Raw genomic sequence first — 51,492 nt, 5'->3', positions numbered from 1 at the left:
AAGCAGGTATGCCTGAAAGCGTGCGTATTGCCTGAAAACACAACCCGCTACGGGGGAGACTTACCCGAAATCTGATTTATTCAACAAAGCCACTGAGACTACGAAGTTCTGAATCGATCGAATACAGTGAGAACTCAGACAATTCGAAGAGAATAAGCTGGCTCGGCTTATTTTTAATTATCTGTCGGCATAGTTCAGACCCAATAGATCCCCCAGCTCCAGTAACCATAACCGTTTTGCCGTTGATATTACGGGATATTAATTCCGGAATGGGTGAAACAGGATCGCGACCCAGCAGATCTGTGATAACCACTTTGCGTAATGAATCAATTCGAGCCTTGCCTTCTACCAGGTCGACCATTCCGGGAATGGAGAGCACCTCGCATGGTAAGCCTTCCAGCGTTTTAATGACTTCGTTCTTTCTGGCTCGGCTGGCGCTTGGCATGGCAAGCAAAATTTTCTTCGCTTCGTATTTCTCAACCAACCATGGCAGTTTTTCCGGCGCGAAGACGCTGACGCCGTGAATAACCTGGCCTTGCAGAGCACGGTTGTCATCGACAAAAGCAACAGGATAGTATTCATCCATCTGGCTCAATGCCGGCAGTAGCTGACGACCCGATGCACCAGCACCGTAAATCACTACCCGCGTTCCTAGATTTAAACCGCGATTCACCAACATTCTCATACCAAGCCGCGATCCGGCAATAAGCAGTAAACCGAATGAGAAATAAATGAATGGAATCGTTCTCGGTAAATAGAGATTAGTATAAAACGCTGCGATAATAAGCAAAATGGATGATATAACCATCCCTACTGTAACTACTAGTAATATTTTTGCAGTAATATAGCGAATGACGGCGCGATAAAGCCCTAGCTTAACAAATATCGCCAGGGTGACGATAATTATTGAAAATATAAATAACCAATGCTCCGTACTAAATATTGGAGTCATAGAATCAATGCGTACCCAAAATGCAAACCAAAATGCACTTAATAGAAGTATAACATCTATCGAGAGTGTAATAATACGTTTTATCGGTCTGGATAAAGATATTAAATAATTTAGCATACTTAAAACTGGTCGCCTCGTTAAAACTTGCATTCAGTTTATAAAATAGTACCAGCAGAACATACTGAGTAATCGTCTACCTTTGTATTATACCCACCCACTGTACCCGCCTGCAGAAACGCTGACCTACCTATGATAGTGCTTCCAGCGAGATGAACACCAACCCCTAAGTGGGCAAAATCGCCTAGAATAGAATCATGATCGACCGTCGAATGACTATTTACAATCGTACCCACACCTAATTTCGCGTTGGCACCAACCACTGCTCCCGCCAATACGACAGAGCCATCAGCAATCGTCGCCGATGGACTGACAAAAGCAAGGGGATGAATGAGCGTTACGGGGTCAATGCCTAAGCTGATAAGCTGCTGATAGAGTTGTTCTCTAACATTATTATTACCTATGCCAATAGCTATGTGACTCGCATCGTTGACATGTAACTTTAGCTCGGAGATTTTCCCAATGATGTGTTTATTAGTTTCGATGATGGGTGATGCATTATCATCAAGGAAAACAATATCCTGATATCCCAGCAGTCTCGCCAATTCGTACAGGGTCCGTCCGTGGCCACCTGCACCTAGAATCATTAAATCATGCATTGACGTTGCTCTCTTTATCCTTAACGCCTGCACCGCATTTGAGGGCAACAGCCAAAAGCGGAAGCCAGGCGATAATCAACCCAACGACACCATCAATTTTGGCTGAGGCAATAAGGAAAGCGATAGGAAAGAGCCACAGCAGGTTGACAACGATCGCCATCATTGTCACCGGAACGTGACTTCCATATTTCCTGGCAAGGATTTGGTAGCCGTGACTGGCATGTGCTTCATAAACCTTTTTACCCGCCACAAGCCTTCTCATCAAAGTTGTCGTGGCATCGACGATAAATATGCCCAGCAAACATAATTCTGCAATAAAGAAATGAGTATTAGCTTTGGCAATATGGAGAATCATCAGTCCAATGGATATTCCGAGGAAACCACTCCCGGCGTCGCCCATGAAGATTTTTGCTTTCGGGAAGTTCCAGACAATGAATCCAGCCGCGGCCCCGATAAGAGCAAGCGTTAGCGGAAAAATACTTCCAGGCGCATCCGTGTACTGGTTTACAACAATTAACATCGCACTACATGCGGCAAACGTGATTGCCTCAGCGCTGGCTAAGCCATTAATCCCATCCATGAAATTATACAGGTTCAGCATCCAGACCAGATAAACACATCCAAGAATCATACCAATCCAGGATAATGAAAGATCGTAACCCAACAGCGTAATAACAGGGAATGATCCCAGGAAATAGATGCCAATTGCAGCGGCCATGAAATGCATTAGCAGACGCCATCGAGCCGCAATATGACCATGATCGTCAAGGAAACCAATGATGGCAACAATGATACCAGGAATAAATAAACCCAGGAAGCTCTCCAACGTAAGCGTGCGGTTAATATAAAATACTGCTAAAGCAACCAGTAGCGTCAGAACGATCGCTACCCCTCCCCCCCGTGGGGTCGGCACAGAATGCGAACTTCGCTGGTTTGGACGGTCAATAACATTATGTTTTATGGCATAACCCCGCAATCCCCAGGTCAGTACGCATGAGACTAAAAAAGCGAATAGCGCAATCCCAAAATTCATCATTCTTTATTACCTTCGATATAGTACTTCGCCGTCTTTCTCATCGTTTCATAAAGCGTTATCGGGGGCGTCCAATTTAAATGCTCCCGAGATTTGGTGGCATCAACTTCCAGATCGCCAAATAACTGATCGTAAATTCCGCCTTTACCCACCGCTGAAAGCAATATTTTCAGGATGAACGTTGGGAAATAGATAAGTCTCGTTTCAATGTTCATACCTGCAGAAAAGGTATTAATCATATCTGCAGTCGAGGGGCGTTCTGCATCTGCAAGGAGATAGAGTTGATTTTTTGATTTTTTATTAATCACACATTCACAGATAAAACTAACGACATTATCTAGTGACACCAACGCCCGCTTGTTTTTTACGTTTTTAAATGGCAACGGCAGTTTCTTCGACACCAGTTTCAAAAGACGCTGTATGTTACCAGGAGCATTTTCGCCACATATTAATGCAGGACGGACAATCGTGATCGCCATGTCGCTTCCGTCGAAGTTTTTAAGCAGGCTTTGCTCAGCTTCGAGCTTAGAAATGGCATAATCAGATGTTGGCCGGGGCTTTGACGCTTCAGAAAAAGGAACTCCCGAGGTGGCATTACCGTTGACACCGATTGAACTGACGAAAATAAAATGCTTAACACCACAGGTCGCAGCATCTGAGGCTAACTTCATGGTCGCATCGTGATTAACGCGACGAAATTCCGCTAAAGCATCCTGTGCATCATCATTAAGGATATGTGCTCTTCCCGCAGTATGAATGACTGTGTCGCATCCCTGAACAAGATTTACCCAATTGGTATCGGCGGAAATATCCCCCAGGTTATAAATACCCTTTTCAGGGTTCTCCTGCTTGCGCGTTGTTAATATCACCTCGTGTCCTGATGATTTCAACGTTTGGACTAAAGCAGTACCAAGAAACCCGGTTCCGCCCGTCACCAATACTTTCATTGCCATCCCCTACTTACCCAATCTGATGTTTTTCCCCGCGCAGCCAACTGAAACGCGAGAAACTGTATAGGTCACGACTGTTCGTTCAATATTCAATTCAGAATACAGACACGCTACCGCCCCTGGCTTAACAGCTACCAGTGCACTGAGCGATGTTTGATTAAATGATTTTCCTTGTCTGGATACAGACAAAAACTGGCGTCAATTGTCGTCCTAAACGACCTCAGAAACAAGCACAAATCGTTACAAAGCGGTCCAGAGTTAATGCAGATAACTCTATGTAATCATTTAGTTTATAACAAAAAAACGGCAGTCATCATTTTGGTTAGAAATCAACACACCAAAATAATGACTGCCGTTTGTTCAGATCGAGACTAAAATATCAGTCGTTCGCCAGCAATTTCTCAATCCTGTTTCTGAACTTCGCCCCTTCCTTTAGGTTACGCAGCCCGTAGTTCACGAACGCCTGCATATAGCCCATCTTCTTACCGCAGTCATAGCTCTCACCGGTCATCAGCATCGCATCGACAGACTGCTTCTTCGCCAGCTCGGCAATCGCATCGGTGAGCTGAATACGGTCCCAGGCGCCTGGCTCGGTTTTTTCCAGCTCGGCCCAGATATCCGCGTTCAGAACATAACGGCCCACCGCCATCAGGTCCGAATCCAGCGTCTGCGGCTGATCCGGTTTTTCGATGAACTCAACGATGCGGCTCACCTGCCCTTCCGTTTCCAGCGCTTCTTTGGTCTGAATTACGGAGTACTCGGAGAGATCGCCTTTCATGCGCTTCGCCAGCACCTGGCTACGGCCCGTTTCGTTGAAACGTGCCACCATTGCCGCCAGGTTGTATCGCAGCGGATCGGCGGACGCGTTATCAATAATGATATCCGGCAGCACAACGATGAACGGGTTATCACCCACCACCGGACGGGCACAAAGAATAGAGTGTCCCAGACCCAGCGGCTGCGCCTGACGCACGTTCATGATGGTCACGCCCGGCGGACAAATAGACTGCACTTCCGCCAGCAGCTGACGCTTAACGCGCTGCTCAAGCAACGCTTCGAGTTCGTAAGAGGTGTCGAAGTGGTTTTCTACCGCATTCTTGGATGAGTGCGTAACCAGGACGATTTCTTTGATCCCTGCAGCAACAATCTCGTCGACAATGTACTGAATCATTGGCTTGTCGACGATCGGCAGCATCTCTTTAGGAATGGCTTTTGTGGCGGGCAGCATATGCATGCCCAGGCCTGCTACCGGAATGACTGCTTTCAAATTAATCATTATTTCTTCCACCTTAAAATGGTTGACGAATTATAGCTCTTAAACCTGTTTTCGCCAGCATGATTTGCCGTAATCCTGAAGCAATGTTACGCCTTAGCATCACATATTTCTGTAGTTGTAATCTGATTCGATCGCGCTTATATGCCAGGAATCGTCTTAAAACAGATTATTGTCGATTATCTGTGCGGCAGCGCAAAGTTCAGTCTTTCCACATTCACCACCTGCTGGTCGACCCGGTCAATATCCACCGAGCTTTGCCCCTTCTCGTTCACAGCTTTGATGTTCGCCAGCGAAAGCAGCGTCTCGTCTTTCGCCATAAATTTACCTCGTACATCTTTGCGCAGATCGAAGTTGATCTTCAGGGCAGGACCCACGGCGGCTTCCTGCATCACATTGATATTACGTAAGAAAAGATGCTGCGGCTTGTTGTGCAGTTCCAGCGTTGCGCGCTGCATTTCCACATTGGTAATCGCCACAAACGACGTCGCATTACCGGATGAAATCTGTATTCCGCGCAATTTATAGGCGAGCTGGCGGTTATCGAGATGAATATTATTGAGCTTGAAGTTCTGCGGGATGGACAAATAATCGCCTTTTATGACCCCATAGCCGATTAACATTCCCGCGCTGTTGACCATGTCGACATTATCAATAATGAAATTATCACAGCCATAAATCGCCACCGTGGCGTTGTCTATTCCCGCCTTTTTACTGAAGTCTGGGGTGATATTTTTGGCCTTAATATTGCGGATAACAAAGTGTTTCCCGTTTTCCACGTGTACCAGCTGACGACAGTTGCTACCGGTGATGTTGGCCACCACGAAGTTCTTAACGGTTTGCTTTTCCGGGTAGTCGTTGTCGTAGGTGCTCCCGGCAAGGCCAATGCCGATGCCCCAGTTGATCTTGCCGTTAGTGCAGTTGATGTTGTCGATGACATGGTCGGAGATCAGGATATTGCGATCGTTGATGGCAACGTTCCATTCGATCGCATCGCCCTGCAGATGGCTAAATTTGCTGTTGGTGATGCGGGCGCCGTCCACCTGGTTGTGGAAACCCTGGCGCAGGATGGCGTAGTTGGCCTGACTCACGCTGATGTTATCAATCACCAGATTGCGCATCACGCTCGGTTTCTTACCGCCGATGTAGATTTGCGTCACAGGACCAAAACCGCTCATGGCCAGCCCTTTGATGACGCAGTCGGAGCCACGTACATCGAGAGTGATATTCTCTGTCCGTCCCTCGCCTTCCCCTATCACTTTGCTGCCTTCCTGCAGAACAAAGCGGCCGCGGCCATTGCCGGTTAACGCCCCGCGGATCAGCAGCGTTTTACCGTCGGGAATGAAAATACCCGTGTTGATGTTTTCACAGGTCAGCCCGGCAGGGACAACGACCGTGTCCCCGTCATTAAACGCCTGCTTAAAGGCCGCGATCCAGTCGTTGTTATTGTACTGTTTAACAGAGACCGTTCTTCCGCTTGCCGCCCGCGCGATGCGGGACGACAGCAGCGGCGTAGCCGCCAGAACGGACAGAGACGAGACAAAGGTGCGTCGGGTAATCTTTTTCAGCATACATCCTCGGCGTTACAACGTTTGCAGCAGGCTGGCTAACTGACGGTTAATCACTTGCTGGTTAAAATCGGCTTCAACTTTTTGTCGGGCATTGTGCAGCACGGGCTCCAGCGCCTGCTGGTCGATATCGCTGAAGGCAGCTAACCGATCGGCGAGCGCCATGGCGTTATTCTCCGGCACCAGCCAGCCGGAATGGTCAGACTTAATCAGCTCCGGGATCCCGCTGTGCAGGGTCGAGACCACCGGTATCCCGACGGCCATCGCCTCCATCAGCGCCACCGGAATGCCCTCCATATCGCCATCGGCTCCCGTTACGGAAGGCAGCAGGAACACATCTGCCTCATCGAGCATGGCCTTGACCTCGTGGCTTGGCTTGAAGCCCGGCATCTCTACAACATCTTCCAGCTGATACTGTTCGATAAGCGTGCGCAGACGACGCTCCCACGGCCCAATCCCGAGAATGCGGTAGTGGAAATCCACCCCGCGCGCTTTCAGCTGGCGGCAGGCTTCAATCGCCACATGCAGGCCTTTCTTCTCGGTCAGACGCGCGACGGAGATGATCTGCAGCGGCTTGCCCGGCACCTTCACCGGACGGCGGGTAAAGCGCGTTAAATCCACGCCCATGCGCGACACGGCAATTTTCTCTCCCGGGCAGCCCATGTTTTTCAGGCGTCCGGCCCACAGTTCGCTGATGGGCAGCATCATGTCGCCGCGGCGGAAAAGCTGCTGGTACTCCGGCGTATAATGGTTCAGCACTTCACGGCTGGAGATGTCGATACCGTGGAAAATGGTCGCAATTTTACCGTCAATCACGCCCAGTTCGCGTAGCTTCGCGGCGGTCACGCCTGCCGGGCCAAAGTGGGCAATAAACACGTCAGCACGATACGGCTGCGCCGTTTGCCCGCAGATGGCCGAGAGAATTAAATTGCGTGATTCCGACCCATAGCGGGAAACATTCAGCGCCCGCCACGTCGACGCGCGATGGATCCCACGTAAGGTCTGGCTGGCGCGGTGGCGCAGCTTACTCAGCTTCCCGGACGGCTCATCCTGCAGCCAGCGGGTTTTTGCCTCCAGCCCATAGTGGGTATACGCCGCGTGGGTGTTTTGGGTATCGCCCTTTTGCAGGGCGATAATCTCCACGTCATATCCCATATCGATAAACGCGGTGATTTGGTTCAGAACAAAGGTCTCAGACGACAGCGGAAATTTCAGTAAGAAGAAACCAACCTTCATTTCCCCTCCCGCACGCGGTCAAGTACCGATTTCACCATCCCAATGCCCTTCTCGCGCTCGGCTTTCACCGCCAGCGCCAGACGTTCATTGATCGCAGGCAGCTGGCCGAGCGTGTCGCCCACCATGGCGCCGAGCGATCCGTCCAGCAGATGACGGATATCCACCGCCATTTCCGGCATACCGAGCTGCTGCATAATGCCCGCGGACTTGTGCTCATAGTTAATGGCAATGGCCGGCGTGCCAAAGTTCATGGAGATAATGGCCGAGTGCAGTCGGGTGCCCACGGTCAGGTCGCAGGCGGAGAGCAGCTTGCCCATCTCCAGGTCGTTCAGCTCGTCCATCACCACGTGATAGCGGGACGGATCGTTCACCAGGTTGCGCAGGTTGAGCGCCACCATGCGGTCATCTTTGTTGTAGCTGTCGATACCGGTACAGGTGGATAGCGCCAGCACCTGGTACCCGCTGTCCAGCACGCGGTTCACCACGTCGGCGAACGCTTGCTCATACGCCGCCTGCGTCGTGCCTAAACGTTTATCGAATGGCGCCAGCTCGCGCAGGGTGATCGCGACGGTTTTCTGTTTCGCCGTAACGCCGAGCCAGTGCTGCACCGCGTAGCTCGGCTGGAAGCTGTCGTCCTGGTGATCCACCAGCCAAGCGGTATCCACGCCGTGCTCAACTTTCGACGTGTCAATCTCGCTGCGCTTCATCATGTCAAGGCTGACCGACTCACGCAGGATCAGGGCATCGCAGTGGCCAAACACATAGTTCGCCAGCTGGTTAAACTGCGGATCCTGGAAAGGCCCCACGCTGTGGCCGATCATAAACAGCGGCTTTTTCGCCATGAACGTACAAAGCGCATGCTCAAACTGCGGCACGCCGTAGAGATCGACGAAGAACGAACCGCCGACCTGAATAATGGCGTCATAGCCGGAGAGCAGACGGACAAAATCCGTAAAGCCCTGGGCAATGGCGATATTGCGCAGCTTGCCGGTATCGGTCACGCGGGAAAGCAGCACCTGATGCTGGTAGCGACGACGCAGCACTTTTTTCACGCGGCCCATCACGCCCGCGGCGTTGTTATGCTGTTTCATCTGGCTGTAAAGCGGATCGCCCATCACCGGGCGGTTCAGTAACCAGGATGAGCTGACAGGATAACGGCTCATCACGTCCACTTCGGTCTCAGGCTTAAGGGTGTTAATTGCATCCAGTAAACCGCGCAGGATGGCGCTGTCGCCACGGTTGCCGCAGGTATGGTTGCCAAGAATTAATAATTTCATAATGGCCTCTTAAATAACTAGCCTGCGCGAAGCAGCGTTTTCATTTTTTCGTTACGGCAAAACTGGCGCTTAATCTCAACGACCAGCGCATTGCGCGACAGCACGATCATCACGACGAAGGCCAGCGCCCCCGCGGCAACCTGCACCGCCAGCAGCGCGGCCAGCGGCAGATGCCCGCTGAGGATAATGCCCAGGCCGTAGCTCACCGCCAGGGTCGGCAATGAGAGATAGAACGGCAGCCACAGGCTCAGGATGTACTGACGGTAGCTGGAGCCCAGCACCGGTTTAATCATGATGAAGTAGCTCAGGACGGTATTGACGATCTGCACCAGCAGGAAGCCCAGCGTCACGCCAATAGCGCCCGCCATGTGCCCGCCGACGATAATTGCCGGAATAAACAGGAAGGTTTTGAATACGTTGAACTTAAAGCTGATGTCCACGCGCGCTTTTGCCATCAGCAGGGACCCAATCGGGTTTCCCACGGAGCGCAGCAGCCCCACCACGCACAGCAGCTGCAGGATCGGGATGATGCCGTTCCACTTATCGCCAAACACCAGCGGCACGAAGTTGCTGGACACCACCATCAACCCCAGCAGCACCGGGAAGTTGATGATCCCCACCACCGAAAGCAGCTTGTAAAAGTTAATGCGCAGCTTTTCGGTGTCGTCCTGAATCTTGGCAAACGCCGGGAACAGCACGCGGGTGATTATTGGGTTCAGCTTCATAGGCGGCACCACCGCAACGTTGTAGGCCAGGTTGTAGCCCCCCGCCACGCTCGCGCCGAGAATACGTGCCAGCACCAGCGTCGAAAGGTTGGTGTTCACGTAGTTGATAATGCTGTCCGCCGTCAGCCACGCGCCAAAGCGCAGGTTGGACGAGACGGACGCAAGAGAGAAATGCAGTCCCGGGCGGTAAATTTTACGCCCAAAGTAGCCGAACAGCAGCGTGCGCACGGCAGAGTTCACCAGGTAACCGAGGATGGCGGTCATCGCCAGCGGCCAGAAATGGGCGCTCACGACGGTAAAGGTAAAGCCCGCCAGCACGGCGCTGGTCTCGATCATGCCGATCTTGTTGAACTCCAGCTCTTTCTGCATCAGCGCGCGGAACTGCTGCCCGTGGGGGATCACCACGAACGCAAACGACAGCGTACGCATCAGCGGGGCGAGATCCGGGTTGTGCAGCACGCTGGCGATGGTATCGCTCAGCAGGAACACCAGCACAAACACGAAAATCCCCAGCCCCACGTTCAGCCAGTAGAGCGTGGTCAGCTCAAGATGGCTGATCTCTTTGCGCTGGATAATCGAGTTGGCGATACCAAAGTCAGACAGCGTATCGGCCAGCGCAATGATCACCAGCGAGACGGTCAGCAGGCCGAACTGGTGATTATCGATAATGCGCGCCAGCACCGTCATCTGCACCAGGCCGAGGCCAATGATGACGATGGTCGCCATCGCTGACCACTTGGCGCCGCTGATGGTTTTTTCACGTAAGCTCATCTTAGTACGCCGCTTTGTTCACGAAACCTTTGAAGATGGTCAGAAAAACAATCTTGATATCGAACCAGAGGCTCCACTCGCGGATGTACTCCAGATCGAACTCGATGCGTTTTTCCATTTTTTCCAGCGTGTCGGTTTCGCCGCGCCAGCCGTTGATTTGCGCCCAGCCGGTGATGCCCGGCTTCACCTTATGGCGCAGCATGTAGCCTTCAATCAGCGAGCGGTACTGCTCGTTATGCGCCACCGCGTGCGGACGCGGGCCAACAATCGACATCCCGCCGGTAAAGACGTTGATAAACTGCGGCAGCTCGTCCAGCGAGGTGCGGCGCAGGAAGTTCCCCACGCGGGTGACGCGCGGATCGTTCTGCGTGGCCTGGGTCACCACCTTGTCGTTCTCCATCACCTTCATGGAGCGGAATTTCCACACCATAATCGGCTTACCGTCCATGCCGTAGCGGGTCTGACGGAAGATAACCGGTCCTGGCGAGCTCAGCTTCACCGCGAGGGCAATGCAGCACAGCACCGGGGAGATGAGCAGCAAAATCAGCGAAGAGAGCACGATATCTTCCAGACGCTTCAGCACGCGGTTAATACCGGACAGCGGCGTGTCGTACAGCGGTACGACCGGCACCCCGTTCACCTCTTCAATACGGGAGTGAAGAATGTTGAAGGTAAACACATCCGGGATCAGGATCACTGAACAGGTGGTATCCGCCAGCTCGCGCATCAGCTGCTTAATGCGGGATTCGTCTTTCATCTGCATGGCGATGTAGACGTTGTGAATTTTGCCGGCTTTGGCATCGTCAATCAGCTGATCGTAGTTGCCCGCCCAGTCGGCAGGCACGCCGCCAGGCTTTGCGTCGTGATAAATCCCGACCACTTCAAAGCCTAACCACGGCTCTTTGCGGAAGCTGTCGAGCAGCACTTTCCCAACCGGCAGATCGCCTGCCACCGCCACGAAGCGACGGTTATAGCCCCGGTTGCGCAGCCAACCCGCGCCAAAGCGGATCAGGGAACGGCACACCACCATGCCGACGCTGGTCAACAGATACCAGCTCAGATAGGTCACGAGGCGATTATCAAAATCATGGCTAAATGCCACCAGGCCTGCGCTGAAGATCAGGCTCAGGGTCCAGTTCTGCAGCAGCAGCATCAGTTCAGTGGTCATTTTGACGCCGCGCCACGAGCGGTAGAAATCGGTCATACCGCCGATCATTTGAAACACGACCAGCGCAATCAGGGCCATCAGCAGATGCATATATAAGAACGGCAGCCCGCTGATCCGACACACCGCCCACAATCCACCGACCATGATGGTGATATCAGAAAAACGCTGCACCATAGAGATTAACGATGCATTCGTTCTCGCTCGTTCGCGTTTTTTTAGATTCGTCATCGTTGTTCCTGTATTCGGTTCCCCCTCCCACCGGGAGGGGCAGTTATTACTGATTCAACAGCGCCAGAATGTCCTTCGTTCGGGCTTCCATCAGCGCGGTGTCAGCGCGGGACTCCACGTTCAGGCGCACCACCGGCTCGGTATTGGACGAGCGCAGGTTAAAGCGCCACTGCGGAAACGCCATGCTGATACCGTCGGTACGGTCAATTTCCAGCGCGTGGATGGCAAAGTGCTGCTCCACGCGGGCAATCGCCTCGGCAGGCTGTGCCAGCTTGCTGTTGATCTCTCCGCTCGCCGGGAACGCCGCCATACGGTCGCGCACCAGCTCGCCCAGGGTTTTCCCCTTCAGGCACAGCAGTTCAGTCACCAGCAGCCACGGGATCATCCCGCTGTCGCAGTAGGCAAAGTCACGGAAGTAGTGGTGGGCGCTCATCTCGCCGCCGTAGATGGCGTCTTCTTCGCGCATGCGCTCTTTGATGAAGGCGTGACCGGTTTTGGACATCACCGGCGTGCCGCCTGCGGCAGAAACCACGTCGACGGTGTTCCAGGAGAGGCGCGGGTCATGAATGATCTTCGCGCCCGGGTTTTTCTCGAGGAACGCTTCCGCCAGCAGGCCGACAATGTAGTAGCCCTCGATGAACTGCCCTTTCTCGTCGAACAGGAAGCAGCGGTCAAAATCGCCGTCAAAGGCGATACCCATGTCCGCGCCGTGTTCAATCACCGCGTTGCGGGTGTCGTCGCGGCACTCCGGCAGCAGCGGGTTAGGAATGCCGTTCGGGAAGTTGCCGTCCGGGGTGTTATGCACTTTCACGAAGGTCACCGGCACGTTCAGTGCCTTAAAGCGCGCTTCAAGGGCATCGACAACCGGGCCGGCCGCGCCGTTACCGGAGTTAATCACCAGCTTCAACGGCTTCAGGTTTGCCACGTTGATGTAGCCCAGCAGGTGGTCGATGTACTCTTTCTGCAGGTTGATTTTTTTGTAGCTGCCGCGCTTCGCCTCGTTCACCGGCGGGAAATCGTTGGCTTCCGCCAGACGCTGCACGTCGCGCAGACCCGTGTCGCCGCTGATAGGACGGGCGCCCTTGCGCACCAGCTTCATGCCGTTGTAATCCATCGGATTGTGGCTGGCCGTCACTTCAATACCGCCGTCCACGCCCAGGTGGAAGGTGGCAAAGTAAATCTCTTCGGTTCCGGACAGGCCGATGTCCAGCACGTCCACGCCCGCGTCCTGCAGCCCTTTCGCCAGCGCCAGCTTGAGGGATTCACTGGTCAGACGCACGTCACCGCCCAGCACGATGGTCTGCGGTTTTAAGTATTCGCCGTACGCGCGGCCAATGCGCCACGCAATGTCTTCATTCAGCTCTTCGCCCAGCTTGCCGCGAATATCGTAGGCTTTAAAACAGGTTAATTTATCCATGATGACCCCTTTTTCAGGCAACAGTCGGTCCTGACCACTAAATGGCCAAATTAATTTTTTTGTCATTCGTAGGCCCGGTAAGCGCAGCGCCACCGGGCATGATGCAGAGAGCTACACTCGCCCGTAGCGGTCCTGGAAGCGCACGATATCGTCCTCTTCCAGATACGAGCCGGAGCGCACCTCAATTAAGTCGAGAGGGATTTTCCCCGGGTTCTCCAGACAGTGCGTCGCCCCCAGCGGAATATAGATGGACTCGTTTTCGCCCAGCAGTTTCACTTCACCGTCGATGGTGACTTTGGCGGTACCCGCGACCACCACCCAGTGCTCGGCGCGGTGATGGTGCATCTGCACCGACAGCCCCTCGCCCGGCTTCACGGTGATGCGTTTCACCTGATAGCGGTCACCGGCGTCAATGGAGTCATATTTGCCCCACGGACGGTAGACTTCGCGATGAATATGGTGCTCGTGACGGCCATCCGCCTTGATCTTCTCCACCACTTTTTTAACGTCCTGCACGGCGTTACGGTCGGCAATCAGCACGGCGTCTTTGGTCTGGACCACAACAAGATCTTTTACCCCAACCGTGGTGACCAGGCCGGACTCGGCGTAGACGTAGCTGTTTTCCGTTTTGTGGCTAATGACATCGCCGTGATGGACGTTACCCTCCGGGGTATGGGCGCTGATCTCCCACAGGGAGGACCAGGATCCAACATCGCTCCAGCCCGCATCCATCGGTACCACGACGGCGTCAGCCGTGCGTTCCATTACCGCATAGTCAATGGATTCTTCCGGACAGGCGAGGAAGGCCTCTTCATCCACGCGGATGAAGTCGAGATCCGGATCCACCACCGCCATCGCTTTCTCGCAGGCGCTCAGAATATCCGGGCGATATTTGCGCAGCTCTTCCAGATAGCGTCCGGCGCGGAACAAGAACATCCCGCTGTTCCAGTAATATTCCCCGCTGGCGACATACGCCTGCGCGGTTTCCAGATTCGGTTTTTCAACAAACTGCGCCACGTCAAACGCCACGCTGTCGCCTTCACCCGGCGTCACGTTGCCGCGACGGATGTAGCCGTAGCCGGTTTCCGGCAGATCCGGCACGATGCCGAAGGTCACCAGCTTGCCGCGCTCAGCGTAAGGAATGGCCGCACGCACCGCGTCGCGGAAGGCCTCTTCCTGCTGGATCACGTGGTCTGCCGCCAGCACCAGCATCAGCGGGTCACAGTCCGGGCTGCTGCGTTTTGCCGCCAGCGCCGCCAGGGCGATAGCCGGTGCGGTATTGCGTCCGGCAGGCTCCAGGATGATATTTTCTGTGAGTTTGTTCAGCTGGCGCAGCTGCTCGGCAACAATAAAGCGGTGCTGTTCGTTACAGATCACCACCGGGCTTTCACACTCCACGCCGTGGAGACGGTTTACCGTCGTCTGCAGCATGGTGAGATCCCCTTTCAGGCAGAGGAACTGTTTTGGATAGAGCACGCGGGACAGCGGCCACAACCGGCTACCAGAGCCACCAGCCATCACAACCGGATACAAAGTGGTTTGACTCATGATTTATCCCCGTATATCTGCAATAAATTGGCTCAGCACGTTCTCTTTCTCGAGCGTGCGTTCGGCATATTCACGTGCCACCGTGTTCACTTTTGGCATGGCAAGTGCCTGTTCAATGCCGGTGACCAGCGCCGGAACCGATTCCGGCTCTACGCACACCGCAATCCCCGGATAGCTGTCACACAGCTGGCCTAATTCAGTTTCGGCTTCGGCCGTAATCACCGCGTTACCGCCCACGGCCAGAATGTTGGTCAGCTTGGACGGCAGCACCGCATCCGCCGCGCCGCGCTTTTGCACCACCAGATGACAGTCGCCCATCTTCAGCAGCGCAGGCAGTGCCTCGTAAGACTGAAGCGGGAAGAATTTCACGTTGGTCAGGCCGCGAACGCTTACCATTTTTTCCAGCCGCGCTTTTCCACCGCCCTGCCCGACAATCACAAACATCCATGGATGTTCGTTCAGCAGTTGAGCCGCCTCGATCACGCTCTCCAGCCCCTGCTTTTCACCGATATTGCCTGAGTAAAGTATGATTTTTTGATCTTCAGGCAAACCGAGCTGCGCGCGCAGCGCCTGAGCGTCTTGCTCAGTAACGTCGCGAAAACGCGCCACTTCGGACCAGTTCGGGAAGAAGATCACCTTCTCCGCCGGGACGCCTTTCTCCTGCGCTTTGTTCATCATGGAGCGCGAGATCGTTGAGACGTAGTCCACGTTGTATAAGCCACTGCGCTCAAACGCGCTGGCGAGCTTCGCCACCTTGCCGCCTTTGCTTTTGCCTGCCATCCCCAGGCCCAGCATGGCGTCCACTTCATAATCCTGAATGTGCAGCAGGGTGCGCGCGCCGGAGAGTTTGCCCAGCAGGCGCATGCCCGGCGTGCAAAACAGCGTCGGCACCACGCCGATAATGCGATCCGGCTTCCAGCGACGCTGCGCCATCAGCGGGAAGAAGCTGCTCAGGGCAAAGCTGCCGAGATGAATCAAGCGCTTCAGCGTCGAGGGCTGCTTAGGCACATACAGCGGGCAGCGCCAGACGGTCGCTGCACCCTCTTCGCGACGGTAGCGCCAGCTTGAGTAGCGCTCCCCCACTTTCCACTCCGGGTAGTACGGCGGCGCGGTAATGACCCGCACGTCATGTCCCTGGCTCGCCATCCACTCGACCATCTCGCCGGTGTATTTCCCGATGCCGGTTAATTCCGGCGAGTAGTTGATTCCGTATACGAGGATCTTCATAAGCCCGGCACCCCGGACTGACGTTCAGCGAGGAAATAGGCACGGCTGTTGTCATGCACATTGTCGCTCGCCAGCAGCGCCTCTGGCGTCTGCCAGCGGTAGTCGTCATGCTGAGAATCAGGCAGACGCAGGTCTGCCTCACTCACCTTCAGGCGGAACCCCAGCACGATGTAGTGCGTGGAGAACCCGGTACCCGAAAAGTTATCGTCATAGAAGTGCTGCCAGACCCCGTAAAACTGGCCCGCTGCCATCGGCAACTGCAGGCCCAGTTCCGCCAGAGTGAGACGCTCAAACGCATCGGTCAGCGTCTCATCCTTTTGCACGCGCCCGCCGGGCACGAACCAGAAGCCCTGTGCAGGACGGTTGGTTCGTTTCCCCAGCAAGAACTCGCCGCGTTCGTTCTCCACGATCAAATCAATTGAGATGAGCGGAGTGGAACGCACTACCGTGGCAAAATCTTCCTGACTTAAAAACATCGTTACCCCCGGAAGCGATGCTGGTTTTCCAGGAACCACTGATAGGTGCTGGCCAGCCCCTGCTCCAGTGACACCTCGTGATACCAGCCCAGCTGATGCAGACGGGTCACGTCCAGCAGTTTGCGCGGCGTGCCGTCCGGTTTCGTGGCGTCAAACACCACGCGGCCTTTGTAGCCCACCACCTGCGCGATGGTCTGCGCCAGCTCTCGAATGGTGCAGTCCACGCCGGTGCCCACGTTGATGTGCGACAGCATCGGCTCGGTGTTCTCCTGCCACACCTCGCGATCCAGCTCCATCACGTGAATGCTGGCCGCAGCCATGTCGTCCACGTGCAGGAATTCGCGCATCGGCGTACCGCTGCCCCACACCACCACATCCGGCGCGTTCTCGGCGGTCGCCTCGTGGAAGCGGCGCAGCAGCGCCGGGATCACGTGCGAGTTGCTCGGGTGGAAGTTGTCGTGCGGCCCGTAAAGGTTGGTCGGCATCACCGAGCGATAGTCGCGGTTGTACTGACGGTTGTAGGACTCGCACAGCTTGATCCCGGCAATTTTGGCAATCGCGTACGGCTCGTTGGTGGCTTCAAGCGTGCCCTGCAGCAGCTCGCTTTCAGCGATCGGCTGTTTTGCCATTTTCGGGTAAATACAGGATGAGCCGAGGAACAGCAGCTTGTTCACGTTGTGCAGATGCGCCGCGTGAATGATGTTGCTCTCAATCATCATGTTTTCGTAGATGAAATCCGCCGGGTAGGTGTTGTTGGCTACAATGCCGCCCACCTTCGCCGCCGCCAGATACACCTGGTCAATACGTTCGTTCGCAAAGAAGTCCTGTACAGCACGGCTGTCGAGCAGGTTCAGCTCGTCGCGCGTGCGGACAACCACTTCGACGTCACCGCGCTGTTCGAGCTGGCGAACAATCGCGGAACCCACCATTCCGCGATGACCGGCGACAAAAATACGTTGTTTTGTCATTCTCAGGACTCCAGCGCGATGGCAACCTCGTAGCCATGAGATTTGAGCAGGGAGTGTTTTTTCGCTGCTTCAAGATCTTTGGCTACCATCTCGGAAACCATCTCCTGCAGAGTGGTTTCTGGTTTCCAGCCCAGCTTCTCGTGCGCTTTGGTTGGGTCGCCCAGCAGGGTTTCCACTTCAGCAGGACGGAAGTAGCGTGGGTCAACCTGCACAATCACGTCGCCTGGCTTCACGCCCGGTGCGTCATGGCCGGTCACGGAAACCACGATGCCCTTCTCTTCCACGCCGGTGCCTTCGAAGCGCAGCTTGATGCCCAATTGAGCGGCAGCCATTTCAACGAACTGACGAACGGAGTACTGCACGCCGGTCGCAATCACGAAGTCTTCTGGCTGTTCCTGCTGCAGCATCATCCACTGCATTTTCACGTAGTCTTTGGCATGGCCCCAGTCACGCAGGGAATCCATGTTGCCAAGGTGCAGGCACGATTCCAGACCCTGCGCAATGTTGGCGATAGCGCGGGTGATTTTGCGGGTCACGAAGGTTTCGCCGCGACGTGGAGATTCGTGGTTGAACAGAATGCCGTTACAGGCGTACATGCCGTAGGATTCACGGTAGTTCACGGTGATCCAGTAGGCGTACAGTTTCGCTACCGCATACGGAGAACGTGGGTAGAACGGCGTGGTCTCTTTCTGTGGGATTTCCTGCACCAGGCCGTACAGCTCAGAGGTGGATGCCTGGTAGAAACGGGTTTTCTTCTCAAGACCCAGGAAGCGGATAGCCTCCAGCAGACGCAGGGTACCCATGGCGTCCACGTCAGCGGTGTATTCCGGAGACTCGAAGGAGACCGCAACGTGGCTCATCGCGCCCAGGTTGTAGACTTCATCCGGCTGCACTTCCTGCAGGATACGGGTCAGGTTGGAGGTATCGGTCAGGTCGCCGTAGTGCAGGTGGAATTTCGGGTTCGCCGCGTGAGGATCCTGATAAATATGATCGACACGTTCGGTGTTAAATGAAGACGCACGACGTTTAATACCGTGTACTTCATAACCTTTTTCCAGCAGTAACTCTGCCAGGTAAGAACCATCCTGCCCGGTAACGCCGGTGATGAGAGCGACTTTAGACATGTTTATATTCCTCTACTTATGAATTTAATCAGTTTCAACGCGTTCGCGTATCACCACTGCGGGGTTGCCACGACAAATTTTATTTGCCGGTAGCGATTTAAAAACGCTGCTGCGGGCACCGACTACCGTGCCATCGCCAACAGAAACACCCGGTGCAACAAAAACATCCGTTGCCAGCCAGCATTTTTCACCGATCACAATAGGCGAAGCGGTAATATCAAAATGCTGACTCATAAAGTCGTGGCTGCCGGTGCACAAATAACATTTCTGTGAAACCACCGAATTCGCGCCAATCGTAATCTCGCCCAGGGTATATAACACCGCGTCATCCCCTACCCAGGCGTAGTCCCCCAGCGTTAATTTCCAGGGATAGGTAATTTTCACCGAAGGTCGAATGACTACGTTTTTTCCTATTTTTGCGCCAAACAGACGCAATAAAAATGCTCGCCAGCGGTACAGTATTTGCGGTGACCAGGCAAATAAGGTGGCCTGAACCGCCCACCATAGCTGCACTTTAATACCGCCCGCCCCCCGAAAACCTTTCGGTACGGAGAAACCGTTCAGATCCTGCATTACGTTTCCTTATATTCAGGCTTTGTTATATAAGGCTTTCGTTTTACTCGTGGTACGCACGCGTAAAAAATAAGATAATTCCGCCCAGAATCCCGGCACGCGTAATATTTTACGCTGCACGTTTTTGGCATCCTGGCACAACTCCAGATTATTCGAGGTTGACACACCACCCATTGAAAACTCAGATACCAGCCCTTTAATTCGGCGGAACGGGTAACCTGACTTATACAGACTGGCGGCCAGCGCATAATCGGATGACACTTTATACTGCAAATCGTAAGGCTGTTTTTTCAGACCTTTTACCGGGAAGAATATGGCCTGATGGCTGGCCGGTAAGCTGTGGTAGATATACCAGCCCGGCTTCGCGCTGCGGCACACTTTATGTCCGTCGCCAAAATCAAGCAGCGCATCGCCAATATACATGGCGTCCTCTTTCTGGCGCGCCAGCTGGCGGGCAAACAGCGCCACGTCGTCATGGAAGATATCACCCGAATTCAGGAAGATGGCATAACGGCCTTGCGCCATGTTAATGCCTTTGTTCATTGCATCGTAGATGCCTTTATCTTTCTCGCTGATGTAGCGTAAGTTGAACTCACCGTTGAGTTTTTCCAGAAACTCTGCCGTGCCATCGTTCGAGCCGCCGTCGACCACAATCCACTCAAAGGTGAGGCTTGGATCGCGCGCCAGGTTGCGCAGCGAGCGCCAGGTTTTTACCACCCCTTCGTAATTACGAAAAGCGACAGTAATGACGCTAAGAAACATAAATCACCTCATTTGGTCATACGTGCGTAATATTAAGCGCCTTGCGCAGAATAAACGGACAGACAATCAAGAAAGCATATTCCGGGCTAAATATTGACCCGGTAAAAAACAGCGACACCGGCGTAAACAGATAAAGTTGCACGCGAAAGTTCTGGTTATCACCAAACGCGTTAATCATCATTTTGAAAACTTTAAACAGATACCACAGCGTCAACAGTACGGCGAACCACGAAAAATAAATAATTAACAGATACAGACCATTGTCTATGGTTTTACCGACATCCGCACCGTTAAAGATTCCGAATGATGCAACATATTCGTAAAGTGAGCCGAATCTTACTACACCATCAATATGGGTTAAGGAATAACCCACCATCACCAGTGGTCCAATGATGCGATAATAGGACGAGGATCCTTCCGTTCCCAAATCACCCAGACGTTCTGAGATGTAGGGGAAAGCAAATATCACGCCCACCATAAATACCGTCAGGGAGATAATCGCCAGCGGCAGTTTTTTCTTAATCGCATCTTTGTTCAGGTACTGAAACGCCCATTCCAGCAGGTAAAACAGGATAAATGTCATTACCCCTGAGAACGATCCAGACAGAACGATTCCTGCAAGAATCATAGCATCGGTCTTAGGCGTTTTGATACCAAACTGTTTGATGCTGAGCCAAATTGAGATTAACGCCAAAGCGAAAAACGCCGGTTCAAAATAGAGGGCCGTGGTACGCTTCCCGCCGAACTTGATGAAGTTCAATACATAGCTGTTGCTGTAAATGAGATATTTCGAAATTATCTCCATCAGGCTGCTGCCGCCGGTGAGAATAATTTGCGCCATCTCCATAGCAGCAAGCATAACAATTAACGCAACGGCAATATAAAAGAACCTGAGGATTTTCCGATAATTGTGCGGAGAAATCGTTTTAAAGCGAATACTCCAGACCATACCGATAATAATGACAATATAAACAAACAGCATGGTCGAGGTGACGTATTTACTGGCATCCAGCGACTGGCCGAAGATATAGTTAAACAGCGTCAGGCCCGTACCCAACCCTAAGGCAATCATCAGCTTCTTCAGGTTGATTTTATCGACATACAGCAGAAGCAGAACGGGCAAGAAGGTGACGATGGTTATCGGGAAGCTTTCGCCGAGCTGGGCAATTTTAACGTTGACCAGCAGGTAAATCAGCGGCAGCAGCAGATAACTACAGATTCTGATAGAACGAGACATACTCCTCCAGCATCTGTTGTCCACTGTAGGCCTTGCGGCTGCGGTTGCGGAACGATTCCAGGTCGGTGCCAAAAACGGCCTGAGCGATCTGCGCCTTCGGCAATTGCACCAGCGGCAGAACCTCCTGCTCCGCAAAAGTTTTCCCGCCGGATTTTTCCAGCACCTCACGTGCCGCATCGCTGTGGGTGGCAATCACCGGCACGCCGATGGAGAGCGCTTCACAGAGGATCAGCGGGTAGTTATCCACGCGGGAGCTGAACACCAGCGCATCCATTTCATTCAGCGCGCTCATCAGCTTGCGCTTATCGGTTTCAAACCCGTGGTTGACCACGTTAGTCCCTTCAAACGGTGAAAATTTGCCGAAGGTGTGAAGCTCAATTTTGTCACCCAGCGCCATCATGTCGCGCACCAGCTGCTGGTTGGTTTTCCCGTCGTAACGCAGGTCATGCGCAACGATAGCGATTTTCGGTTTGCCAGTGGTTTGCGCCACCGGCGTCAGGTCGGCGAGAATGGCTTCCGTCGCCACGTCGATGCCGTTGTTAATAATCTGGCAGCGCCCTGCCCCGTACAGACTGTTGAAGGCATCTGCCACGTGCTGGCTCGGGGAGATAAACGTACACCCGAGCGAGAGCATGTCGCGGAAAAGCTGACGCTTTCCGGCCACCAGCTTGTGCGCGCGATCCACCTTCACCGGCGGATAGTTGCTCAGCGTCGGGCATTTCTGGCAGTTGTTTTTCCAGCCTTCGCAGCCGTCGGTAAACGCGCAACGGCCGGTTACGCTCCAGTGATCGTGCAGCGTCCAGACGAAGCGGGTGTCGGGCTTGTGGGCCTGCACCTTCTGACAAAACGCCACCACCTCTTCCAGATTCAGCCAGTAGCTGTGCAGCACGTGAAAATGCAGCACAACCGGGCCGGTGGTGCGGGTCACCGTGCGATAAAGCGTATTCAGGTTGCCAAACAGATCGCGGTTAAACAGACGGAACAACGCAATGTTGGCAATCGAGGTCAGGCGCGGCGTGTGCTTATGCACCTGCGGGAAGTTATCGTGACTGACGCTTTTCTTGCCGCCCTTGCCATAGCCATAAATAAAACGAGACTGAAGTCCTTTTTGCAGCGCGCGCTGGTGCAGATCCAGCGCCACCCCTGCCGCTCCGCCTTCTGCGAGGCGTACGTTAAATTGCAGAATATTCATTTAATCACCTTCACGCGGGCTTTTTCTCCCACCACCAGCGCGTTATCCGGAATGGTGTCCAGCACCACGCTGCCCGCACCAATCGTGACGTTGTTACCAATCGTAATGTCGCCAATGATCACCACGTTCGCGCCCAGCTCGACGTTATTGCCAATGACCGGGCAGGCCAGGCTGTCTGGTCCACGGTTGCCAATGGTCACCCCATGGCGGATGGTGAAATCATCCCCGGCGACCACGAACTTGTTGATCACCACCGCATAGCCGTGATGGATGGTAAAGCGACGGCCAATGGTTGCAGCGGCCTGAATTTCATAGCCAAAAAAGCATTCGGTAATGATGCGGTACAGCACCAGCACGGGGGCCGCCCAGATGTTGTTCAGGATATTTTTCTTACGCCACACCGAGCAAAAATGCGCGATGCGGTACGCCAGAACCATGCAGCAAGGGCGCAGGCTCCAGCTGTTAGCGCGGCAATCTTCCAGAAACATTATTTCCCCCGAAGTCCATCAGCCAGGCGCTTGCCGTTACGTATGGACAACAGCGTCAGCAGCGTGCGCCAGTTCATGCGCTTATTGCGGATCTGATAGAGGGTAAAGAGCTGATATTTACGGCTGGCACGGTCAAACTTGTCCTTGTGCTTGCGGTAAAAATGGAAGTAGCCCGAGAACTTCTTCGGCGACGAGGTGATCTGCATCTCCCCGTGGTTGATGTGCAGGATCTGCGTGGCCTCTTCCACTTTCCACGGCTCGCCATACTCCACCACCATCCGCAGGAAGATGTCGTAATCCTGCGCGGCCTTCAGTTCGGTATCGAACAGGCACTCCTTGAAGCGCCACGCCCAGGTGAAGACCTGGTTACCAATGATGTTGCGCTTGTAGAACAGGCGTCGAGAGTACGGTGATTTCGGATAGAGCGGCAGGCTGGCAGGCTGCGAGTACACCTCGCCCTGACAGACATAGTCGTTGGCATACAGGAAAGCATGCGTGACCAGCTGCTCTTTATGCGACAGGAAAATAGACAGGCGGTTCGGCGTCCATTCGTCATCGTCGTCGATGCCGGTCAGATACTGCCCTTTGGCCTGCATAATCGCCTGATTTCGTACAGCGCAGGCGCCGGAGTTAATCTCGTTGTGGGTATAGACCACCCGCGGGTCGTTGAGGTCAGTCACGAATTTTTGCAGCTGTTCATACGAGGAAGAGCAGTCATCAACGATGATCAGCTCCCAGTTATCGTAATCCTGACGTAACACCGACTTGATTGCGCGGATCGCCAGCTGCTGACGATTCCATGTCGGCATATAGATTGAAACTAAAGGGCGTTGTGTGGTCATGATCTTCCCCTGATCCCTCACCCCGCCCCTCTCCCCTCGGGAGAGGGTTAGGGTGAGGGGGATTGTTATTTGCTGTCAGACTTATATTCGTACTCGTAATACCCGTAATCCTGGTACCCGGTCGCGCGGCGGAAGATGGAGTTCAGGATCACCCCTTTCACCTCAATCCCGTTCTGCTCGAAGCGGCTCAGGCTGGTTTCCACCTCTTTCAGGGTGTTCACCGCGTAACGCGCCACCATCAGCGTTGTACCCGCATGGCGCCCCACAACGGCAGCGTCGGTCACGGCCAGAATCGGCGGCGTATCGATCAGCACCAGGTCGTAGTTTTTGCTCGCCCACTCCACCAGCTCGGTAAAGCGTTCGCTCATCAGCAGCTCTGACGGGTTAGGCGGTACCTGACCACGTGGGATCAGGTCAAATTTCGGCACGGTAGTCGGTTTTGCGCTCTGGCTGATGTCACCTTTGCCAAGCAGGATCTCTGACAGACCGTTGACGTTGTTGGTGCCCAGCAGCTCGTGGGTGTAGCCCTTACGCATATCGCAGTCGATAAGCAGCACGCGCTTGTTGGTCTGGCTGACCACCGCCGCCAGGTTGGCGCAGACAAAGGTTTTACCGATTGACGGGCTAACACCGGTCAGCATCAGGACGTTGTTTTTAGCCTGCATCATGGCGAAGTGCAGACTGGTACGCAGGCTGCGTATCGCTTCAATCGCCAGGTCGGTTGGGTTACCCACCGCCAGCAGCTGGCTTTGTTTGTAACGCTTAACGCCTTTGATGGTTTTCACGCTGTCACGGGATTTTTGCCACTCAGACAGCGGAATGCTGGCATAGACGTTGATACCGTTCTCTTCCAGCACCTGCGGGCTTTCGATACCGCGGTTGAACAGCGAACGCAGCAGCACGCCAACGATGGAGAGCATCAGGCCGAGAATAATGCTGCCGAGAATGATCAGCGCTTTCTTCGGCTTCAGCACGCCTGGCTGGGTAATCGCCGGGTCGACGATGCGCACGTCACCCACGGTGCTTGCCTCGGTGATTTTCAGCTCCTGCTGCTTGTTCAGCAGCTGCATGTAAACCTGCTGTCCTGACTCCACGTCGCGGGTCAGACGCACGATCTCCTGCTGCGTTTTCGGCATCGCGGTCACACGGTCATTGAGCTTCGCCTTCTCCTCTTCCAGCGTGCGGCGTTTCTCCAGCAGCGTGCGGTAAGCCGGGTGACGTTTGGTGTAAAGCTTGGAGATCTCCGCCTCTTTGAAGGTGAGCTCGTTGAGCTGCGCGTCAATGTTGACCATCGAATCGAGGACCGATTTCGCCTCCAGCGGCAGGTCGACAGAGTCTTTATCCTGGCGGTAGGCGTTCAGCTTGTTCTCGGCATCATCCAGGCGGGCGCGCACTTCCGGGAGCTGTTTCGACAGGAACGCCAGGCTTTTCGCCGCTTCAGCCGACTTACGCTCAACGTTCTGCTCAAGGTAGTTGCGGGTAATGCTGTTCAGGATGTCGCGGATCTGATCCTTATCTTCCCCGGTAAAGGTCATGCTCAGCACGCCGGTGTCCTTACCGTTTTCAGTGACGGTCAGGTTGTTTTGCAGGTTGTTGATCATCCCCAGCGTGGAGAATTTGGTGACGGTAAACTCCCCACCCTCCTGGGCGTTGATCGCACTGACCATCATGCTGACGCCGTCTTTGCTCAGCATCTGTCCGACTTCACCGCGCGCGCTAAAGCCCGCGTCGCTGGTCAACTGATACTGTTTCGGGCCAAGCACCGTGAGGGTAAAGGTCTGATCGGCTGCCCCTTTTGGCAGCACGAAGTCAGTGACCTTCACCGTGTCGTTGCTTCTGCCCATCAGCCGATCCCAGCCCGCACCAAAGATTGGGAAGGTATTTTTGGTGACGGAGATATCGAGCCCAAGGTCGTGAACCGTTTTACCCAGCACCAGACGTGACTGGATGAGCTGGATTTCAGCGTCAGAGGCCGGCGGCTTGTTCGCCAGCGCGGAGCCAATGTCCTGCACCAGCGAGTTACCGGTATTCTGCTCGATCTGCACCAGCGCATCGGCGCTGTAGATAGGGGTGGCGAACAGCGTATAGACGACGGCCGCCGCGGCAAACACGGCGGTAATGCCCAGCACCCACCACTTTGCCTCGATAACCGTGCCAACCAGGCGCCCAATATCAATTTCATCACTGCCCGAAGTCGGGGCGGCAGAAGGTTTTGTTTTTTCTGTCATTGTTATCCCTGCTGAGCTTTCAGTGCCTGCGCCCACTGTTGGGCAGACTGGTCAAGTAAGGTGTAAACCGCCTCGAAAGCCTCATGGCTTTTGCGATATGGATCGGGAATTTCACGCTCATTGTCCCAGTGTCCAAACAGCATCACCTTACCGCGCATCTCCGGAGCGATATCGCACAGCGCTTGAATATGGCGTTTTTCCATCGCCAGAATCAGGTCATACTCACGGCACATGCGGCCAGTGACCTGGCGGGCAACATGCCCGTCGAGAGAGAGGTGATGGTCCCGCGCCACGCTCATTGCGCGCTCATCGGCACCTTTACCGACCAGTGCACCCAGCCCTGCCGAATCAACGGTCAGTTCGGGCTGGTAGTGTTTCAACAACCGTTCAGCCGTAGGGGAACGGCAAATGTTCCCCACGCATACCACCAGAATTTTGTTAAACATCGCGGATTACCAGGTATGAATGTCGCGCGCCGTATCCGTCATGTAGCGAACGCCACTGATGGTTGGCAGCAACTGGTTGATCAGACGGTTCCAGCGGGCAACCGGTGCGGTAGTGACATACACCACGTCGTATGGCTGGAGACGGAACTCCGTCGCCATCACCAGAGAGGTCGCATCGGACATATCCAGCTGGTAGATGTTGGCAATCTTGCCTTTCGCGCTGCCCTCACCTTTCAGCGGACGGATCACGAAGATACCGGTCGCGTTAGAGGTCGTCAGATCGATACCCTCAGCATTGCCCAGCGCTTCGGTCAGCGTCATACCGCTGAAGTCCATCTTGAGGGTGCTCTGTTTCTTCACTTCACCCATCACGAAGACTTTAAGATCGTCATTGCGTGGTACATAGAGGATATCGCCCGGATAAAGCAGGCGGTTCTGGGTCAGATCGCCGTTTTGCATCAGCGCCTGCAGCGAAATGCGCTGCTCTTTCCCGTTGTGGGTCAGTACCACGTTGCGCCAGTCGGCGCCGTCGGTTAACCCGCCAGCCGCGTTAATGGCATCCAGCACGGTCAGAGGAACGTTGGTGATGGCCTGCTGACCAGATTTGTTCACCTGGCCGGAGATATAGGCTTTTTGCGAGCGGAATGCGGCGATATTAACGTCCACCTGCGGATCGGCGATGTACTGCGCTAAGCGGCCGGTAATATCACTGCGGATCTCGGCAAGCGTTTTCCCTGCTACATGGACTTTACCAATGTAGGGATAGAACATGGTGCCATCTGACTGCACCCAGTTACCGGTGTCGCTTGAGCTACGGTACTGGCCCGCTGGCGTGGTCAGTTCGGGGTGATCCCAGACGGTCACGTTAATGACGTCTCCAGGCCCTACGCGATACTGGTAGGAAGCAATTTCCTGGTCCAGTGACATATTTGGCTGGGCAACGTTTGGACGTGGGCGTAATTGTTCGACCAGACGAGGCGTAAGTGGATAAACATTCACCATTTTGTCGAGATCAAAATCGGCATCCTGTTGCTTGATCACATCCTTGCCCATTGTAGACATATTGCTTCCGGGAAAGACCGTGCAACCGCTCATCAAGGTCACAGACACCAATAATGGCATCAATTTCATTTTGGAGTTCATCATTGATTATTTATCACTTTGGCAGAGTAATTATCCTGTGCAATTTAAATACGTGTGAATCTAAAATGCATTAAGAATGTAGCTAATTAAATAAAAATATAAGTGGCAACATTCCTAAAAAAAACGCTATTTGGCCAGTCATTGTTGACAACGTAATCATGGCCCACCCACACACATTCAGGCACGCTACCGCCCTTGGCTTCCAGCTACCAATACGCTATAACACAATGAATTACAGGCAAAAAACCGCAAGGATTTTTTGCTGGTGAAATAAATGAAGCATTCAAAATACGCAGGCACTATTTCGTTAATCGCCCAAAAAAAACATCAATCCTTAACGGGAGTTATCCTTTTTTAGGCTAATAATCTTGTAACAGTTAATCCCAAAACAGGCAAGAAAACGGGTTCCGAACGTCAACTTTTAAGAATTTATTTAGAAATGCACTTTATTTTTAAGAATTTCTTTATGTTGACAGCGTTATGATTGAACATCTTTTAATGCGATATTTCTTAATTTTGTTATTTCGGATAAATACAGATTTCCTGGATAAATTAAAACTATTATACCCGGCAGTTTTAATTTAATGATTATTGAGAGAAATCTCATACTGACATTGCATTTTCCCACAGCTTTATCCATGATCGAATTGTGTCATTAGTCATGTTACAGAAGGTATTGCTACTACTATGGAATGGATTGCCGATCCCTCAATCTGGGCCGGGCTGGTTACGCTGGTTGTCATCGAGCTGGTGCTCGGGATTGATAATCTGGTTTTTATCGCCATCCTCGCTGAAAAACTGCCCCCTTCCCAGCGCGATCGCGCGCGCGTAACGGGGCTGCTGCTGGCGATGGTGATGCGCTTACTGCTGCTGGCCTCTATTTCCTGGCTGGTCACGCTCACTCAGCCTCTGTTCTCCATTCACGGTCTGAGCTTTAGCGCCCGCGATCTGATCATGCTCTTCGGCGGGCTATTCCTGCTGTTCAAAGCCACCGTGGAGCTCAACGAGCGGCTGGAAGGCAAAGACAGCGAGAACCCGACCCAGCGCCGCGGAGCAAAATTCTGGCCGGTGGTCGCGCAAATCGTGGTGCTGGATGCGGTCTTCTCCCTGGACTCGGTGATCACCGCCGTCGGGATGGTGGACCACCTTGCGGTGATGATGGCCGCGGTCATTATTGCCATCACGCTGATGGTCATGGCCAGCAAGGCACTGACCCGCTTCGTGAACAGTCACCCGACCATCGTTATTCTTTGCCTGAGCTTCCTGCTGATGATTGGCTTCAGCCTGGTGGCCGACGGTTTTGGCTTCCATATTCCGAAAGGCTACCTGTATGCCGCCATCGGGTTCTCCGTCATGATTGAAGCGCTTAACCAGCTGGCGATATTCAACCGCCGTCGCTTCCTTTCCGCCAATCAGACTCTGCGTCAGCGCACAGCCGACACGGTCATGCGTCTGTTAAGCGGCAAGAAAGAGGATGCGGAGCTGGACGCCGAATCCTCCGCCATGCTGGCCGACCACAGCGACGGGCAGATCTTTGACCCGCAGGAACGACGGATGATTGAGCGAGTGCTCAATCTGAACCAGCGTACGGTCAGCAGCATTATGACGTCGCGGCATGACATTGAGCATATTGACCTGACGGCCCCGGAAGCGCACATTCGCGCCCTGCTGGATAAAAACCAGCACACCCGCGTGGTGGTGACCGGCGGGGAAGCGGAAGAGGAACTGCTGGGCGTGGTGCACGTCATTGACCTGCTCCAGCAGCAGCTTCACGGCGAGCCGCTCAATCTCCGCGTCCTGGTTCGCCAGCCGCTGGTCTTCCCGGAGGGGCTGCCGTTGCTTTCCGCCCTTGAGCAGTTCCGTAACGCGCGGACCCACTTTGCCTTTGTGGTGGATGAGTTTGGTTCGGTGGAAGGACTGGTCACGCTCAGCGACGTGATGGAAACCATTGCCGGTAACCTGCCAAACGAGGTGGATGAGATAGACGCCCGCCACGACATTCAGAAAAACGCCGACGGCTCGTGGACGGCTAACGGCCATATGCCGCTGGAAGACCTGGTGCAGTATGTGCCGCTGCCGCTGGATGATAAACGGGAATACCACACCATTGCCGGTCTGCTGATGGAGTATTTGCAGCGTATCCCACAGCCGGGGGAAGAGGTTCAGGTCGGCGACTATCGGCTTAAAACGCTCCAGATTGAAAACCATCGCGTGCAGAAGGTTCAGCTGATACCGCTGCGGGAAGAGGAAGAACTGGATTTTGAGGTGTAAAAAAGCCGGGTGGCGTTTCGCTCACCCGGCCTGCGGTGTTCGGTTTTTGTAGGCCGGGTAAGGCGAAGCCGCCCCCCGGCGCAACAGGCATCAAAGCTTATCCAGCAGCTTCTTCACATCCTTGCCGTCCTGTGAATCTTTATTACGATCCGCCCAGTCGCTGAGTCGACGTTTCGCTTCATCCTGCAGATGCTTACGCAGGATCTGATCCACCTGCAGACTGTAATTCAGGGCCTGCCATTTGCCGTATACGGTCAGCGGGACCGGCGTCTCTTTCAGGAAGTCAATGAGCTTGCTTTCCCCCTGCCAGCCGGAAAGTACCCGCACGTTAAAGCGCGTGTCCGCCGTCTCTTTGACCAGATCCAGCTTACCCTCGCCCGTTAATGATAAGAGTGAAGAGGTACCCTGCATTCCGTCGAGAGAGAGTTGTCCGTTGTTCAGCGTCAGGTCCGTGGTGAAGCTGTCGAGGCGCGTGGCACTGTCGTAGCTCTCCTGGGCTTTCACATCGCTGCTGCGCTCCACCGCCTGCTGCACCAGCTGCTGGAAGTTAAGCCCTTCCATACGGGAGTTTTTCAGATCAAGATGCGCCTGCCCCTGCCACTCGCGGCGGAAAGCATCGGCATCAATTTTCGTGCCGGAGAAATTACCCGCGAGCGTCAACTGCCCCGTCAGAGAGATCGGGTAGTTAAACGCGGTCAGGATGGTGCCTATCTCAACGTTATCGAGACGCGGCTGGAATTCGGCGCTGGCAACGTCTTTACGGACATCCAGCGTGCCGGGCAGTGAGAGGTGTCCTGCGCCCATCTTGCCGCTCAGTTCGGAGATCACCAGCAAACCGTTATGGTTAAACATCTGGCTGCTCACGTCGGTAAAGTCCATGCCGCGCCAGCGCAGGCTGGTGGCTTTCAGCAGAATATCCGCCGTGAATCCGCGCAGAGCGTTATAGTCAGGTTGATCGAGATTCGACGAAATAACCGGACGTGATACCGGTGTCTGGCTTTGCCCCGTCTGCGTCGCCTCGCTGTCCGTGGCGCTGGCTGGCAGAGGTGGCAACAGGTTTTCCAGGTTGAGCTTGTCAAATTGCAGATCCAGCACCCACTTCGGCTTCTCTTCAAAGGTGACGCTCGCCTGTCCCTTCAGGCTACTGTCATTTGCCTGCAGGTTGAGATTATCCAGCTCCAGCTGTTTTTGTTCCTCACGCCACACGGCCTGCAGCGTCCCCTGACCGGCGATCCCCTGGGTGGGCAGATTGGCCCCCGTCAGCTGCCAGTTAAGCTGCTGGATGTTCGCCGTGAGCTGATGCGGATAGTCTGACGCATTCACATTAGCATTCAACGACAGCGTCAGATCCCGCTGATCGCGGTTCACGCGCCCGCTGAATTCCACCGATGCAAGATGGTGCTCATCCTGTTCCATCTGCAGATTAATGTTGCGAACGGTGACCAGCTCTTCGTGCTCATGCTGGAAAACCAGCACGCTATCGGCCACTTTCAGTTTGCCAATATCAAAGGACCAGCCAGTATCAGACGGTTCATCAGGCAGGGTATTTTCACGCGGTGCCACCGGCGCGTTGGCATCACGCACAGCTTCAGTTTGCGGGGTGAGCTGAATCACCGCGCCTTTCAGCATCACCTGATTCACCTGCAGCTGATGGGAAATGAGCGGGATCAGCGCCACATCAAGGCGCATGTTGTCTGCGGACACCAGCGGCTGGGACGCCCCCGGCGCCGTGAGCGACATGCGGCCAGAGAGAATGCTGAGCTGCGGCCAGACGTGCCAGCGCAGCGGCCCGTCCAGCTTCAGTTGATAACCACTGCGTGCCTCAACCTGCCGCACCATATACGCGCGGAAGTCGTTAGGGTTAACCAGCAGAACCAACGCCGAAAGGCCAGCCACCAGCACCACCAGCAAAATCATCAGCGTTGTCAGAACTCTTCTCATGGCATCCTCAATGGACTAACGATCAGTCTTTATCAATACGGCTGGCAACCGCACCCTGCTGGTCGCGATATTTTGCGTCCTGACGGCGGTTATACGGCCTGTCTGCCGGGCCTGACAGCGGTTCAAAACTTAACGCGCCGATCATCATCCCCGGACGAAGCGCCAGCGGCAATTTACCGGCATTGAAGAATTCCAGCACAATACGGCCCGACCAGCCTGGATCGATACGGTGCGCGGTCACGTGTACCATCAGTCCCAGTCGGGCCAGCGAAGAACGGCCGTCAAGCCAGCCGACGAGGTCCGCAGGCAGGGTGACGGATTCAAACGTTACCGCCAGCGCCAGTTCACCCGGATGCAGATAAAAGGCTTCGCCATCTTCGATTACGATTTCGTCACTCATCACGCGATCGAGCGCGGCGCTGACTTCGTCCTTCGGTCCGCTGAGGTCAATGAACGGTGCGGTATGGCCGCTAAAGGTGCGGAATTTATTCCCCAACCGGACATCGACGGTCACCCCATTGATACGCTCAACAGGTGGACGTGGGGTAATAGACAAACGGCCTTCATCCAGCCAGGCTTCAATATCGCGATCACAAAGACGCATGCCTTTTTCTCCTTTCATGCATCGTACCCTGAGCCGGTAAGTGCTCAGGGTAAAACCAGGTTATCTCTGAACGGTACACAATTCACGCGGCTTATTCAAAAAACTGGCTGATTTTCGCTTTTAAGATATCGATCGCGATGCGGTTTTTACCCCCGCGCGGCACGATGATATCGGCGTATTGTTTGGAGGGCTCAATAAACTGCAGGAACATCGGGCGGACCGTTTTCTGGTATTGCGCCATCACGGAGTCCATTGAGCGGCCGCGTTCATTAACGTCACGCTTGATGCGGCGCATCAGGCAAATATCCAGCGGGGTATCGACGAAAATCGAGAAGTTCATGGATTCACGCAGGCGGGCGTCGGTCAGCAGCAGGATGCCTTCAAGGATAATGACCTTTTTCGGCTCGATGCGGATCGTTTCCTGGGTGCGGGTATGTTCTACGTAACTGTAAACGGGCAGTTCGATCGCCTGGCCGCTCTTAAGCGCTTCTAAATGCTGGAACAGCAGGCTGTGATCCATCGCATTTGGGTGGTCATAGTTCGTTTTAACGCGCTCTTCCATCGACAGATGGGATTGATCTTTGTAATAGCTGTCTTCGGGAATGACGCCGATATGCTCATCACCTACTTGTTCACGCAGTTCGCGATAAAGCGTACTGGCAATTAGACTTTTACCTGAAGCCGATGCGCCGGCGATGCCTATAATGACGCACTGATGAGACTTATCAGTCATAAATTTAGCGACCTGATTAACCTGGATGTAAAGGAAGGACGACGCCGGAGCGTCAAACGCGGCAATTATAGGGATTTCGCGGGCGTGATACCAGTCGAATACTCAGGTTCTGCGAGACTGACCGAAAAGTGACGAGTTATTCCCTGAATGAAATTTAAATGTGCATTTTTTCGCCGCTTACCCGTTTTTTTTTCACGGAGTAAGTATTTAATAAGTCTGTGTTGTCAAATTCTGAGCGGTCACCATATGAATTGTAAATTGTTTGTACTAGCATAAACCAAATTATCAAATTCACGCGTTCGGACATCTTCTTCCCTGACGGCATGGCGTCTCTGGATAAAGCGGTAATGAATAAACAATACCAGCGGGTTTTGGTGACCACCCCACATCCTTTATTACGACTTGTCTGTCTGGGCCTGGTCACCTTTATCTTTACCTTATTTTCGCTGGAGCTCACCCGCTTCGGCACCCTGCTGGCCCCGCTCTGGTTTCCCACCGCCATTATGATGGTGGCGTTTTACCGCCATGCCGGAAAAATGTGGCCGGGCATTGCCCTGGCCTGTTCGTTCGGCAATATTCTGGCCTCATGGATGCTGTTCTCCTGGGGGTCGGTCAGCCTCATCTACCCTGCGGTCAACGTCATTGAGGCCGTTATCGGCGCGCTGTTCCTGCGTAAATGGCTCCCGTGGTACAACCCGCTGCAGAATCTGAACGACTGGATCCGCGTGGCCATCGGCAGCGCGCTGGTGCCGCCACTGATGGGCGGCATTCTGGTGTCTCTGCTGGCACCCGGCTCTGAGCCCCTGCGTAATTTCTTCGTCTGGGTGTTGTCAGAAGCCATTGGCGCACTGGCACTGGTGCCACTGGGGCTGTTATTTAAACCGCATTATCTGCTGCGCCACCGTGACCCGCGATTGCTGCTGGAAACGCTGACCACGCTGGCCGTGACGTTAGCCCTCAGTTGGGCCGCCATCACCTGGCTGCCGTGGCCCTTCACCTGCGTGATCGTTCTGCTGATGTGGAGCGCCGTGCGCCTGCCGCGGATGGAAGCGTTCATGGTGTTTCTGGTCACCGTGATGGTGGTGTCGCTGATGATTGCCCGCAATCCTCTGGCGCTGACCACCCAGCACGCCGGGCCGATGCTGAACGCCCCCTGGCTGCCGTTCCTGATGCTGCTCCTGCCCGCTAACGTGATGACCATGGTGATGTACGCCTTCCGCGCCGAACGCAAACACATCACCGAAAGCGAAGAGCGCTTTCGTAACGCGATGGAATATTCCGCCATCGGTATGGCGTTGGTCAGCATTGAAGGCAAATGGCTTCAGGCGAACAAGGCGCTGTGCAATTTCCTCGGCTACAGCCAGACGGAGCTTCAGTCGCTGACCTTCCAGCAGCTCACCTGGCCAGAAGATCTGAATACCGACCTCGAGCAGCTCGAACAGCTGGTCAACGGCGAGATCAATACCTACTCCCTCGAGAAGCGCTATTACACCCGCGACGGGGAAGTGGTCTGGGCGCTTCTTGCCGTCTCCGTGGTGCGCCATGCCGACGGCTCCCCGCTCTATTTTATTGCCCAGATTGAAGACATTAACGATCTGAAGCAGACCGAATGGGTCAATAAGCGCCTGATGGAGCGCATTACGCTGGCTAACGAAGCCGGGGGCATCGGCATCTGGGAGTGGGATCTGGAACCCGACATTATCAGCTGGGATAAGCGGATGTTTGAGCTCTATGAAATACCGCCGCACATCAAGCCCACCTGGCAGCTCTGGCACGACACGATGCTGCCGGAGGATCGCGTCCACGCCGAGCAGGTGCTGCGGGACTCCCTGATTTCCCGCCTGCCGTTTAAGCTGGAATTCCGCATCCGCGTGAAGGAAGGCGTGCGTCATATTCGCTCCCTGGCGAACCGGGTGCTCAATAAGCAGGGGGAAGTTGAACGGCTGCTCGGCATCAACATGGACATGACCGAGGTTAAGCAGCTTAACGAGGCCCTCTTCCAGGAAAAAGAGCGTCTGCACATTACCCTCGACTCCATCGGTGAAGCGGTGCTGTGCACCGATATCAACATGAACGTCACCTTTATGAACCCGGTCGCGGAGAAAATGAGCGGCTGGCTCCAGACCGAGGCTATCGGCCAGCCGATCCTGAAGGTGTTACACATTACCTTCGGCGAAAAAGGGCCGCTGATGGAGAATATTCACAGCGGCGATATGTCCCGTTCCGATATCGATCAGGATGTGGTGCTGAACTGCCGTACCGGCGGCAATTATGATATCCACTACAGCATTACGCCGCTCAGCACGCTGGATGGACAGAATATTGGCTCGGTGATCGTGATTCAGGACGTGACCGAGTCGCGTAAAATGCTGCGCCAGCTGAGCTACAGCGCCTCCCACGATGCCCTGACCCATCTGGCAAACCGGGTCAGCTTCGAAAACCATCTCAAACGGCTCTTGCAGACCGTTCGCGAAACGCGCCAGCGCCATGCCCTGGTGTTTATCGACCTCGATCGCTTCAAAGCCGTCAACGACACGGCTGGCCACGCCGCGGGTGATGCCCTGCTGCGGGAACTGGCTTCCCTGATGTTGACCATGCTCCGCTCCAGCGACGTGCTGGCGCGTCTGGGCGGGGACGAGTTCGGGTTACTGTTACCGGACTGCAACCTGGAAAGCGCGCGCTATATCGCCGGTCGCCTGATTCATGCCATCAACGACTATCACTTTATGTGGGAAGGCCGCCTGCACCGGATCGGCGCCAGCGCCGGCATCACGCTGATTGATGAAAATAACCATCAGGCGTCGGAGATCATGTCGCAGGCGGACATTGCCTGTTACGCCTCAAAAAACAGCGGACGTGGCATGGTGACGGTGTATGAACCCCAGCAGGAGCGGGATCACCACACGCGCAGCATGATGTCGCTTGATGAACAGTGGCACATGATTAAAGACAATCATCTGATGATGATTGCCCGCAGCGTCGCCTCACCGCGCATCCCTGAGAGCAGTAATTTCTGGCTGCTGTCGTTACGCCTGTGGACCAGCCAGGGCGAAGTTCAGGAAGAGCATGCCTTCCGCTCGGGCCTGGCGGAACCAGAGCTTCTGCATGCCCTCGACAGGCGGATCTTTAGCGAGTTTTTCCGCACCTCAGCCGCCCAGATCGCCAGTAAAGGCATGGGTGTGGCGCTGCCGCTCTCGGAGGCCGGTTTAGCCAGCGTAACGCTGGTCGATGAACTGCTCGACCTGCTGGATAAAAGCCCGATGCCGGGCCGTCTGCTGCATCTGGTTATCTCTGTCGATGTGGTGTGCAATCCGGATAAGAACCTGCATCGGGGTCTGCAAAAGCTTCGCCAGGCGGGCTGCCGCGTGATCTTCAGCCAGGTGGGACGCGATATGAACGTCTTTACCCACCTGACTGCGAACATGGCCGACTATCTGATGCTGGATGCGGAGGTGGTAACCAACGTGTACGGCAATCTGATGGATGAGATGATGGTGACCATTGTTCAGGGCCACGCCCAGCGTCTGGGAATGAAAACCATCGCAGGCCCCTGTAACCAGCCCATCATGATGGATACGCTCTCCGGTATCGGCATCGATTTTATCTTTGGTGACACCATCGCCGAGCCGCAGCCATTAGATCTTCTTCTCAACACCAGTTATTTCGCGATCAACTGACGGTGCCCAGCCGTCGGTATACCAGATATGCAGCAGCGCGTAGGAGCGCCACGGCTTCCAGCGTTCGGCATAGCGACGAATTTGCGCGGGCGTCATTCCGGCGAAGCGTTGTTTAATCAGGTAATCATCCGGCAGAAACACATCTTTCGCCTGCCAGCCGCGCAGGGCCAGATAATTTGCCGTCCAGCGCCCTATCCCCGGCCGCTTTTGTAGCGCCTTCATCCCCTCTTCTATATTCGCGGGCGGGAAAAGCGGAAATGTTCCGTCGATAACCGACTGCGCCAGATGAATCAGCGACTCCGCGCGCTTTATCGGCATGCCCAACGCTTTCAGCGCCAGCGGGTCCGCTGCCGCCAGCGCCTGCGGCGTGGGGAAGCAGAGATAGCCCGGGCAATCCGCCACGGGTTCACCGCATAACGCCACCACGCGTGACGCCAGCTTCGCCGCCATCGCCACGCTCACCAACTGCCCGAGAATCGCCCGGACGCCCTGCTCGTACGCATCCATCGCTCCCGGCAAACGTAAGCCCGGCCTTGCAGCACCGAGATCGCCCAGCGTCTCTGCGATGTGCTGCGGATTGCAGGCAAGATCGAACAGGCGTTCTATGCGCTCAAGGCACGGCTGCGCAACCGGAATTAACCCCGGGCTGAGGGTTACGGTCAGCGTATGTGTTGCGATATCCGGCGTCACGCGGAAGATCCCCTGATGTCCCTCGCAGGCAAAACTGCGCTCGTAGTAGTCGTGCGTGACGGTTTCAATGCCCGTCACCGCACGCGCGCCAAGAAAGCCAAACATCCACTGCCAGTCGTAAGGGGGAAGCCAGTTCAGGGTGTACATCATCTCTCCTTTTGGGTTCTTCACAGCATAAACGGAAAGGTCCTGTTTCGCCTTGCTTTCATATTCCTGTTGTCGCCATGCGGACATTTCGTTAAAGTCTCGCCCCTTCTCACCGGCATGGGGATTCATCGTGTTTATTGGATTTGACTACGGTACGGCAAACTGCTCGGTTGCGATTATGCAAAACGGGCAGCCACGGCTCCTGAAAATGGAAAAAGAGAGCACGCTACTGCCGTCAATGCTCTGCGCACCGACGCGTGAAGCGGTGAGCGAATGGCTGTTCCGCCACCATCAGGTTCCGGCTTCGGCGGCGGAAACCCAGGCGCTGTTACGCCGTGCCGTCAGCTTCAACCGCGAGGAAGATATCGACGTTACGCCGTCCAGCGTGCAGTTCGGCCTCTCCTCGCTCGGACACTACATTGAAGACCCGGAAGAGGTCTATTTCGTTAAGTCGCCAAAATCCTTCCTCGGCGCCAGCGGCCTGAAGCCGCAGCAGGTCGCGCTGTTTGAAGACCTGGTGTGTGCGATGATGCTGCACATCCGCAACCAGGCGCAGACGCAGGTCCCAGAGGCGATTACCCAGGCGGTGATTGGCCGACCAATTAACTTCCAGGGGCTGGGCGGCGACGAGGCCAACCAGCAGGCGCAGGGGATCCTGGAACGCGCGGCGCACCGCGCAGGCTTCCGCGACGTGGTATTCCAGTACGAGCCGGTTGCGGCGGGGCTGGATTTTGAAGCCACGCTGTCGGAAGAGAAGCGCGTATTGGTCGTGGACATCGGCGGGGGCACGACGGACTGCTCGCTGCTGCTGATGGGCCCCCAGTGGCATAACCGGCGCGATCGTGAAAACAGCCTGCTGGGGCACAGCGGCTGCCGCGTAGGCGGGAACGATCTTGACATCGCCCTGGCATTCAAAAGCCTGATGCCGCTGCTCGGCATGGGCGGGCAAACGGAAAAAGGCATCGCGCTGCCGATCCTGCCGTGGTGGAACGCGATTGCCATCAACGACGTGCCGGCACAGAGTGATTTTTACAGCACCGCCAACGGCCGCTTCCTTAACGATCTGGTTCGCGATGCTCAGGATGGCGAAAAAGTCGCCCTGCTCTATAAAGTGTGGCGCCAGCGTCTGAGCTACCGCGTGGTGCGAACTGCGGAAGAGAGCAAAATCGCCCTTTCCGACCGCGCTGAACATGCGGTCTCCCTGCCGTTTATCAGTGACGAACTGGCCACCGCTATTTCGCAGGACGGGCTGGAGACGGCGCTTGCCCAGCCGCTACAGCGCATTCTGGAACAGGTGCAGCTCGCGCTGGAGAACGGCAAAGAGAAGCCGGACGTGATTTACCTGACCGGGGGAAGTGCCCGTTCACCGCTGATCAAGAAAGCGCTGGCCGAACAGCTGCCGGGTATTCCGATTGCGGGTGGTGATGACTTTGGCTCCGTTACCGCCGGTCTGGCGCGCTGGGCGCAGGTGATGTTTAGCTAGTGCGGTTGTGCCGGATGGCGGCTTCGCCTTACCCGGCCTTCAAAACGTGTGTTGTTGTAGTGCGGTCTGGTGCCCTCTCCCACAAAACACCAAAAACGGCAACTTCTGTTGCCGTTCGCATTTACCTTGTAGGCCGGGTAAGCGAAGCGTCACCCGGCAACACTCAGACAATTCCCGACAGTCTTCCATATTTCCTCCATTTTTCCGCTGTGTTGCCTGACTAAACTAGTATCATTCCCCGAAGTATTCAGGATGAGAACGTATAACGATGAAAGGCAGTAACAAATCCCGCTGGGCAATCGCCGCTGGCATCATTGTGGTGGCCCTTGCCGCCGCCTGGTACTGGCACAGCCAATCCGCGAACTCCGCCGCACCCGCCGGTGCCACCAGCCAGGCTCAGCGCCCCACGGGCGGAGGGCGTCATGGAATGCGCGGCGGCGCCCTGGCGCCGGTTCAGGCGGCGACGGCGGTGAATAAAGCCGTTCCTCGCTATCTCACCGGTCTCGGGACCATTACCGCCGCCAACACCGCCACGGTGCGCAGCCGCGTCGACGGCCAGCTCATCGCGATCCACTTCCAGGAAGGTCAGCAGGTTAAGGCTGGTGACCTGCTGGCGGAAATCGACCCGAGTCAGTTTAAGGTCGCCCTCGCCCAGGCGCAGGGACAGCTCGCGAAAGACAACGCGACCCTCGCCAACGGCCGGCGCGATTTAGCCCGCTACCAGCAACTGGTGAAAACGAATCTGGTGTCCCGTCAGGAGCTGGATACCCAGCAGTCGCTGGTCCGTGAAACGCAGGGCACGATCAAAGCGGACGAAGCCGCTGTGGCCAGCGCCCAGCTGCAGCTGGACTGGAGCCGCATCACCGCGCCGATTGACGGCCGCGTTGGCCTGAAGCAGGTTGATATCGGCAACCAAATCTCCAGCGGCGACACCACGGGCATCGTGGTGATCACCCAGACCCACCCGATTGATTTAGTCTTTACCCTGCCGGAAAGCGATATCGCGACCGTCATGCAGGCGCAAAAAGCCGGTAAAGGCCTGGTTGTGGAAGCCTGGGACCGCACCAACAAGCAGAAACTGAGTGAAGGGTCTCTGCTCAGTCTGGATAACCAGATCGACACCACCACCGGCACCATCAAGCTGAAGGCGCGCTTTAATAACCAGGACGATGCCCTCTTCCCGAACCAGTTCGTCAATGCGCGCATGCTGGTTGCGACCGAAGAGAACGCGGTGGTGATCCCCACCGCTGCACTGCAGATGGGTAATGAAGGTAACTTTGTCTGGGTGCTTAACAGCGACAATAAAGTCAGCAAGCATCTCGTAAAAACCGGAATTCAGGACAGCCAGACGGTGGTCATCAGCGCCGGGCTTTCCGCAGGCGACCGCGTGGTCACCGACGGCATTGATCGTCTAACCGAAGGGGCCAAAGTGGAAGTGGTTGAACCTGCGAAACAGGGAGCGACCTCCTGATGCAGGTGCTGCCGCCGGGCTCTACAGGTGGGCCTTCACGCCTGTTTATCCTCCGTCCTGTCGCCACCACGTTGCTGATGGTGGCGATCCTGCTCGCCGGGATTATCGGCTATCGCTTCCTGCCCGTCTCGGCGCTGCCGGAGGTGGATTACCCAACGATTCAGGTTGTCACCCTCTATCCCGGGGCCAGCCCTGACGTGGTGACGTCCGCCATTACCGCCCCGCTGGAGCGCCAGTTCGGCCAGATGTCGGGGCTAAAACAGATGTCCTCCCAGAGTTCCGGCGGGGCATCCGTCGTGACGCTGCAGTTCCAGCTGACGCTGTCGCTGGACGTCGCCGAGCAGGAGGTGCAGGCCGCCATCAACGCCGCTACCAACCTGCTGCCGTCAGACCTGCCTAACCCACCGGTCTACAGCAAGGTGAACCCGGCAGATCCGCCGATCATGACGCTTGCCGTCACCTCCTCCGCCATGCCGATGACCCAGGTCGAAGACATGGTCGAAACGCGCGTGGCGCAGAAGATTTCTCAGGTCTCCGGCGTTGGCCTCGTCACCCTCGCGGGCGGCCAGCGCCCGGCGGTGCGCGTCAAGCTGAACGCGCAGGCCATCGCCGCGCTGGGGCTCACCAGCGAAACCATCCGCAGCGCCATCAGCAATGCCAACGTCAACTCGGCGAAGGGCTCGCTGGACGGCCCAACCCGCGCCGTGACGCTCTCCGCCAACGACCAGATGCAGTCCGCCGACGAATATCGTCAGCTGATTATCGCCTACCAGAACGGCGCGCCAGTGCGTCTGGGCGACGTGGCGACTGTAGAACAAGGCGCGGAGAACAGCTGGCTGGGAGCCTGGGCCAACAAACAGCAGGCGATCGTGATGAACGTGCAGCGCCAGCCGGGTGCCAACATCATCGAAACCGCCGACAGCATCCGCACCATGCTGCCGCAGCTGATCGAAAGCCTGCCGAAATCGGTCAGCGTGAAGGTGCTTTCCGACCGTACCACCAACATTCGCGCGTCGGTCACCGACACCCAGTTCGAGCTGATGCTGGCGATTGCGCTGGTGGTGATGATTATCTATCTGTTCCTGCGTAACGTCCCGGCGACCATCATCCCCGCCGTCGCCGTACCGCTCTCGCTGGTCGGTACCTTTGCGGTGATGGTGTTCCTCGATTTTTCGATCAACAACCTGACGCTGATGGCGCTCACCATCGCCACCGGGTTCGTGGTGGATGACGCAATCGTCGTTATTGAGAACATCTCGCGCTATATCGAGAAAGGCGAAAAACCGCTGGCCGCCGCGCTGAAAGGCGCGGGCGAGATCGGCTTTACCATTATCTCGCTGACCTTCTCCCTGATTGCGGTGCTGATCCCGCTGCTGTTTATGGGCGATATCGTCGGTCGTCTTTTCCGCGAGTTTGCCGTCACGCTGGCGGTCGCCATTCTGATCTCCGCGGTGGTATCGCTGACCCTGACGCCGATGATGTGCGCCCGCATGCTGAGCCACGCGTCGCTGCGCAAGCAAAACCGCTTCTCGCGCGCCTCCGAGCGCATGTTCGAGCGCATTATTGCCGCCTACGGTCGCGTGCTGGCGAAAGTCCTCAACCACCCGTGGGCGACGCTCGGCGTGGCGCTCGGCACGCTGGCGCTCAGCGTGATGCTGTGGATTTTCATTCCGAAAGGCTTCTTCCCCATCCAGGACAACGGCATTATTCAGGGCACGCTTCAGGCGCCGCAGTCGGTCTCCTTCGCCAATATGGCCCAGCGCCAGCAGCAGGTGTCTGAGATTGTTATGAAAGATCCGGCGGTCGAGAGCCTGACCTCCTACGTGGGCGTCGACGGCACCAACCCGTCGCTCAACAGCGCGCGTCTGCAGATCAACCTTAAGCCGCTGGATGAGCGCGACGATCGCGTCAACGCCGTCATTGAGCGGCTGCAAAACGCCGTCGCGCGCGTGCCGGGCGTTGAGCTTTACCTGCAGCCGATTCAGGATTTGACCATCGATACCCAGGTCAGCCGCACGCAGTACCAGTTCACGCTGCAGGCCACCTCGCTGGACGCGCTCAGCACCTGGGTGCCGCAGCTGGTGGATAAACTCAAAACCCTGCCGCAGCTCTCGGACGTCAGCAGCGACTGGCAGGACAAAGGGCTGGCGGCGTATGTGAACGTCAACCGCGACGCCGCCAGCCGTCTGGGTATTACCATGGCGGACGTGGATAACGCCCTGTACAACGCCTTCGGTCAGCGCCTGATCTCCACCATCTACACCCAGGCGAACCAGTACCGCGTGGTGCTGGAGCACAACACCGAAAATACGCCCGGCCTGGCGGGGCTGGACTCGGTGCGCCTGACCAGCAAAGACGGCGGCATTGTGCCGCTGAGCGCTATCGCCACGGTGGAAGAACGCTACACCCCGCTGTCGATTAACCATCTGGATCAGTTCCCGTCCACCACCATCTCCTTTAACGTGCCGGACAATTACTCTCTGGGTGAAGCGGTGGAGGCCATTCAGGCGGCGGAAAAAGACCTCAGCTTCCCGGCTGATATTCAGACCCAGTTCCAGGGCAGCACCCTGGCGTTTCAGGCCGCGCTGGGCAACACCATCTGGTTGATCGTGGCGGCGGTCGTGGCGATGTACATCGTGCTCGGCGTGCTGTACGAAAGCTTTATACACCCGATCACCATCCTTTCTACCCTGCCGACGGCGGGCGTGGGGGCACTGCTGGCATTAATGCTGGCGGGCAGCGAGCTGGATGTGATTGCCATCATCGGCATTATCCTGCTTATCGGGATCGTAAAGAAAAACGCCATCATGATGATCGACTTTGCCCTGGCCGCCGAGCGCGAACAGGGGATGTCGCCGCGCGATGCCATCTTCCAGGCCTGCCTGCTGCGTTTTCGTCCGATCCTGATGACCACGCTGGCCGCCTTACTGGGCGCGCTGCCGTTGATGCTGAGCACCGGCGTCGGCGCGGAGCTGCGCCGTCCGCTGGGTATTGGCATGGTCGGCGGTCTACTGGTGAGCCAGGTGCTGACGCTGTTCACCACGCCGGTGATCTACCTGCTGTTTGACCGCCTGGCGCTGTGGACCAAAAGCCGCTTCCCGAAACGTGAAGAGGAGGCATAAGTGAAGTTTTTCGCCCTCTTCATTTATCGCCCGGTGGCGACGATTTTAATCTCGCTCGCCATTACCCTCTGCGGCGTGCTGGGCTTCCGGCTGCTGCCGGTGGCCCCCCTGCCGCAGGTAGATTTCCCGGTGATCATGGTCAGCGCCTCGCTGCCGGGCGCCTCGCCGGAAACCATGGCCTCGTCCGTTGCCACGCCGCTGGAACGCTCGCTCGGGCGGATTGCGGGGGTCAACGAGATGACCTCCAGCAGCTCGCTGGGCAGCACGCGCATTATTCTGGAATTCAGCTTCGACCGGGATATCAACGGCGCGGCGCGCGACGTGCAGGCGGCCATCAACGCCGCACAGAGCCTGCTGCCGAGCGGGATGCCGAGCCGTCCGACCTACCGCAAGGCCAACCCGTCTGACGCGCCGATCATGATCCTGACGCTGACCTCGGATACGTACTCGCAGGGGCAGCTGTACGACTTTGCGTCCACCCAGCTGGCGCAGACCATCTCTCAAATTAACGGCGTCGGGGACGTGAGCGTCGGCGGGAGTTCCCTGCCCGCGGTGCGCGTGGGGTTAAACCCGCAGGCGCTGTTCAACCAGGGCGTGTCGCTGGACGACGTGCGCTCCGCCATCAGCAACGCCAACGTGCGCAAACCGCAGGGGGCGATAGAGGACAACAGCCACCGCTGGCAGATCCACACTAACGACGAGCTGAAAACCGCGGCGGAATATCAGCCGCTCATTATTCACTACAACAACGGTGCGGCGGTGCGCTTAAGCGACGTGGCCAGCGTCACCGACTCGGTGCAGGACGTACGCAACGCCGGGATGACCAACGCCAAGCCGGCGATTCTGCTGATGATCCGCAAGCTGCCGGAAGCGAACATTATCGAGACAGTGAACAGCATTCGCGCCCGTCTCCCGGAGCTGCAGGAGACCATCCCGGCAGCAATCGATCTGCAAATTGCCCAGGATCGCTCCCCGACCATTCGCGCCTCGCTGGAAGAGGTGGAGCAAACGCTGGTGATTTCCGTCGCGCTGGTGATCCTGGTGGTGTTCCTGTTCCTGCGATCCGGCCGCGCGACGCTGATCCCGGCGGTGGCCGTGCCGGTCTCGCTGATCGGCACCTTTGCCGCCATGTATCTGTGCGGGTTTAGCCTCAACAACCTGTCGCTGATGGCCCTGACGATTGCCACCGGCTTCGTGGTGGATGACGCCATCGTGGTGCTGGAAAACATTTCCCGCCATCTGGAAGCGGGCGTGAAACCGCTGCAGGCCGCGCTGCAGGGCACGCGCGAGGTGGGCTTTACGGTACTCTCCATGAGCCTGTCGCTGGTGGCGGTCTTTCTGCCGCTGCTGCTGATGGGCGGGCTGCCGGGCAGGCTGCTGCGCGAGTTTGCCGTCACGCTGTCGGTTGCCATTGGCATTTCGCTGGTCATCTCCTTAACGCTGACGCCGATGATGTGCGGCTGGATGCTCAAGCGCAGCAAGCCGCACTCGCAGCCGCGCCGCAAAGGCTTTGGCCGCGTTCTGATGGCGATGCAGGAAGGCTACGGCAAATCGCTGAAGTGGGTGCTGAACCACACAAGGCTGGTCGGCCTGGTGCTGATCGGCACCATCGTGCTCAACGTGTGGCTGTATATTTCCATCCCGAAAACCTTTTTCCCGGAGCAGGATACCGGCGTGCTGATGGGCGGCATTCAGGCGGACCAGAGCATTTCCTTCCAGGCGATGCGCGGCAAGCTGCAGGACTTTATGAAGATCATTCGTGAAGACAAAGCGGTGGATAACGTCACTGGCTTTACCGGCGGGTCGCGCGTCAACAGCGGGATGATGTTTATTACCCTGAAACCGCGCGGCGAGCGCAACGAAACCGCCCAGCAGGTGATTGACCGCCTGCGGGTGAAGCTCGCCAAAGAGCCCGGAGCCAACCTGTTTTTGATGGCCGTTCAGGATATCCGCGTCGGCGGGCGACAGGCGAACGCCAGCTATCAGTACACGTTACTCTCGGACGACTTAGCCGCCCTGCGCGAGTGGGAGCCGAAGATCCGCAAGGCGCTGGCCGCCCTCCCGGAGCTGGCGGACGTGAACTCCGATCAGCAGGACAACGGCGCCGAGATGGCCCTGACCTACAACCGCGAAACCATGTCGCGGCTGGGCATTAACGTTGAAGCCGCCAACAGCCTGCTGAACAACGCCTTTGGCCAGCGCGAGATCTCCACCATCTACCAGCCGATGAACCAGTACAAGGTGGTGATGGAGGTTGACCCGCGCTACACCCAGGACATCAGCGCCCTGGACAAAATGTTTGTGATTAACAACGACGGCAAGGCGATTCCGCTCTCGTACTTTGCCAGCTGGCAGCCTGCCAACGCGCCGCTGTCGGTGAACCATCAGGGGCTGTCGGCGGCGTCGACCATCTCCTTTAACCTGCCCGCCGGTTCGTCACTTTCCGAGGCCAGCGACGCGATCAACCGCGCGATGACCCAGCTTGGCGTGCCGTCCACCGTGCGCGGCAGCTTTGCCGGGACCGCGCAGGTATTCCAGGAGACGATGAACTCGCAGGTGATTTTAATTCTGGCCGCCATCGCTACGGTCTATATTGTGCTGGGCGTGCTGTATGAAAGCTACGTGCACCCGCTGACCATCCTTTCGACGCTGCCGTCGGCGGGCGTGGGGGCACTGCTGGCCCTGGAGCTGTTCGGCGCGCCGTTCAGCCTTATCGCGCTCATCGGGATCATGCTGCTGATCGGCATCGTGAAGAAAAACGCCATCATGATGGTGGACTTCGCGCTGGACGCCCAGCGCAACGGCGACCTCTCGCCGCAAGAGGCCATCTTCCAGGCCTGCCTGCTGCGCTTCCGTCCGATCATGATGACCACCCTGGCGGCGCTGTTTGGCGCGCTGCCGCTGGTGATCTCGGGCGGCGACGGCTCAGAGCTGCGCCAGCCGCTGGGGATCACCATTGTCGGCGGCCTGGTGATGAGCCAGCTGCTGACGCTGTACACCACGCCGGTGGTCTATCTGTTCTTCGACCGCCTGCGGCTGCGCTTTTCGCGTAAAAACAGAACTACGGTGACAGGATAAATGACAGAGCTTCCCAGCAACGTTCGCTGGCAATTATGGATAGTCGCCTTCGGCTTCTTTATGCAGTCGCTGGATACGACCATCGTCAACACCGCCCTCCCCTCGATGGCGAAAAGCCTCGGGGAGAGCACGCTGCATATGCACATGGTGATTGTCTCCTACGTGCTGACGGTTGCCGTGATGCTGCCCGCCAGCGGCTGGCTGGCCGATAAGGTCGGCGTGCGGAATATCTTCTTTACCGCCATCGTGCTGTTTACCACCGGCTCGCTATTTTGCGCGCAGGCCAACACCCTCGACCAGCTGGTCATGGCGCGCGTGCTGCAGGGCATCGGCGGGGCGATGATGGTGCCCGTTGGGCGACTAACGGTGATGAAGATTGTACCGCGCGAGCAGTACATGGCGGCGATGACCTTTGTCACCCTGCCCGGCCAGGTGGGGCCGCTGCTTGGGCCTGCGCTGGGCGGTATGCTGGTGGAGTACGCCTCCTGGCACTGGATCTTCTTAATCAATCTCCCGGTAGGCATCATCGGCGCGATGGCCACCCTGGCACTGATGCCGAACTACAAAATGCAGACCCGGCGCTTTGATTTCTTCGGCTTTATTCTGCTGGCAGCGGGCATGGCCACGCTTACCCTGGCACTCGACGGGCAAAAGGGGCTGGGAATTTCGACACTGATGCTCGGGTTGCTGGTGGTTATCGGCATTTCCACCATTGCAGGGTATTTGTGGCTTGCTCGTGGGAATGACCAGGCGCTGTTCAGCCTGAACTTGTTTAAAAACCCTACCTACCGTCTCGGGCTGTTCGGCAGCTTTGCCGGACGCGTCGGCAGCGGCATGCTGCCGTTTATGACGCCCGTTTTTCTGCAAATTGGCATGGGCTTTTCGCCATTCCACGCGGGCCTGATGATGATCCCAATGGTGCTCGGCAGCATGGGGATGAAGCGCATGGTGGTGCAGGTGGTGAACCGCTTTGGCTACCGTCACGTGCTGGTGGCCGCCACGCTGGGGCTGGCGCTGGTCAGCCTGCTGTTTATGGCCGTGGCGCTGATGGGCTGGTACTACGTCCTGCCGCTGGTGCTGTTCTGCCAGGGGATCATCAACTCCATGCGCTTCTCGTCGATGAATACCCTGACGCTGAAGGACCTGCCGGACGATCTGGCGAGCAGCGGCAACAGCCTGCTGTCGATGGTGATGCAGCTTTCCATGAGCGTGGGCGTGACTATTGCGGGGTTACTGCTCGGCATGTACGGTCAGCACCACCTCAGCGTCGACACGCCGGTGGCGCATCAGGTCTTTATGTATACCTACCTCAGCATGGCGATCATTATCGCCCTGCCCGCTTTCATCTTCGCCAGAGTGCCGGATGATACCAGCAAGAACGTCGTGATTAGGCGCGGCAAAAGGAGTGGCTCATGAAATTCTGGCGTCCGGGTATTACCGGCAAGCTCTTTGTAGCGATCTTCGCCACCTGTATCGTCCTGCTGATCACCATGCACTGGGCGGTGCGGGTCAGCTTCGAGCGCGGCTTTATTGATTACATTAAGCATGGCAATGAGCAGCGTTTGCAGGGCTTAAGCGATGCGCTGAGTGAACAGTACGCCCAGCACGGCAACTGGCGTTTTCTGCGCAACAATGATCGCTTTATTTTCCAGATCCTGCGCTCGCTGGAGCACGATACCGGCGACGATCGTCCGGGCCCGGGCATGCCGCCGCACGGCTGGCGCACCCAGTTCTGGGTAATCGACCAGGATATGCGCCCCCTGGTTGGGCCGCGCGCGCCGATACCGCCTGACGGCACCCGGCGGGCGATTAAAGTCAATAACGCCACCGTTGGCTGGGTGATCGCCTCCCCGGTGGAGCGCCTGACGCGCAACACCGACATCAACTTTGACCGCCAGCAGCGTCGCACAAGCTGGCTGATTGTCGCGCTCTCCACGCTGCTCGCCGCGCTCGCCACTTTCCCGCTGGCGCGCGGTCTGCTCGCCCCGGTGAAACGCCTGGTGGAAGGCACGCACAAGCTCGCCGCCGGGGATTTCACTACCCGCGTCGATACCCGCAGCCAGGACGAGCTGGGCAAGCTGGCGCAGGACTTTAACCAGCTCGCCAGCACGCTTGAGAAAAACCAGCAGATGCGCCGCGACTTTATGGCCGATATTTCACACGAGCTGCGTACGCCGCTGGCGGTGCTGCGCGGCGAGCTCGAGGCCATTCAGGACGGCGTGCGCCAGTTTACGCCCGAATCGGTGGCTTCCCTGCAGGCGGAGGTGGGCACGCTCACCAAGCTGGTGGACGATCTCCACCAGCTCTCCATGTCCGACGAAGGCGCACTGGCCTACCAGAAGGCGCCCGTAGACGTCATTAACGTGCTGGAGGTGGCGAGCGGCGCCTTCCGCGAACGCTTTGCCAGTCGCAACCTGAAAATCGACCTCTCCCTGCCGGACAGCGCGGTGGTGTTTGGCGACAAAGATCGGCTGATGCAGCTGTTCAACAACCTGCTGGAAAACAGCCTGCGCTATACCGACAGCGGCAGCGGGCTGCTGATTTCCGGCAGACAGGAAAACGGGCGCTTTGCCCTTACCTTCGCGGATTCCGCACCCGGCGTGCAGGACACGCAGCTGGAAAAACTGTTTGAACGTTTTTACCGTACCGAAGGCTCCCGCAATCGCGCCAGCGGCGGCTCCGGTCTGGGGCTGGCGATTTGCGTTAACATCGTCGAGGCGCATAATGGCACGATCCGCGCCGCCCATTCGCCTTTTGGCGGGGTTAGCATTACAGTAGAGTTACCTCTGGAACGGGATTTATCGAGAGAAGTATGACCGAGTTACCGATTGACGAAAACACGCCGCGCATTTTGATCGTCGAAGACGAACCCAAGCTGGGACAGCTGCTGATCGACTATTTACGCGCGGCCAGCTATGCCCCGTCACTGATCAGCCACGGCGACCAGGTGCTGCCGTACGTGCGCCAGACCCCGCCGGATCTGATCCTTCTGGATTTAATGCTGCCGGGCGTTGACGGACTGACCCTGTGCCGGGAAATTCGTCGCTTCTCCGACGTGCCGATCGTCATGGTCACCGCCAAAATTGAAGAGATTGACCGCCTGCTGGGGCTCGAAATCGGCGCGGACGACTACATCTGCAAGCCCTACAGCCCGCGCGAGGTGGTCGCCCGCGTAAAAACCATTCTGCGCCGCTGCAGGCCGCAGCGCGAGCTTCAGGTGCTGGACGCCGAAAGCCCGCTGATTGTCGACGAAAGCCGCTTCCAGGCGAGCTGGCGCAGCAAGCTGCTGGACCTGACGCCTGCGGAGTTCCGCCTGCTGAAAACCCTCTCCCACGAGCCGGGCAAAGTCTTCTCCCGCGAACAGCTGCTGAACCACCTGTATGACGATTACCGCGTGGTGACCGACCGCACCATCGACAGCCATATCAAAAACCTGCGCCGCAAGCTGGAGGCGCTGGACGCCGAGCAGTCGTTTATTCGCGCGGTGTATGGTGTGGGGTATCGCTGGGAAGCGGATGCGTGCAGGATTGCCTAGCCAGCAGAGGGTCAATCCAGGCCGGGTAAGGCGAAGCCGCCGCCCGGCACAATAACTTTACCTCCCTGCCCCGCAGCGCTACAATGCCCGCCCTTAAAGTGGGGGATCTCCCCTTACCGCTGCACCTGGTGCACGCGGATCTGACCTGTCATCAGAACGAGAACAAACATGTTTAAACCGGAACTCCTTTCCCCGGCGGGAACGCTGCAAAATATGCGTTACGCTTTCGCCTATGGCGCCGACGCCGTGTATGCGGGCCAGCCGCGCTACTCGCTGCGCGTGCGTAATAACGAATTCAACCACGAGAACCTGCAGCTCGGCATCAACGAAGCGCATGCTCTGGGTAAAAAATTCTACGTGGTGGTCAACATCGCGCCGCACAACGCCAAGCTGAAAACGTTCATCCGTGACCTGAAGCCGGTGGTGGATATGGGGCCGGACGCGCTGATCATGTCGGACCCGGGTTTAATCATGCTGGTTCGGGAGAACTTCCCGGAGATGGATATCCACCTCTCCGTACAGGCTAACGCCGTCAACTGGGCGACGGTGAAATTCTGGAAGCAGATGGGGCTGACCCGCGTCATCCTGTCCCGCGAGCTTTCGCTGGAAGAGATCGAAGAGATCCGCACCCAGGTGCCGGATATGGAAATCGAAATCTTCGTTCACGGCGCGCTGTGCATGGCCTACTCCGGCCGCTGCCTGCTCTCCGGCTATATCAACAAGCGCGACCCGAACCAGGGCACCTGCACCAACGCCTGCCGCTGGGAATATAACGTCCAGGAAGGCAAAGAGGACGACATCGGCAACATCGTCCACAAGCACGAGCCGATCCCGGTGACCAACGTTGAGCCTACGCTGGGCATCGGCGCGCCAACCGACAGCGTGTTTATGATTGAAGAAGCCAAACGTCCGGGCGAGTACATGACCGCCTTTGAAGACGAGCACGGCACCTACATCATGAACTCGAAGGATCTGCGCGCCATCGCCCACGTTGAGCGCCTGACCCAGATGGGCGTGCACTCCCTGAAGATTGAAGGGCGCACCAAATCCTATTACTACTGCGCGCGTACCGCACAGGTGTACCGTAAAGCCATCGACGATGCGGCAGCCGGTAAACCGTTCGATACCAGCCTGCTGGAAACGCTGGAAGGCCTGGCGCACCGCGGCTATAC

39 protein-coding genes (1 of these 39 cut by a window edge) are annotated in these 51,492 nt (G+C 56.3%); 10 read left to right on the top strand and 29 right to left on the bottom strand.

The annotated features are described in order from the left end of the window. Window positions 1-76 precede the first annotated feature (76 nt). From ACOTXF_RS08455 to ACOTXF_RS08335, 25 genes are all read right to left on the bottom strand, one after another. Window positions 77-952: a polysaccharide biosynthesis protein gene (locus ACOTXF_RS08455; protein WP_421635260.1), complete on the bottom strand. Its 876-nt coding sequence runs from the start codon at window positions 950-952 to the stop codon at window positions 77-79. A 155-nt stretch (window positions 953-1,107) separates the two neighbouring features. Next, window positions 1,108-1,668, bottom strand: a complete 561-nt coding sequence (locus tag ACOTXF_RS08450) for a sugar O-acyltransferase (protein WP_047747582.1) — start codon at window positions 1,666-1,668, stop codon at window positions 1,108-1,110. Further along, on the bottom strand, window positions 1,661-2,704 hold the full coding sequence (locus ACOTXF_RS08445) for an MraY family glycosyltransferase (RefSeq protein WP_025913273.1): 1,044 nt from the start codon (window positions 2,702-2,704) through the stop codon (window positions 1,661-1,663). Before ACOTXF_RS08445 ends, ACOTXF_RS08450 begins: the two co-directional genes overlap by 8 nt. Continuing rightward, the gene (locus ACOTXF_RS08440; RefSeq protein ID WP_048963078.1) at window positions 2,701-3,648 is read right to left on the bottom strand and encodes an NAD-dependent epimerase/dehydratase family protein; all 948 of its coding nucleotides are present in this window, start codon (window positions 3,646-3,648) and stop codon (window positions 2,701-2,703) included. Before ACOTXF_RS08440 ends, ACOTXF_RS08445 begins: the two co-directional genes overlap by 4 nt. A 382-nt stretch (window positions 3,649-4,030) precedes the next feature. Next, on the bottom strand, window positions 4,031-4,927 hold the full coding sequence (gene galF / locus ACOTXF_RS08435) for a GalU regulator GalF (RefSeq protein ID WP_032652665.1): 897 nt from the start codon (window positions 4,925-4,927) through the stop codon (window positions 4,031-4,033). A gap of 176 nt (window positions 4,928-5,103) precedes the next feature. Continuing rightward, complete coding sequence (gene wcaM / locus ACOTXF_RS08430) at window positions 5,104-6,495, bottom strand: colanic acid biosynthesis protein WcaM (RefSeq protein WP_021241451.1); 1,392 nt, start codon at window positions 6,493-6,495, stop codon at window positions 5,104-5,106. A gap of 12 nt (window positions 6,496-6,507) precedes the next feature. Continuing rightward, entirely contained in the window at window positions 6,508-7,728 is a 1,221-nt protein-coding gene (gene wcaL / locus ACOTXF_RS08425; protein ID WP_045418625.1) for a colanic acid biosynthesis glycosyltransferase WcaL, read from the bottom strand. Further along, entirely contained in the window at window positions 7,725-9,005 is a 1,281-nt protein-coding gene (gene wcaK / locus ACOTXF_RS08420; RefSeq protein WP_045418622.1) for a colanic acid biosynthesis pyruvyl transferase WcaK, read from the bottom strand. The genes wcaL and wcaK overlap by 4 nt, the downstream gene beginning before the upstream one ends. A 17-nt stretch (window positions 9,006-9,022) precedes the next feature. Beyond that, on the bottom strand, window positions 9,023-10,501 hold the full coding sequence (wzxC, locus tag ACOTXF_RS08415) for a colanic acid undecaprenyl disphosphate flippase WzxC (RefSeq protein WP_047747583.1): 1,479 nt from the start codon (window positions 10,499-10,501) through the stop codon (window positions 9,023-9,025). Window position 10,502: 1 nt separating this feature from the next. Continuing rightward, window positions 10,503-11,897: an undecaprenyl-phosphate glucose phosphotransferase gene (wcaJ, locus tag ACOTXF_RS08410; protein ID WP_008499429.1), complete on the bottom strand. Its 1,395-nt coding sequence runs from the start codon at window positions 11,895-11,897 to the stop codon at window positions 10,503-10,505. A gap of 46 nt (window positions 11,898-11,943) precedes the next feature. Next, a complete protein-coding gene (gene cpsG, locus ACOTXF_RS08405) occupies window positions 11,944-13,314 on the bottom strand; it encodes a colanic acid biosynthesis phosphomannomutase CpsG (protein WP_032622651.1) in 1,371 nt (456 codons plus the stop codon). 111 nt (window positions 13,315-13,425) lie between these two features. Further along, window positions 13,426-14,862 (bottom strand): mannose-1-phosphate guanyltransferase, encoded by a 1,437-nt coding sequence (cpsB, locus tag ACOTXF_RS08400; protein ID WP_008499427.1) that lies wholly within the window; start codon window positions 14,860-14,862, stop codon window positions 13,426-13,428. 3 nt (window positions 14,863-14,865) lie between these two features. After that, window positions 14,866-16,089: a colanic acid biosynthesis fucosyltransferase WcaI gene (gene wcaI / locus ACOTXF_RS08395; protein ID WP_047747584.1), complete on the bottom strand. Its 1,224-nt coding sequence runs from the start codon at window positions 16,087-16,089 to the stop codon at window positions 14,866-14,868. Further along, window positions 16,086-16,565: a GDP-mannose mannosyl hydrolase gene (locus ACOTXF_RS08390; protein ID WP_008499425.1), complete on the bottom strand. Its 480-nt coding sequence runs from the start codon at window positions 16,563-16,565 to the stop codon at window positions 16,086-16,088. Before ACOTXF_RS08390 ends, wcaI begins: the two co-directional genes overlap by 4 nt. A 2-nt stretch (window positions 16,566-16,567) precedes the next feature. Next, a complete protein-coding gene (fcl, locus tag ACOTXF_RS08385) occupies window positions 16,568-17,533 on the bottom strand; it encodes a GDP-L-fucose synthase (RefSeq protein ID WP_013097874.1) in 966 nt (321 codons plus the stop codon). Between the two features lie 2 nt (window positions 17,534-17,535). Then, window positions 17,536-18,657, bottom strand: a complete 1,122-nt coding sequence (gene gmd, locus ACOTXF_RS08380; protein ID WP_003863514.1) for a GDP-mannose 4,6-dehydratase — start codon at window positions 18,655-18,657, stop codon at window positions 17,536-17,538. A gap of 24 nt (window positions 18,658-18,681) precedes the next feature. Further along, window positions 18,682-19,230, bottom strand: a complete 549-nt coding sequence (gene wcaF, locus ACOTXF_RS08375) for a colanic acid biosynthesis acetyltransferase WcaF (RefSeq protein WP_008499422.1) — start codon at window positions 19,228-19,230, stop codon at window positions 18,682-18,684. 15 nt (window positions 19,231-19,245) lie between these two features. After that, a complete protein-coding gene (wcaE, locus tag ACOTXF_RS08370) occupies window positions 19,246-19,992 on the bottom strand; it encodes a colanic acid biosynthesis glycosyltransferase WcaE (protein WP_008499420.1) in 747 nt (248 codons plus the stop codon). Between the two features lie 16 nt (window positions 19,993-20,008). Further along, a complete protein-coding gene (wcaD, locus tag ACOTXF_RS08365; RefSeq protein ID WP_008499419.1) occupies window positions 20,009-21,229 on the bottom strand; it encodes a colanic acid polymerase WcaD in 1,221 nt (406 codons plus the stop codon). Continuing rightward, on the bottom strand, window positions 21,204-22,421 hold the full coding sequence (wcaC, locus tag ACOTXF_RS08360; protein ID WP_008499418.1) for a colanic acid biosynthesis glycosyltransferase WcaC: 1,218 nt from the start codon (window positions 22,419-22,421) through the stop codon (window positions 21,204-21,206). Before wcaC ends, wcaD begins: the two co-directional genes overlap by 26 nt. Then, window positions 22,418-22,909, bottom strand: a complete 492-nt coding sequence (gene wcaB / locus ACOTXF_RS08355) for a colanic acid biosynthesis acetyltransferase WcaB (RefSeq protein WP_008499417.1) — start codon at window positions 22,907-22,909, stop codon at window positions 22,418-22,420. The genes wcaC and wcaB overlap by 4 nt, the downstream gene beginning before the upstream one ends. Continuing rightward, window positions 22,909-23,751 carry a colanic acid biosynthesis glycosyltransferase WcaA gene (wcaA, locus tag ACOTXF_RS08350; RefSeq protein WP_021241458.1) on the bottom strand — a complete coding sequence of 281 codons (843 nt, stop codon included), beginning with the start codon at window positions 23,749-23,751 and terminating at the stop codon, window positions 22,909-22,911. Before wcaA ends, wcaB begins: the two co-directional genes overlap by 1 nt. A gap of 65 nt (window positions 23,752-23,816) precedes the next feature. Further along, on the bottom strand, window positions 23,817-25,979 hold the full coding sequence (gene wzc / locus ACOTXF_RS08345; RefSeq protein ID WP_008499415.1) for a tyrosine-protein kinase Wzc: 2,163 nt from the start codon (window positions 25,977-25,979) through the stop codon (window positions 23,817-23,819). Between the two features lie 2 nt (window positions 25,980-25,981). Next, window positions 25,982-26,425: a low molecular weight protein-tyrosine-phosphatase Wzb gene (wzb, locus tag ACOTXF_RS08340; protein ID WP_021241460.1), complete on the bottom strand. Its 444-nt coding sequence runs from the start codon at window positions 26,423-26,425 to the stop codon at window positions 25,982-25,984. A gap of 6 nt (window positions 26,426-26,431) precedes the next feature. Beyond that, window positions 26,432-27,571: a polysaccharide export protein gene (locus ACOTXF_RS08335; RefSeq protein ID WP_008499413.1), complete on the bottom strand. Its 1,140-nt coding sequence runs from the start codon at window positions 27,569-27,571 to the stop codon at window positions 26,432-26,434. Window positions 27,572-28,255: 684 nt separating this feature from the next. Between ACOTXF_RS08335 and ACOTXF_RS08330 the strand changes: the two genes are divergently transcribed. Next, the gene (locus ACOTXF_RS08330) at window positions 28,256-29,839 is read left to right on the top strand and encodes a TerC family protein (RefSeq protein ID WP_047747585.1); all 1,584 of its coding nucleotides are present in this window, start codon (window positions 28,256-28,258) and stop codon (window positions 29,837-29,839) included. A gap of 90 nt (window positions 29,840-29,929) precedes the next feature. Here ACOTXF_RS08330 and asmA read toward each other — a convergent pair whose 3' ends face one another. From asmA to udk, 3 genes are all read right to left on the bottom strand, one after another. Next, window positions 29,930-31,780, bottom strand: a complete 1,851-nt coding sequence (asmA, locus tag ACOTXF_RS08325) for an outer membrane assembly protein AsmA (protein ID WP_045418605.1) — start codon at window positions 31,778-31,780, stop codon at window positions 29,930-29,932. A 22-nt stretch (window positions 31,781-31,802) separates the two neighbouring features. Next, the gene (gene dcd / locus ACOTXF_RS08320) at window positions 31,803-32,384 is read right to left on the bottom strand and encodes a dCTP deaminase (RefSeq protein ID WP_008500854.1); all 582 of its coding nucleotides are present in this window, start codon (window positions 32,382-32,384) and stop codon (window positions 31,803-31,805) included. Window positions 32,385-32,475: 91 nt separating this feature from the next. Continuing rightward, a complete protein-coding gene (gene udk / locus ACOTXF_RS08315) occupies window positions 32,476-33,117 on the bottom strand; it encodes a uridine kinase (protein WP_008500855.1) in 642 nt (213 codons plus the stop codon). A gap of 347 nt (window positions 33,118-33,464) precedes the next feature. Here udk and ACOTXF_RS08310 point away from each other — a divergent pair, with 347 nt between their 5' ends. Continuing rightward, on the top strand, window positions 33,465-36,794 hold the full coding sequence (locus tag ACOTXF_RS08310; protein WP_045418603.1) for a diguanylate cyclase: 3,330 nt from the start codon (window positions 33,465-33,467) through the stop codon (window positions 36,792-36,794). On the opposite strand, the gene alkA is transcribed toward ACOTXF_RS08310, so the two are convergent. Then, complete coding sequence (gene alkA / locus ACOTXF_RS08305) at window positions 36,753-37,631, bottom strand: DNA-3-methyladenine glycosylase 2 (RefSeq protein WP_045418601.1); 879 nt, start codon at window positions 37,629-37,631, stop codon at window positions 36,753-36,755. The two genes, ACOTXF_RS08310 and alkA, sit on opposite strands and share 42 nt — an antisense overlap. Before the next feature lie 130 nt (window positions 37,632-37,761). Between alkA and yegD the strand changes: the two genes are divergently transcribed. The 8 genes from yegD to yegQ all read left to right on the top strand — a co-directional run. After that, on the top strand, window positions 37,762-39,114 hold the full coding sequence (gene yegD / locus ACOTXF_RS08300) for a molecular chaperone (RefSeq protein WP_045418599.1): 1,353 nt from the start codon (window positions 37,762-37,764) through the stop codon (window positions 39,112-39,114). Window positions 39,115-39,382: 268 nt separating this feature from the next. Next, a complete protein-coding gene (locus ACOTXF_RS08295; protein ID WP_232926846.1) occupies window positions 39,383-40,585 on the top strand; it encodes an MdtA/MuxA family multidrug efflux RND transporter periplasmic adaptor subunit in 1,203 nt (400 codons plus the stop codon). Continuing rightward, on the top strand, window positions 40,585-43,707 hold the full coding sequence (locus tag ACOTXF_RS08290) for an MdtB/MuxB family multidrug efflux RND transporter permease subunit (RefSeq protein WP_047747587.1): 3,123 nt from the start codon (window positions 40,585-40,587) through the stop codon (window positions 43,705-43,707). The genes ACOTXF_RS08295 and ACOTXF_RS08290 overlap by 1 nt, the downstream gene beginning before the upstream one ends. Beyond that, window positions 43,708-46,785 (top strand): multidrug efflux RND transporter permease subunit MdtC, encoded by a 3,078-nt coding sequence (mdtC, locus tag ACOTXF_RS08285; protein ID WP_232926847.1) that lies wholly within the window; start codon window positions 43,708-43,710, stop codon window positions 46,783-46,785. It begins immediately after the preceding gene. Then, on the top strand, window positions 46,786-48,201 hold the full coding sequence (locus ACOTXF_RS08280; RefSeq protein ID WP_047747589.1) for an MFS transporter: 1,416 nt from the start codon (window positions 46,786-46,788) through the stop codon (window positions 48,199-48,201). It abuts the gene before it with no gap. Continuing rightward, the gene (baeS, locus tag ACOTXF_RS08275) at window positions 48,198-49,601 is read left to right on the top strand and encodes a two-component system sensor histidine kinase BaeS (protein WP_316937064.1); all 1,404 of its coding nucleotides are present in this window, start codon (window positions 48,198-48,200) and stop codon (window positions 49,599-49,601) included. The genes ACOTXF_RS08280 and baeS overlap by 4 nt, the downstream gene beginning before the upstream one ends. Continuing rightward, entirely contained in the window at window positions 49,598-50,320 is a 723-nt protein-coding gene (gene baeR / locus ACOTXF_RS08270) for a two-component system response regulator BaeR (RefSeq protein WP_032642850.1), read from the top strand. The genes baeS and baeR overlap by 4 nt, the downstream gene beginning before the upstream one ends. A 168-nt stretch (window positions 50,321-50,488) precedes the next feature. Continuing rightward, window positions 50,489-51,492 carry the 5' portion of a tRNA 5-hydroxyuridine modification protein YegQ gene (gene yegQ / locus ACOTXF_RS08265; protein ID WP_008500866.1) on the top strand. It continues 358 nt past the right edge of the window, so only the first 1,004 of its 1,362 coding nucleotides appear in the window; its start codon is at window positions 50,489-50,491; its stop codon lies beyond the right edge, outside the window.

The sequence above is a fragment of the Enterobacter cloacae complex sp. IR53041 genome, assembly GCF_049238285.1.
In the GTDB taxonomy this organism is placed as follows: Bacteria; Pseudomonadota; Gammaproteobacteria; order Enterobacterales; family Enterobacteriaceae; genus Enterobacter; species Enterobacter roggenkampii.
Note: the sequence above shows the minus strand (reverse complement) of the source record. Positions and strands in the feature narration are given on the sequence as shown.

Coding starts and splice junctions, on each gene's coding strand:
- ACOTXF_RS08455 (WP_421635260.1), bottom strand. CDS start 952: ATGACTCCAATATTTAGTACGGAGCATTGGTTATTTATATTTTCAATA.
- ACOTXF_RS08450 (WP_047747582.1), bottom strand. CDS start 1,668: ATGCATGATTTAATGATTCTAGGTGCAGGTGGCCACGGACGGACCCTG.
- ACOTXF_RS08445 (WP_025913273.1), bottom strand. CDS start 2,704: ATGATGAATTTTGGGATTGCGCTATTCGCTTTTTTAGTCTCATGCGTA.
- ACOTXF_RS08440 (WP_048963078.1), bottom strand. CDS start 3,648: ATGAAAGTATTGGTGACGGGCGGAACCGGGTTTCTTGGTACTGCTTTA.
- galF (WP_032652665.1), bottom strand. CDS start 4,927: ATGATTAATTTGAAAGCAGTCATTCCGGTAGCAGGCCTGGGCATGCAT.
- wcaM (WP_021241451.1), bottom strand. CDS start 6,495: ATGCTGAAAAAGATTACCCGACGCACCTTTGTCTCGTCTCTGTCCGTT.
- wcaL (WP_045418625.1), bottom strand. CDS start 7,728: ATGAAGGTTGGTTTCTTCTTACTGAAATTTCCGCTGTCGTCTGAGACC.
- wcaK (WP_045418622.1), bottom strand. CDS start 9,005: ATGAAATTATTAATTCTTGGCAACCATACCTGCGGCAACCGTGGCGAC.
- wzxC (WP_047747583.1), bottom strand. CDS start 10,501: ATGAGCTTACGTGAAAAAACCATCAGCGGCGCCAAGTGGTCAGCGATG.
- wcaJ (WP_008499429.1), bottom strand. CDS start 11,897: ATGACGAATCTAAAAAAACGCGAACGAGCGAGAACGAATGCATCGTTA.
- cpsG (WP_032622651.1), bottom strand. CDS start 13,314: ATGGATAAATTAACCTGTTTTAAAGCCTACGATATTCGCGGCAAGCTG.
- cpsB (WP_008499427.1), bottom strand. CDS start 14,862: ATGAGTCAAACCACTTTGTATCCGGTTGTGATGGCTGGTGGCTCTGGT.
- wcaI (WP_047747584.1), bottom strand. CDS start 16,089: ATGAAGATCCTCGTATACGGAATCAACTACTCGCCGGAATTAACCGGC.
- ACOTXF_RS08390 (WP_008499425.1), bottom strand. CDS start 16,565: ATGTTTTTAAGTCAGGAAGATTTTGCCACGGTAGTGCGTTCCACTCCG.
- fcl (WP_013097874.1), bottom strand. CDS start 17,533: ATGACAAAACAACGTATTTTTGTCGCCGGTCATCGCGGAATGGTGGGT.
- gmd (WP_003863514.1), bottom strand. CDS start 18,657: ATGTCTAAAGTCGCTCTCATCACCGGCGTTACCGGGCAGGATGGTTCT.
- wcaF (WP_008499422.1), bottom strand. CDS start 19,230: ATGCAGGATCTGAACGGTTTCTCCGTACCGAAAGGTTTTCGGGGGGCG.
- wcaE (WP_008499420.1), bottom strand. CDS start 19,992: ATGTTTCTTAGCGTCATTACTGTCGCTTTTCGTAATTACGAAGGGGTG.
- wcaD (WP_008499419.1), bottom strand. CDS start 21,229: ATGTCTCGTTCTATCAGAATCTGTAGTTATCTGCTGCTGCCGCTGATT.
- wcaC (WP_008499418.1), bottom strand. CDS start 22,421: ATGAATATTCTGCAATTTAACGTACGCCTCGCAGAAGGCGGAGCGGCA.
- wcaB (WP_008499417.1), bottom strand. CDS start 22,909: ATGTTTCTGGAAGATTGCCGCGCTAACAGCTGGAGCCTGCGCCCTTGC.
- wcaA (WP_021241458.1), bottom strand. CDS start 23,751: ATGACCACACAACGCCCTTTAGTTTCAATCTATATGCCGACATGGAAT.
- wzc (WP_008499415.1), bottom strand. CDS start 25,979: ATGACAGAAAAAACAAAACCTTCTGCCGCCCCGACTTCGGGCAGTGAT.
- wzb (WP_021241460.1), bottom strand. CDS start 26,425: ATGTTTAACAAAATTCTGGTGGTATGCGTGGGGAACATTTGCCGTTCC.
- ACOTXF_RS08335 (WP_008499413.1), bottom strand. CDS start 27,571: ATGATGAACTCCAAAATGAAATTGATGCCATTATTGGTGTCTGTGACC.
- ACOTXF_RS08330 (WP_047747585.1), top strand. CDS start 28,256: ATGGAATGGATTGCCGATCCCTCAATCTGGGCCGGGCTGGTTACGCTG.
- asmA (WP_045418605.1), bottom strand. CDS start 31,780: ATGAGAAGAGTTCTGACAACGCTGATGATTTTGCTGGTGGTGCTGGTG.
- dcd (WP_008500854.1), bottom strand. CDS start 32,384: ATGCGTCTTTGTGATCGCGATATTGAAGCCTGGCTGGATGAAGGCCGT.
- udk (WP_008500855.1), bottom strand. CDS start 33,117: ATGACTGATAAGTCTCATCAGTGCGTCATTATAGGCATCGCCGGCGCA.
- ACOTXF_RS08310 (WP_045418603.1), top strand. CDS start 33,465: ATGAATAAACAATACCAGCGGGTTTTGGTGACCACCCCACATCCTTTA.
- alkA (WP_045418601.1), bottom strand. CDS start 37,631: ATGTACACCCTGAACTGGCTTCCCCCTTACGACTGGCAGTGGATGTTT.
- ACOTXF_RS08295 (WP_232926846.1), top strand. CDS start 39,383: ATGAAAGGCAGTAACAAATCCCGCTGGGCAATCGCCGCTGGCATCATT.
- ACOTXF_RS08290 (WP_047747587.1), top strand. CDS start 40,585: ATGCAGGTGCTGCCGCCGGGCTCTACAGGTGGGCCTTCACGCCTGTTT.
- ACOTXF_RS08280 (WP_047747589.1), top strand. CDS start 46,786: ATGACAGAGCTTCCCAGCAACGTTCGCTGGCAATTATGGATAGTCGCC.
- baeS (WP_316937064.1), top strand. CDS start 48,198: ATGAAATTCTGGCGTCCGGGTATTACCGGCAAGCTCTTTGTAGCGATC.
- baeR (WP_032642850.1), top strand. CDS start 49,598: ATGACCGAGTTACCGATTGACGAAAACACGCCGCGCATTTTGATCGTC.